Below are 56,621 nucleotides of genomic sequence, written 5' to 3' on the forward strand. Positions count from 1 at the left end.
GACGTCGAGTGGCTCGTTCGCCCGCACCGCGCGCCTGCCGGATCGCTCGCGATAGCCGCGTTCGACGATGCGGCCATCGATGCGTCGAGCTATCTGTACGCCGTCGGGGAGGCGAAGCTCGCGCTCGCGGCGCGCCGCGCGGGTCGCGCCGCGGGGGTCGACGACCGGCGCATCGACTTCTGCGCGTACTGGCGGGCCGACCGCGACTCGAGCTTCCGCGCGAGCTGACGCGCGCCCGGCATGCCCGGCCTCAGAGCTCGATCTGGGAACCCATCACGATGACCCGGTTGCGGGGCAGCCCGAAGTGGTCGCTGGCGTCCGTCGTGATGTGCGATGCCGCGAGGAAGAGTCGCTTGCGCCACGCCGCCATGCCGGGGCCGTCGCCTTGCCGCAGCTCGATCTTCGACAGGAAGTAGGTCGCGTGAGCGAGGTCGAGGCGACCCTCTGAGAGCTTGGGCGAGAGGGTACCGAGCGCACGCGGCACATTGGGCCGCTCGGTGTAGCCGAACCGGATCGTGATGTGGATGATGCCGTCGGTCGGGTCGCCCAGGTCGTCGACGATGAACCGTTTGTTCCGTGGGACGCGCGGCACGGTCTCCGTCTCGACCGAGACGATCGCGACGCGCTCGTGCCGGACGTGGTTGTGCTCGACGTTCGCGCGCAGGGCGAGCGGGGTCGTCTCGCTGCCGGGGTTCAGGAAGATCGCCGTGCCCGGCACCTGGGCGGCGAGATCGGGGTTGTCCCGCAGGTGGCTCACGAAATCGAGGAGCGAGCCTTCTGCCCCCGTGCGGCGCTCGGTGATGAGCTGGCGCCCCCGCTGCCATGTCGTCATGATCGTGAACGCGGCGAGGCCGATCGCGAGCGGCAGCCACGCGCCGTGCACGAACTTCGTGAGGTTCACCGCCACGAACAGCAGGTCGATGACGAGCAGGATGACCGCGCCGCTCCACAGCAGCCACGCCGGCGTCTTTACCCAGCGGCGCCGCGCGAGGTAGAAGAACAAGATGGTCGTGATCGTGATGGTGCCCGTGACGGCCATGCCGTAGGCGAACGCGAGCGCGGCGGAGCTGCGGAACGCGAACACGAGCACCAGCACCGACACCATCAGCAGCCAGTTCATCCACGGAACGTAGATCTGGCCGGCCGCTGACGTCGAGGTGTGCTGCACGCGCAGTCGCGGCAGATACCCGAGGCTCGCGGCCTGCGCGGCGACCGAGAACGCGCCGGAGATGACCGCCTGCGAGGCGATGACCGTCGCGGCGGTGGCGAGGATGACGAGCCCGATTCGCCCCCACCCCGGCGCGAGGAGGAAGAACGGCGCGGAGAGATTCGCGTGATTCTGAAGCAGGAGCGCGCCCTGGCCGAGATAGCTGAGCAGCACGGCGGGGAACACGAGGAACAGCCACCCGAGCGTGATCGGGCGCCGCCCGAAGTGGCCCATGTCGGCGTAGAGAGCTTCGGCGCCGGTCACCGACAGCACGACCGCGCCGAGCGAGAAGAACGCGATGTGGAAGTGGCCGAACATGAACTCGATTGCATAAGTCGGCGACAGCGCTCGGAGGATTCCCGGCTCGTGCGCGATCCCGAGGATGCCGAGCGCCCCGACGGCCACGAACCAGAGCACCATGACGGGCCCGAAGAGGCGCCCGACGACGGCGCTTCCGTACTTCTGCACGAGGAACAGCACGATGAGGATCACCGCGGTGATCGGAACGACCACGTCGCCGAAGCCCGGGTTGATGGTCTTGAGGCCCTCGACCGCGGAGAGCACCGAGATGGCCGGCGTGATCATGCTGTCGCCGAGGAACAGGGCGGCGCCGAGCACCGCAAGCCCCGCGAGAATGCTGATCGCGCGGGTGCGGCTGGCCCGCGCCCACCGGCGCAGCAGGGTGAGCAGCGCCATGATGCCGCCCTCGCCGTGGTTGTCCATGCGCATCGCCAGCAGCACGTAGGTGACGGTCACGATCAGCACGATCGACCAGACGATCAGGGACACGACGCCGTAGAGATTCGTGGTGTTGAGCGGCACGGGGTGCGGGTCGGTCGGACTGAAGACGGTCTGCAGGGTATAGATCGGGCTCGTGCCGATGTCGCCGAACACGACACCGAGGGCGCCGATGATCAACGCGAAGCGGAGCGTGCCGACATCGCGTCTGGTGCTCATCACTCGCAGAAGCCTAGGGCGGCGGTGCAGGCAGCGAGTGACTTCCTAACGGAATCCTTACGCCGCGGGTGCCGCGAGCTCGTCGTACACGCGACCCCAGAGGTGCTCGTACTCGACCGGGCTCATCGTGCGGAAGCCGTCGGGCCCGCGACGCGCATCGAGGGCCACGAGGATGCCGGCGCAGCGTTCGATCGTCTCCAGGTCACCGCACACCTCGTGGTAGCCCATCGCGTTGAAGACGGTCGCCGTCAGACGCCGGGTGCCGCGTCGCGCGCCCCCGCACGCGACGGTCGTCGCGAACGCGCCCGCGAGGAAGACGGCCGCACCGATCGCGAGAGCAGCCCAGCCGTTCATGACCTCGCCGAGGACGGCGCTCACCGCGACGCCCAGCGTGGTGCCGATCGCGGGCCAGCGGCTGTGCAGCACGAGCCAGCGCCGCTCGGCGTCGGTGATGCCGGGCGGGTAGACGATGAGCCGATAGCGCAGCGCACGGCCGGTGCGATCGACTGGCGCGATCTGGATCGCGCCCCACGGGTGCGGCCCGTCGATGAGGCGACGCGCCCAGCGAGGCATCCGCTGTGCCGCGCTTGCTGCGGGGGCCGCCGCAACACTGTTGAACATGCAGCCAGCCTGGGCCGCGGGAAGTCCGACGGCGCCGCCCCCTGACGGAACCGTAACGGCAAACCCGGGAACTCTAACGCGCCGCTAACGCCGGGCTACGTGCGGTCGGGGGAGAAGCGGTAGCCCATGCCCGACTCCGTGAGCAGGTAGCGCGGCTTCGACGGCTCGGGCTCGAGCTTCTTGCGCAGCTGCGAGAGATAGAGGCGCAGGTAGCCCGTGTCGGCCGTGTGGTTTGGCCCCCAGATCTCGATCAGCAGCGTTTCGCGCGGGATGAGCTTGTCGGGGTTGCGCACGAGCACCTCGAGCATCTGCCACTCAGTGGGAGTGAGGCGAACGGATGCTTCCGCCGCGCCGGCTCCCCGCGTGACGCGCCGGTTGCCGAGGTCCACGGTCACGTCGCCGAAGCGGACCACGGGGCTGTCGTCCTGACCGCTCTGCCGCCGGCCGAGCGCGCGGACGCGGGCGAGCAGCTCATCGGTCGCGAAGGGCTTCGTGACGTAGTCATCCGCCCCGAGGTCGAGCGCCTCCACCTTCTCCGCGGAATCCGCGCGCCCGGACACGACGAGGATCGGCACCGTCGACCAGCCGCGGATGGCCTGGATGACGGCGAGGCCGTCCAGCTGCGGCATGCCCAGGTCGAGGATCACGAGGTCGGGGTGGTCGGTCATGACGAGGTCGAGGGCCTCTTTGCCGTTGTGGGCCGTGATGACGTCGTAGCCCCGCGCGGTCAGGATGATGCGCAGCGCCCCGAGGATCTGCTTGTCGTCATCGGCAACGACGATTCTCATGCGTTCGACTCCAGCTCTGCGGGTGCGGGTGCGGCTGCGGGGACGGATGCGGCGCTCGGCAGCTCGACGACCATCGTGAGGCCGCCGCCCGGCGTGTCCTCGGCGTCGAGGGTGCCGCCCATGCCCTCGACGAAGCCGCGCGACAGTGCGAGGCCCAGCCCGATGCCCGTGCTGTTGTCGGTGTCGCCCTCGCGCTGGAAGGGCTGGAAGATCGCCTCTTTGCGCTCGTCGGGGACGCCGGGGCCGGAGTCGACGACCCGGATCTGCACACGCTCGTCGAAACTGCTGACGCTGAGCAGCGGTGGTGCGGCCGAGAACCTCAGGGCGTTCGCGAGCAGGTTGACGAGCACGCGCTGCAGCAGCACCGGGTCGGCGCGCGCGGGCGGCACGTCCTCGTGCACGTCGAGCACGACGCCACCGGGCGAGACCCCCAGCTCTTCGAGTGCCGACGGCAGCACGTCGTCGACGTCGATGTCCGCGAGGTTGACGGCGAGCACCCCGGCCTGCACGCGGCTGACGTCCAGGAGGTTCGTGACCAGGGCGTTCAGGTTCTCGAGGCTCGCCTGCGCCGTCTCGAGCAGCTCGGCCGTGTCGCGCGGCGAGAGCGTGATCTGATGCGAGCGCAGGCTCGTCACGGCCGCTGTCGCGGCGGCGAGCGGTCGGCGCAGATCGTGGCCGAGCGCCGCGAGCAGGGCGGTGCGCACGCGGTCGGTCTCGGCCAGAGGCCCGAGCTGCTCCGCCGCGTCGCTGAGATCGCGGTGCTCGAGCGCCGCGTCGAGCTGCGTCGCGATCACATTGAGGATGCGGCGGTTCGAGCTCTGCAGTTCGGGCCCGTACAGCTCGAGGAAGGCGCGCTCGCCGACGGGGTAGACGGCCGGGCCGACTTCTTCCGCTTCGGTTTCGTCGTCCGACGCGGCGTCCGAACCCGGGCCGGCCTCGTCGTCGCCCCCGCCCCCGCCGCCAGGGTCGGACTCGTCGGACTCGTCGGGCTCGTCGGGCGCCTGCCCGTCGCCGTAGACGAGCGTGCCGTCGTTGGCGCGCAGCATCACGGCGGTGAGCCCGAACGCCTCGCGGGCGCGCGAGACGAGCGCCGCGATCGTGTCGCCGCCGCGGATGATGCTTCCTGAGACGGTCGCCAGCACCTCCGACTCGGCGGCGGAGCGCCGGGCGGCTCTGCTGCGACGGGCCGCCTGATCGACGACGAAGCTCACGAGCACCGCGGAGACGACGTAGAGCAGCAGCGCCAAGAGGTGCAGCGGCCGGGCGATCGTGATCGTGTAATACGGCTCGACGAAGAAGAAGTCGAGCGTGAAGCCCGACAGCACGGCCGCGAACAGCGCGGGCCAGATCCCGCCGATCAGCGCGACGATCACGACGAGCAGCTGGAACGCGAGCGTGTCGCTCGTGAGCGCATCGGGGTCACGCAGGTACCAGAGCGCGGCCGTGAGGGCCGGCCCGAAGATGAGCGCGACGACGAAGCCGTAGACGAGCCGACGGGCGCTCAGCGCCCCGCGCGCTCGCGGCAGGACGAGCTGGTGGGTACCGGCGGCACCGTGCGTCACGATGTGCACGTCGATGTCGCCGGATGCCCGGATCACCGTCTGACCGACGCCCTGCCCGGTGAGGAAGGCGAGCAGCCGGCTGCGGCGGGAGACGCCGATCACGAGCTGGGTCGCGTTGCTCGCGCGGGCGAACTCGACGAGTGCGGCCGGCACGTCGTCGCCGACGACCTGGTGGTAGCTGCCGCCGAGCTTCTCCACGAGGGCGCGCTGCGCGGCGAGGGCGCCGGGGTGGGCTTCGCGCAGTCCCTCTTGACCGGTCACGTGCAGGGCGATCAACTCGCCGCCCGCCGCGCGCGCGGCGATACGGGCTCCGCGCCGGACCAGCGTCTCGCCCTCCGGCCCGCCGGTGAGGGCCACGACGACCCGTTCCCTCGCCTCCCACTTCGAGTCGATCCCGTGCTCGAGCCGGTACTGGTTGAGGGCCGTGTCGACCTCGTCGGCGAGCCAGAGCAGCGCCAGCTCGCGCAGCGCCGTGAGATTGCCGAGCCGGAAGTAGTTGGAGAGCGCGGCGTCGATGCGCGCCGCCGGGTAGACGAGGCCCTCGGAGAGCCGGTCGCGCAGCGACTGCGGTGCGAGGTCCACGACCTCGATCTGGTCGGCGGCGCGCAGCACCGAGTCGGGGATCGTCTCGCGCTGCACGATGCCGGTGATCTGCTCGACCACGTCGTTCAGGGACTCGATGTGCTGGATGTTCACCGTCGTGAACACCGAGATGCCGGCGCGGAGCAGGTCCTGCACGTCCTGCCAGCGCTTCTCGTGCTCGGCCCCCGGGGCATTGGTGTGGGCGAACTCGTCGACCAGGGCGATCTCGGGCGCCCGTGCGATGACCGCATCGAGATCCATCTCGGTGAGCGTCACGCCGCGATGCTCGATCTCGCGACGGGGGATCACCTCGAGGCCCTCGACCATGGCGGCCGTCGCCGCGCGGTCGTGCGTCTCCACGACCGCGACGACGACGTCCTTGCCCTCTGACTTCAGGCGGCGTCCCTCTTCGAGCATGGCGTAGGTCTTGCCGACGCCCGGCGCTGCGCCGAGCATCACCCGCAACCTGCCCTTGCCCATCTCGCCGCCCTTACTTCCCTGAGTTATTGCCCGCTGGGTCCATCTTGGCCAGGTCGAGGTTCAGTTGGACCGCATTCACGTACGGCTGTCCGAGGTAACCCAGGTCGCGGCCGTGGGTGTTCGCTTTCACGAGCTTCGCGACGGATGCCTCGCTGATGCCCCGCGTCTCGGCGACCTTCGCCTCCTGCAGCTTCGCGTAGGCGATCGAGATGTCGGGGTCGAGGCCGGAGCCCGACGCGGTGACGGCATCCGCCGGGATCTGTGACGCGGTCACGCCGTAGGTCGTCTCGATCGTCTTCTGGCGCGCTTTGATCTCGTTGACGAGCGTGGGGTTGTTCGGGCCGTAGTTCGAGCCGCTCGATGCGTTCGCGTCGTAGCCGTTCGGCGAGTTCGTGGTCGCCGCCGACGGGCGCGTCTGGAACCACTGGGTGAGCGGGTCGCCCTTCTTGTCGGTGAACGACTGGCCGATGAGTGACGAGCCGACGGTGGTGCCGGCGTCCGTGACCTTCGATCCGTTCGCCTGCGAGTGGAACGCGAGCTGCCCGATGCCCGTGATGACGAGCGGGTACACGATGCCGAGGCCGGCGGTCAGCACGATCATCGCGCGGATCGCCACCCAGTATTGCCGCACAGTTGCGCGGGTGGTTGTTGGCATGTCAGTGACTTCTTTCGTGGAATCCGGGTGTTCAGAATCCGGGGATGAGGCTGACGAGGAGGTCGATCAGCTTGATGCCGATGAACGGCGCGATGATGCCGCCGATGCCGTAGATCAGCAGGTTGCGGGTCAACAGGCTGGCCGCCGTCGAGGGCCGGTAGCGGACGCCGCGGAGGGCCAGCGGGATCAGGATCACGATGATGATCGCGTTGAAGATGACCGCCGAGAGGATCGCGGAGTCGGGCGAGTGCAGGCGCATGATGTTGAGCGCCTGCAGCCCGGGGAAGACGCCCACGAACATCGCGGGGATGATGGCGAAGTACTTCGCGACGTCGTTCGCGATGGAGAAGGTCGTGAGCGCGCCGCGCGTGATGAGCAGCTGCTTGCCGATCGTGACGATGTCGATGAGCTTCGTCGGGTCGGAGTCGAGGTCGACCATGTTGCCGGCCTCCTTCGCGGCGGAGGTTCCGGTGTTCATCGCGACGCCGACATCGGACTGCGCGAGCGCGGGTGCGTCGTTCGTGCCGTCGCCGGTCATCGCGATGAGCTTTCCGCCTTCCTGCTCGCGCTTGATGAGCGCGAGCTTGTCCTCCGGCGTCGCCTCGGCGAGGAAGTCGTCGACGCCCGCTTCGCGCGCGATGGCGGCGGCGGTCAGCGGGTTGTCGCCGGTGACCATGACGGTACGGATGCCCATGCGCCGCATATCGGCGAAGCGCTCGGCGAGGCCCGTCTTGACGACGTCCTTGAGGTAGATCACACCGAGCAGATGGGCGCCGCCGGTCACATCGCGAATGGCGACCGCGAGCGGCGTGCCACCCGCCTGGCCGATCTCGCTCACGTGAGCATCGAGCTCGGCGGCCACCTCGGCGGGCAGTGGCGTCGATTCCTCGACCCAGGCCTTCACGGCGTTGGGGGCGCCCTTCCGCAGCAGCGTGCCGTCGGGCAGGTCGAGCCCGCTCATGCGGGTCTGCGCCGTGAACGGCACGACGACGGCGCCGGTCGGGACCTCGTATCGAGCGGGCGCGTTCTGCCCGTCGCCGTTGAGGGTCGCCGCGAGTGCGACGACGGACTGTCCCTCGGGCGTCGGGTCGGCGAGCGAGGCGGTCGCCGCGGTCTCGATCAGTCGCGCGCTCACGATTCCGCGCAGCGCACGGAACTCGGCCGCCTGGCGGTTGCCATAGGTGATGGTTCCGGTCTTGTCGAGCAGCAGCGTGTTCACGTCGCCCGCCGCCTCGACGGCACGGCCCGACATCGCGAGCACATTGTGCTGCACCAGGCGGTCCATGCCGGCGATGCCGATGGCCGAGAGCAGGGCGCCGATGGTCGTCGGAATGAGGCAGACGAGCAGAGCGACCAGCACCGTCACGGTGGGCGCCGCGTGCGCGAAGCCCGCCGTCGGTCCGAGCGCGAGCACGACCACGACGAAGATGATCGTGAGGCTCGCGAGCAGGATGTTGAGCGCGATCTCGTTCGGCGTCTTCTGCCGGGCGGCTCCCTCGACCAGCGCGATCATGCGGTCGACGAAGGTCTCGCCCGGCTTCGAGGTGATCTTCACGACGATGCGGTCGGAGAGCACGCGCGTGCCGCCGGTGACCGCTGAGCGGTCGCCGCCCGACTCGCGCACGACCGGGGCGGATTCGCCGGTGATCGCGGATTCGTCGACGGAGGCGATGCCCCGGACGATGTCGCCGTCGCCGGGGATCAGCTCGCCCGCCGTGACGACGACCACGTCGTTCAGCCTGAGGTCGGCCGAGGCGACGGATTCCGTGCGCGCGGCCTGCGCCGAGGCATCCGCCGCCTCGTCATACCCGACCACGCGGTTCGCGAGCGTCGTCGTGCGCGTCTTGCGCAGCGTCGCCGCCTGCGCCTTGCCGCGGCCTTCCGCGACCGCTTCGGCGAGCGTGGCGAACAGCGTGGTGAGCCAGAGCCAGATCGTGATCCACCAGGTGAAGGTGATCGTGCTGCCGGTCGCGCCGTGCAGGAACGGTTCCGCGATGGCGAGCACGGTCGTGAGAGCGGCGCCGACCTCGACGATGAACATGACGGGGTTGTGCCACATCTCCCGCGGGTCGAGCTTGCGCAGCGCCTCGGGCAGGCTCGACCAGAGCTGCCTCGGGTTGAACGCGCCGCCTGGGGTGCGGTGGGGTGCCTGCGCCGTGTCCGGCGTCGGGCTGGTGATGGCGGTCATTGCTTAGTGCAGTCCTTCTGCGAGGGGCCCGAGGGCGACGAAGGGGAAGTAGGTGAGGGCGGTGATCAGCAGGATCGTGCCGATCAGCAGGCCGACGAACTGGGCGCGGTGCGTGGGCATGGTGCCGCTCGTCGCGGGCACCTTCTCCTGCGCGGCGAGCGAGCCGGCGAGAGCCAGTACGAAGACGATCGGGATGAAGCGCCCGAGGAACATCGCGGCTCCGAGGGCGGCGTTCAGCCAGGGGGTGTTCGCTGTGACGCCACCGAAGGCCGAGCCGTTGTTGTTGGCGACCGACGTGAACATGTAGAGCACCTCGGAGAAGCCGTGCGGCCCGGGGTTCCAGATCGTGGTCTTCTCGATCGAGCTGACGACGCCGGGAATGGCGAAGCTCAGCGCGGTCCCCGCGATCACGATGGTCGGCGTGGTGAGGAAGTAGAGGCTCGCGAGCTTGATCTCGCGGGAGCCGATCTTCTTGCCGAGGTACTCGGGGGTGCGGCCCACCATGAGACCGGCCAGGAACACCGCGACGATCGCCATGATGAGGATGCCGTAGAGACCCGCGCCGATGCCGCCGGGCGCGATCTCGCCGGTCATCATGTTGACCATCGTCATCATGCCGCCGAGCGGGGTCAGCGAGTCGTGCATGCTGTTGACGGCGCCGGTACTGGTCAGGGTGCTCGTCGTGCCGAACAGCGTCGTGCCGACGATGCCGAAGCGCTGTTCCTTGCCCTCCATCGCGGCGCCGGCGAGCGTCGTCGCGGTGCCGTTGGTTCCGCTCTCGACCCATGTGAAGAGGGCCGCCGAGGCGACGAACATGATGCCCATCGTCGCGAGGATCGCGTAGCCCTGACGGTTGTCGCCGACCATCTTCCCGAAGGTGCGGGGCAGGCTGAACGGAATCAGCAGCATGAGGAAGATCTCGACGACGTTGGTCCATGCGGTCGGGTTCTCATACGGATGCGCGGAGTTCGCATTCAGCGGGCCACCGCCGTTGTTGCCGAGTTCTTTAATCACCTCCTGGCTCGCGAACGGGCCCCCCGGAAGCGCCTGCGTGCCACCGGCGATCGTGTGCACGGTGTCGACCGGGTTGAAGTTCTGGATCACGCCCCCGGCGATGAGCACGATCGCGAAGATGACCGAGATCGGCAGCAGGATGCGCACGACACCGCGCAGCAGATCCACCCAGAAGTTGCCGACGGTGCCCGTGCGGTGCGCCGCGAAACCCCGCACCAGAGCGATCGCGACGGCGAGGCCGACGGCGGCCGACACGAAGTTCTGGATCACGAGCCCCGCGAACTGCACGGTGTAGCCGAGGGTCAGCTCCGGCGAATACGACTGCCAGTTCGTGTTGGTGACGAACGAGATCGCCGTGTTGAAGCTGAGGCCGGGCGCGACGTTCGGAAGCCCGAGCGAGTACGGCAGCCAGTGCTGAAGGCGCTGCAGCAGGTAGACGACGAGAACGCCGACGACCGAGAACGCGAGCACGCTGCGCAGGTATGCGGGCCATGATTGCTCCGCCCGCGAGTCGACGCCGATGAGGCGGTAGATGCCGCGCTCCGCACGAAGGTCTTTCGGCGAGGTGAAGGTCAGCGCCATGTAGTCGCCGAGTGGGCGGTAGCACAGTGCCAAGGCGAGCGCGACGGTGCCGAGCTGTGCGATGAAGAGCCAGGTCGTCACTAGAACTTCTCCGGCTTGAGCAGCGCATACACGAGGTATGCGAGCGATGCGGCGGCGAGAACGGCCGCGATCAGATCGAAGACGATCACAGCTTCTCGACCCCCTTGGCGGTCAGAGCCACAACGACGGCGAGGGCGATGATGCCCAGAATCCACACGACGTCCAACGGAAACTCCCTGTAGCACGGCGCGCCCTTCGGGTGATGGGCACGGGCAGCAGTGGCTGTCAATCGCCAATGGAACACCGGGCGATGCGCGCCCTGACGGCCCCCTAACGGAACCCTGACGCCCCCGCGCGGAACTCTTACGCGCCCCTAACGCACGGGCCTTGTGCGAGCTGCCGCCGCGGCCGGGATTCGCGGCGAAGTGGCATCCGCTCATCTTCGCGGCCATGCCGGACGTGCGCCTCGCGCTGCTGGTCGGCGGGTACGCGCAGAAGCACTACCTCGTCGGCCGGCGACGGAGCACGCTGACCGAGACGGTGCGCTCGTGGCGGGAATTCCTGCCCGACTACCTGCCGCTCGTGCGCCCTTCGCCGCTCAACTTCCGGTGGCAGGCGCGCAACCCGTGGTTCGTCGACGAACTCGTGCCCGATCTGCGCACCGTCGTCGCCTCCGCCCTGGCGTGATCGGTCGCGGTTTCGGTCGCTAGGGGATGCCTGGCGCGCAGTGTCATGAGGGAACAGTTTCGACGAACCGTAAAAAGTGTTCCCTCATGACAGTCATTCGATGGGGTCCCGCTGGCGCACGCTTCCGCGCGGAACCGCAAGGGCCTGCACCGGCCGGCGGGCGGCCGTCAGCGCTAGTGGCGGGCTGCGAGGAACTCGACCTGCTTCAGCCACTGGTAGGTCTGGCCGCCCTCGTGGCCGTTGTACGGGTAGACCTCGATCGCCTTGTCGGCCGACGCGAGCGCGTTGAACCCGGCGAAGGTCGTCGACGGCGGCACGATCATGTCCATCAGGGCCACGGAGAAGAGCGCCGGGGTCGTGATGCGCTTCGCGAAGTTGACACCGTCGAAGTAGGCGGCGGTGTTCCAGACCAACTCGGTGTGATCGCGGTGCACCGACAGGTACTTGGCGAGTTCCTGGAACGGGTCGGAGATGGCGACGGATGCTCCGTGCTCCCACGCGCACAGGAACGCCACGTCGGGCATCAGGGCCCACAGGCCCGGCGTGAGGGCGGCCGCGGCGATCGCGATTCCGCCGCCCTGGCTGCCACCGGTGACCGCGATGCGGTCGGTGTCGACGAAGTCCCAGGTCTTCACCTCGTCGATGAGGCGCGCGGCGTCCGTGAACACGCGGCGGTAGTAGTGCTCGCGCGGATCGCGGATTCCCCGTGTCATCCAGCCGGAGACGGCGGCGCCCGAACCGTGCGGGTCCGCCGTGTCGCCGCCGGTGCCCCACCCGGAACCTTGCCCGCGCGTGTCCATGAAGACGTGCACATACCCCGACAGGGCCCACTGGGCTCGCTCGCCGACGATGCCGCGACCGCCGTTGTAGCCGTTGAACTCGATGACGACGGGCAGCTGCTCGCCCTCGCGGCCCTTCGGGCGCATGACCCACCCCGCGACGGGGTCGGCGTCGAAGCCGGGGAAGATGAGGTTTTCGACGATGAGCTCGGTGATGGGGGTCTCGGCGGGCACGCGCGCGGCGACTGCGCCGCCGCTCAGCTCGGACGCGGCACGCGCCTCGCCGAGGGTCTGTGACCAGAATTCATCGAAATCAGCGGGCTCGCGGACGGTCGGGGAGAAGCGGCGCAGCTCGGCGAGCGGCAGATCGGTGAACGGCATACCTGTGACTTTATGGGCTCGGCCGTCGCCGTGCACGCGTGTGGCGGCGCCGGTCGAACGCCCGGGTCTGGCCCTCGACCCGCCGGGTCGTTAGCGTGAGGCCATGAGCATGCCGACCTCCGGCGACAGCCTGCGCGACGCCCTCCGTCTCGATGCGGCCGGTATGGCCCGCCGCGCCATCAACGCGGTTCGCCTGGTCTTCGGCATTGCGGGCGCGATCGCCTTCATCGTCGGGGTGCTGCTCCTGGTTTGGCCGGGCCACACCATTCCGGTGCTCGCATTCTTCTTCGGCATCTACCTCGTCGTCATGGGCATCGCCAGGCTGTCGCTCGGCCTCTTCGGCCGCAGCCTCGGCATCGGCCACCGCGTGCTGAACGTGCTGTTCGGCGTGCTGCTTCTCGTCGGCGGCATCGTCGCACTGCGCGACATCGCGATCGCGTCGGCCACGCTGCTCGTCGTCATCGCGATCGTCGCGGGGATCGGATTCATCGTCGAGGGCATCATGGCGATCTCCGAGTCGATCGGCTCACGGTCACAGGTCGTGACCATCGTCTACGGCGTGATCGGCGTCCTCGCCGGCGTCGTCGTGCTCGCGGTGCCCGCGTGGTCTGGCTTCTGGCTTCTGATGGTCGCGGCGGCGATCCTGGTGATCCTGGGTGCTCTCGGCATCGTGCGGGCGATCACGTTCGGCCGGAGTGTCCTGAAGCAGCTCTAGGCGCGGTGCGTCACGTTCGTGCTGCGCGCTGCGTTTGTGCGGCACGTCGCGTTCGTACTGCGCCGCGTCATGCTTGTACTGCGCGCCGCGCGGCAGATCTGCGCCGCAGGGGTTCAGCGCGGCAGCGCCGATTCGACGACCGCGATGCCGTTGCCGCGCAGGCGACGGCGCTCGTCGGCCAGGAAGCCGAGCAGGCGGTCGCGTGTGCCGTGGCTGTGTGCCGTGACGAGCGCGACGGCGCGCTCCGCGTCGCGCGCTGCGACCGCGGCCACGATCTCGAGGTGCTGCTCGCGCGCCGCGGCACGCGATTCCGGCGTCCGCACCGATAGCCACCGCACGCGCAGCAGGCGCGTGAGCACCTGAGTCATGCCCTCGGTCAGGAACGGATTGCGCGACAGGCCGGCGAGGGCCACGTGGAAGTCGGTTCCGTCCTGCACGCGACGTTCCTCATCGTCGTCTCGCGCGTCGGCGAGCAGCCGCAGGGCGGCGACCTCGTCGTCGCTCGCCCGCTCGATCGCAAGGCGCACGGCTGCCGTCTCGAGCACCTCGCGGTACTCCATCACGGCGCGCACCTCGGCGAGGTCGAGCGGCGCGACCTGCCAGCCCCGACCTGAGCGCTGCACCAGGCCGTCGGCGGCCAGCCGCATGAGAGCCGCGCGCACCGGTGTGCGGGAACCCCCGGCGACCGATTCGAGGCCCCGCTCGCTCAATCGCTCACCCGGGGCGAGCTCGAACGACAGGATCGCGGCGCGCAGCGCGGCGTAGGCGCCGCGGTCTCTCGTCTGCTCGTCCATCGGGTCTCCATTGTGCGGCACGATCGTTGTGCAAGGATTGGTATACCGAAATGGTATCCCGAATCGCGACAGGAGCGAGGACGAGCGTGAGCAGCGGACGTGACGTTGAGAAGACCCCGGCAGCGGCATGGCGGATGCTTGCTCTCGGGGTCCTCGCGCAGGCCGCAGGCACCCTGCTCGTCTCGACGCCCGCGTACCTGATTCCGCTGCTGCACATCGACCGGGGCGTCCCGCTCCCTCAGGCGGGCCTGCTCGCCTCGGCGCCGACGTTCGGCATGGTGCTCACGCTCGTCGGGTGGGGAGCGCTCGCCGACCGTTATGGCGAGCGCTGGGTGATCGCGGCCGGCCTCGCGCTGGCGGCCGTGTTCGCGCTCGTCGCGGTGCCCGTGTCGGGCACGGTCGGGCTCGGCCTGCTGCTGCTTCTCGGCGGCGCGGCATCCGCCAGCACCAACGCGGCCAGCGGCCGCGTCGTCGTCGGCTGGTTCCCGCGCTCGCGTCGGGGCCTCGCGATGGGCATCCGTCAGATGTCGCAGCCGCTCGGCGTGGCCGTCGCGGCGGTCGCGGTGCCACCGCTCGCGCATCGTTTCGGGCCCGGCGGACCGCTGCTGCTCGCCGGCGTCGTGCTCGTGGTGCTCGCCGTGCTGTGCGCGTTCGGTATCGCGAACCCTCCGCGCGTCGCGGCGCGGGCGGTGACGGATGCCCCGACCAACCCGTACCGGGCGAGCGGATTCCTGTGGCGCATCCATCTCGTCTCCGCACTGCTCGTCGTGCCGCAGTTCACGCTCTCGATCTTCGGCCTCGTGTGGCTGATCACTCAGCTGCACTGGAGCGCCACGGCAGCCGGTGTCGTGATCGGGCTTTCGCAGTTCATCGGGGCCATCGGGCGGATCGTGATCGGTTCGTGGTCCGACCGCGTCGGGAGCCGCGTGCGGGTGCTGCACTGGGTCTCGGCGAGCGGAGTCGTCGTGATGCTCGCGCTCGGCGCGGTCGGGGCGGTGCACTGGTCGGCAGCGGCGGCCGTCGTGCTGATCATCGCCACCACCGTGAGCGTGGCCGACAACGGGCTGTCGTTCACGTCGGTCGCGGAAGCCGCGGGGCCGGCCTGGTCGGGCAAGGCGCTCGGGATGCAGAACACCGGGCAGTTCCTGGCTGCGTCCGTGGTAGGGCCGGGGATCGGCGCGCTCATCACCGCGGTCGGCTACCCCGTGGCCTTCGCGCTCGTCGCGATCGCCCCGCTCGTATCGTTCCCGCTCATCCCTCACCGCGACCGGCACTGGTCGTAGCCTCAGCTGGCATGGCTTGGGGTGCGGCAACATGGACGCGGTGAGCGTCAGCTGCCGCACCGCGGGGTGCGGCAACATAGAACTGTGGCCCTCTTCAGGAAGAACCGTCGAAACGTCGGCGAGTTCGTCGCGCCGGAGCCTCAGCCGCTCGCGCCTCTGGATGACGTCATTCATGACGCCCTCAAGATCGCGGCTCACGGCGTGCGCATGGCGGTGAAGAACCACCTGATCGTGAACGCGCTGCGTGACGGGAAGTCGTTCGACGAGCAGGAGCTCGAGGACTTCGCTCGCAACGAGTACCACTTGCTCGCCGTCGACAACCGCGAGGCGGCCGAGCGCGCGGAGCACCAGCTCAAGCGGGACGCCGATGCGATGGACGGGCGCGTGTACCCGGGCGGCAAGCCAGTGGTCGTCGATGAGGACCATCAGCGCAAGCCGCTGATCCTGCGGTCGGTGGCCGACGCGTATGAGGGGGAAGCGGTCGAGCCGGCGGCGCTCGCCGTCCTGATCGATGACGCCAAGGCGGAGGCGTGGGCCGAGATCGGTGCGGTCGTCTCTGCTCGGCTCGCGCAGCCGCGCGTCGAGGACGACCCCGAGTACTTGACGTTCCGTGACGAGCGGCTCGCGCACTTCGTCGATGAGGACCTTGCCGAGCTGATTCGGAATTCGCCTGAGGCGCAGGCCCTGGCCGAGGCGGACGCGGACGCCGACTGACGCCCGCCAGGCACCACCGGTGCCGGCCTAGGCGCTCGTGCGCGTTAGCGCGTGGGGGCCTGCAGGCCGGCGACCACGAGGTCGAGGAGCCTTGCGGCCTGACCGCGCCAGTCGCCCGCGGGATCCATGCGCCACAGGAATCCGACCGCGAGCAGCACGTCGTCGGCAGTGACGTCCGCGCGGATCTCGCCCGCGTCCTGGGCGCGGCGCAGCAGGTGGCCGAGGGCGTCGACGAGCGGCACGCGGGTCGCACTGGCGTCGCGGTGCAGCGCCTCGACCGCCGCGGCGAGGGCCGTGCCGAGCCCCGATTTCGTCATGCCGTACTGCGTGAGACGGTCGAACCAGGTACGCAGCGCCTGCGTCGGCGCCTGCTCGGCGAGCCAGGGCGAGTACGCGGCCTCGACGAGTTCATCGAGCTCGTGCTGGTACACGGCCATGACCAGGTCGTCGCGGGTGGGGAAGTGGCGGTAGAGCGTTCCGGCGCCGACGCCGGCCGACTTCGCGATCGAGTTCAGTGACGCGTCGGGGTCGTTCGTGAGCGCCTCGAGGGCGACCTCGAGGATCCGGTCGTAGTTGGCTCGCGCGTCCGCGCGTTTCTTGGTGTCTGGCATCCGTCGGGAATAGGGGTCGGCAGGTCGTGCGTTCCGCAGACCATACTTGCTAAGCGGAGAGTTCTCCGTTACTGTGATTCTTGTCACCGGAGAACTCTCCGGTTATGACTCATCGTACACCCCCACAACTTCAAGAGGCGGTACTCCTATGCCTACTCGGCAATCGAATCCCACCATCGCCTTCACGATCCTCGCGCTTGCGGTCGCCGCGCTGACCGCGCTGCAGTCTCTGATGGCGCCCGTGCTGCCGGCGATGCAGGCCGACCTGCACACCACGCAGACCGGCGCGACCTGGATCATGTCCGCCTGGCTCCTTTCCGCCGCCGTCGCGACGCCGCTCATCGGCAAGGTCGGCGACCTCTTCGGCCGTAAGCGGGCTATCGTCGCAGTGCTCGGCGCGATCGCGGTCGGCACCCTCGTCTCGGCGCTCGCCCCCAACCTGTCGGTCGTGCTCGTCGGGCGCGTGCTGCAGGGCTTCGGCTACGCCGTGACCCCCCTCGCGTTCGGAATGATCCGCGAGATCTACCCGTCTCACCGCGTTCCCGGCGCCATCGGCCTGCTCTCGTCGATTCTCGCGATCGGCAGCGGCATCGGCGTCGTGCTCGCCGGGCCCATCGAGTCGGCGCTCGACTGGCGCTGGCTGTTCTGGCTGCCGATGATCCTCGTCGTGCTGCTCGGCATCGCCGCGGTGTTCCTGCTGCCCGAGTCGGGTGCCCGCACTCCCGGCCGGTTCAACACGCGGGCCGCGCTGCTGATGGGCGGCTGGCTGGTCGCTCTGCTGCTGCCGCTGTCCGAGGGGCGCGCGTGGGGCTGGTCGAGCCCGGTGACCCAGGGGCTGTTCGTCGTCGCCGCGGTGCTGCTGGTGCTGTGGATCATCGTCGAAGCCCGGGCGGAGCATCCGATCATCGACATGCGCCTCATGCGTGCACCCGCGGTCTGGGCGACCAACCTCGTGGCGCTGCTGTTCGGCGCGACGATGTACGGCATCCTCACGTTCCTGCCGCAGCTCGTGCAGACTCCCGTCATCTCGCACTACGGCCTCGGGCTCACCGTCACGGGCGCCGGCCTCGTGCTGCTGCCGATGGTCGTCGGCATGGGACTCACCGGAACGCTGAGCGCACGCGTCGGCCACCGGGTGAGCTTCCGCATGCAGCTCGTGTGGACCTCGCTGATCAGTGCCGTCGCCACCGTAGGCATCGCATTCATGCACGACTCGGCCATCGTGATCGCCGCGTGGGGACTGCTGTACGGCGTCGGCCTCGGCTTCGCCTACGCGGCCCTGTCGAGCCTCGTCGTCCAGTCGGTTCCGGCTCACCAGACCGGCGTCGCGACCGGCATGAACGCGAACATCCGCGTCATCGGCGGAGCGATCGGCACCGCCGCGATCACGAGCGTCGTGACGGCGCACGTCACGTCGTCGGGCCTGCCGCTCGAGCGCGGCTACGTCGGCGGTTTCGTGCTGATGGCGGTGTTCGCACTGCTCGCGGCGGGCGCAGCGGTTCTCGTGCCGAGGCGGTCGGCCGCGGCCGAGGTGACGGATGCCTCGACCGACGCTCCCGAGACCACCGAGCAGATCGAGTTCCTCGACGCTGCCTAGCGTGGCGGTGGCGCGTGAGAGGCTGGAAGCGTGGCCTGGAACCCGCAGCAGTACGAGCTCTTCGAGAAGCAGCGGGCGCGGCCCTTCTTCGATCTCCTCTCTCGCGTCGACGTCGAGCACCCGCGCCGGGTCGTCGATCTCGGCTGCGGCACGGGTGCTCTGACCGCGACACTCGCCGCGCGATGGCCTGAGGCCGAGGTCATCGGGCTCGACTCGTCACCCGAGATGCTCGACAAGGCATCCGTGCAGTCGGGTGCCCACGCCAATCTCTCGTTCCGGCTCGGCGACATCGCGGAGTGGGCGCCCGCGCCCGGCGACGACGTGGTCGTGAGCAACGCCGCGCTGCAGTGGGTGCCGCGGCACGACGAGCTGCTGTCCGGCTGGTTCGCGGCGCTCGAACCGGGGGCGCAGCTGGCCGTGCAGATGCCGGCGAATTCGGATTCCCCCTCGCAGGTCCTGCTGCGCGAACTCGCCGACGAGCCGCGGTGGGCCGACCGCTTGAGCGGCCTGAAGGTCGTCAACGAGCTCGTCGGGCCGATCGACGACTATCTCGCGCTCGCGTTCTCGGCCGGAGTCGCGGTCGAGGCCTGGGAGACGGTCTACGAGCACGTGCTCCAGGGCGAAGACCCGGTTCTCGAATGGGTCGCGGGCACGCGGTTGCGGCCGTTCGTCGCCGCGCTCGGCGATGAGGCGCCCGGCTTCGTCGACGAGTTCCGGCTGCGTCTGCGAGCTGCTTTCCCGCCGGGTCCGGCGGGGACGGTCTTCCCGTTCCGGCGGCTCTTCTTCGTCGTCACCCGCTGAACGGGCTACCGCGCCCCGGAGGGCAGGCCGGAGGCGGCGTCAGAGCCCGCGTGCGGACGGCGGCGCGCCGTTACAGGGTGAGGGTCGCCGTTGCGGCGGCCGGGTCGCCCGAGAAGGCGGATGCCTCGACCACGGCGCTGGCTGCGGCCGGTACCCACCCGTCCGCCGTCCACCGCTGCAACGGGCGAACGGACCCCGCCACGGTCACGGTCGCCGAGCTGCCCGCGTCGAGCCACACCGGAGCGAAGCCGAGCAGGACGCGGCGCGGGAAGTCCGCGGCCTCGGTCACGCCGTAGAGCTGCACGACGTGGCGCCCGCGGCGCGCACCGGTGTTGCGCACGGTCACCTCGGCCGTGAAGCTTTCACTCGCGCTGTTGCTGTTGCTGTTGCTGTTGCTGTTGCTGTTGCTGTTGCTGTCGCCGTCGCCGTGGCCTGCGATCGGCCCCAGCACCATCTCGTCGATCGAGAACGACGTGTACGACAGTCCGAAGCCGAGCGGGAACGCGGCCGCGTGCCCGTCGCGGTCGAGCAGGCGCTGCCCGTGCCAGCGGTCGTACGTGATCGCCGTGGCGTTCTTGTCGAAGAACGGCAGGTGCGCCTCGGTGGTCGGCACGGAGTACGGCAGGCGGCCCGAGGCATCCGTTCGCCCGAGCAGGACATCGGCGAGCGCGTGACCGCCCTCGGAGCCCGAGTACCACGCGAGGAGCACGGCGGGGACCTCGTGCCGCCACTCCTCCGTGATGACGGCGCCGGCCGTGACCACCACGACCACGGTGCGCGGATTCGCCTCGGCGACGGCGCGGATGAGCGCCACGTCTTCGGGCAGGAGCCGCAACGAGTCGCGGTCGCCGCCGATCTCGCCGCCCATGAGGCCGGCCGGGTTCTCGACCAGCGCCGCATCGACGCCGTCGTGGGCCGGCGGGTAGAGCGCCCGCAGCGCGGGGTCGTCCATCGAGTCGCCGCCCACGTACTCGCCCTCGTTCTCGGCGGTGTAGCCGACGACCACGATCGCGACCTCGGCGTCTTCCGCGGCCTGCGCTGCGACGTCGATGTCATCGCTCGCGACGTCGGTGATGACGGTGCCCGGCAGTGCCGCGCGGAGGCCCGCGAGTGCGGTCACCACCTCGGGGGAGCGCACGTCGCTCGAGCCGTGGTCGCCCGTGTTCGCGACGTCGATGAGCCGGCCGATGACGGCGACGGACCCGAGGCCCTCGGCCAGCGGCAGCAGCGGGTGCGACTCGACGCGCACCTCGGGGTCGGCGTCGGCCTCGGGCACGTCGCTCACCGGGTCGTTCTTGAGCAGCACCATCGCCTCGCTCGCCGCCTCGCGGGCGAGGGCCCGGTGCTCAGCCGAGAACACGACCTCGGCGCCCGGCTCGTCATCGAGGTCGCCCGCGTAGAACGCGAGCTGCGTCGCGATGATCCGGCGCGCGGAGCGGTCGACGTCGGCCCAGCTCGCCTGCCCCGAGTCGAGGGCGGCGCGCAGGTGCTGGGCGCGCTGCTGAGCGAACGGCTCCTCGACGTCGAGGCCGTTCGTGAGGGACAGCGCGGCGTCGCGCAGGCCCCAGATGAAGTCGGAGACCGTGAGCCCCTCGAACCCCCACTGGTCGCGCAGGATCTGCTGCTGGAGCTGCGCGCTCTGGCCGGCCCACTCGCCGTTCACCGAGTTGTACGAGGTCATCAACGCGTGCACCCCCTCTTCGACCAGGCGGCGGAAGTGCGGCAGGTAGACCTCGTGCAGCGTCGCGTCGTCTGCGGTGACGTCGACCGAGAAGCGGGCGTTCTCCATCGAGTTGAGGGCGTAGTGCTTCGCGGTCCCCATGGCGTGGTGACGGATGCCGCGCAGCAGCGCCGCGCCGAGCTCGCCCAGGATGATCGGGTCTTCGCCGTAGGTCTCTTGGATTCGGCCCCATGCCGGGTGGCGCGGCAGGTTGATGCAGATGCCGCCGAAGAAGTTGCCGCCCTGCGCCCTGATCTCGGCGCCGATGGCCTCGCCGATGCGCTCTTCGAGCTCGACGTTCCAGGTCGCCCCGCGTGCCATCGAGACCGGGAAGGCGGTCGAGTGCCCGATGACGGCGCCCCGAGGACCGTCGGAGAACCGCAGGCCGGGGATGCCGACCCGGTCGACCGCGCCCATCACGATCGGAGTGGTGTTGTAGCCGATCGTCGACATCTCGGTCATGCCGTCCCAGAATTCCTGGTCGCCGTCGAGCAGGCCGAGCTTCTCATCATCGCTGAGCTCCGCGAGCAGCGCGTCGGTCTCAGCGCCGAGTTCGCCCCCCGATTTGACGCGCGCGACGGCGGTGTCGAACGCCGTGGTGGACGAGGAGCTTTCGGGCATCAGCGACATATCCTCAGCCTACGGTCAGTGGCCTCCGGTCAGTCGATGTGCGTGACCTTGTTCACGGTGAGGTTGATGCCGCCCTGATCGGGCGTGACCGTGAGCTTTCCGCTCTTCACCGTGACGTCGAATGCGAGCGAGAAGTCGGACACGTTGTTGATCTGGCCCCACTTGGGGTCCAGCGTCGACGCCATCACCTCGCCATCGTCGGCGCGCACGTCGGGGTTCGAGGTCACCTGCATCGTCGTCGCGTCGAAGCTGAGCTTGGGCGCCCTCGTGAGGTGGTACGTGAGCCCGGTGTCCGCCGTCAGGTCGAACAGACTGCGGATGCCGTCGGTCACCGGGCAGCTCGCCGTCAGCGCCGGATTGCTGAAGCATCCGTTCAGCGTCGACTCGGTCTGCGCGATCGCCTGCTGGCCGAGCTGCGCCGACGGATTGAGTTTCAGCGTGACGTTCGCCGTGCTGCCCGTCACCGCGACGCTCTGCGGCTGCGAGGTGAGCAGCTTCGTGCTGCTGCCGAGGCTGAACGAATACGTGCCGGGCAACGCCGGAATCACGAGTGTGCCGTCACCCGGCAGTGGCAGGGACGTGCCGTTGACCGAGAGGGCGTTCGCACTTCCGTCGCTCGAGACCGTGGCGTGCACCGCCGCGAGAGGGGCGTTGGTGATCTGCCAGGTGCTCGGCTGCAGGAGGCCGTGGCGCACCTTCGTGAGCTTGACCTGCGCGGATTGCTGCTTCCCGTGCAGCGTGTAGTCGATCGTGCCGGATGCCGCGCCGCCGGCCGTGCTGAAGCCGTGCGCCGTGACCCCCGCGATGCCGCGGTCGGCCTTCTCGTACACGTCGTCGGTGAGCAGCAGGCCGTTGGCCGGCGCGGGCGTCGATGTCAGCGAGAGGGCCTGCTGCGCCTTCCCGGCAGCGAGATCGTTCCAGAAATCCGTCGCTACTTTGGCCGGCGCCTCGGGCTTGAGGTTGATGAAGCCGACGGTGCCGACAGCGACGACGATCAGCGCGATGGCGGAGGGGATGATCCAGCGCAGCGAGCGCCGAGAAGCTTCCGTCATGCGTTCCAGGGTACGGGGTACCCCCGACGCGCCTGCCGAGCTATGCCTGCGCGATCCTGATGAGGTTGCCCGCAGGGTCCCGCACCGCGAAGTCGCGGACGCCCCACGGCTGGTCAGCGGGCTCCTGCAGCACCTCGGCGCCGGGCGCGGCCGACACCCTCTCGAACGTCTCGTCGAGGTTCTCGGACTGGAAGTTCACCATCTGCAGCTCGCCCTTCGCGAGCAGCGCCGCGACGGCCTCGCCGTTCGCCTGCGAGCGACCGCCGTGCGGATGCTCGAGCACGATCTGCACCTCCGGCTGGCTCTCGGTCACGAGGACGATCCACGTGTAGCCGCCATTCTCGACCGTATTGAGAACCTTCAGACCGAGGTGATCGCGATAGAAGCTGAGGGCGGCCTCGGGGTCGTCGACCAGAATGTGCACGCCGCTGATTGAAACGCTCATACCGGCAACGCTAGGCAGGGCGGGCGACGGATGCTTCTCCGAAACTGCTCGGATTCGGCGCCGCGCCGCCGCGCGGCTGGGGCGTGGGCGCGGGCCTGGCCGTGGGCTGGGGCTGGGGCTTGAGCGCCTGCTTCTGCGCGGGCCCCTGCTTCTGCGCGGGCTTCTGATTCTGCTTCGGCTTCTGCGGCCGCGTGACCACCATCGCCTGGCACGTCGCGACGAGCTGCAGCGCGTCGTGGTTGCGGGCGCGATACGCGCTCGGCGTCTCGCCGACGAGCTCGGTGAAGCGGCTGGAGAACGAACCGAGGCTCGTACAGCCGACGGCGAAACAGGCATCCGTCACGCTCAGGTCGCCGCGGCGCAGCAGGGCCTGCGCCCGCTCGACGCGCCGGGTCATGAGGTAGGCGTAGGGGGTCTCGCCGTAGGCGTCGCGAAAGCGGCGACTGAAGTGCGCCGTCGACATGAGGGCCGTTCGGGCAAGGGCCGGGACGTCGAGCGGCTGCGCGAACTCGCGGTCGATGCGGTCGCGCGCTCGCCGCAGCCGTCGCAGCTCGTCGAGTTCGGGCACGAGTCCCATTGTGCCGCGGCTGTCCCCGCGCTCCCGCGCTCTCCCTCCCGCGCCCCCGCCCCGTCCCCCTTCCGTGCCCCGCCCCCCCGCTCCCGCGCCCTCGGGGTGTGTCCGGTCGGCGCAACTGTGCCCGTTGCAGCGGCGACAGTTGCGCCATTCGGGCACACTGGCCGGCGGAGTGGGCACACTGACCGGCGGAGTGGGCACACTGACCGGTGGAGTGGGCACAGTGGCCGGTGGAGTGGGCACAGTGGTGGCGGGTGGCGGGTGGCGGGTGGCGGGCGCGGCGACGCGTCAGCGGCGCTCGAGCCGGAAGATCCGCAGGGTGCGCCCCGCCGCGACCTCATACTTGCGGTAGCCCGGCCATTGGGACTGGATCGTCGCCCACACGGCCTCGCGGTCGGCGTCGCCGATCAGGGTGGCGGTGACGGGAATCCGCTTGCCTCGGTAGTCGATCTCGGCGGCGGGGGTCTTGATCAGGTTGCCCGTCCACGCGGGGTGGTTGCCGCGCGCGAAGTTCGACCCGGTCACGAGCCAGGTGCCCCGGTCGGGCACGCACATGAGCTCGGTCTGGCGCGGCTCGCCGGACTTCGCTCCGGTGGTGTGCAGCACGAGCGACGGCACGAGAATGCCGCTCGCCGTGACGCGGCCGCCGGTCAAGCGCGCCATGAAGCGCTCGAACGGCGGCATGATGGTGGGTCCGACGCGGCGGAACCACCTCGTGCGCGAGACCCACGCGACGCCGGCGCGCAGGGTGCGAAGGGGTGAGGGCACGCGCTCGGCCTGCCCGGACCTACGCGGCGTGGCGCGGATGGGCGCGGATCACGTCCTCGATCGGCTCGACGCCCCAGCCCGGGCCGTCGGGCACCTCGAGGAACCCGTCGACGACGCGCGGGGGCGTCGTGACGAGCTCGTCGCGCCACGGCACGCCGTCGACGTCGAGCTCGAGTTCCGCCAGGTTCGGCGCGACCGCGCTGAAGTGCGCCGACATGGCCGTCGCGAGTGGGCCATAGAAGTTGTGTGGTGCAACACTTGCCCCGAAGGTGCCGGCAAGCTGCGCGATGCGCGTGGCCTCGCCGATGCCGTTCCAGATCACGTCGACGATGGCCACGTCGAGCGCGCGGGCCTCGAAGTACGGCAGGTACTGCTGCGCGCCGAACAGCGACTCGCCCGAGGCGATCGGCGTCGACGAGTACTGACGCAGCTGCGCCAGCGCACCGGGTTCGACCCCGTCGAGCTCGAGCCACGTGAGCTGGTACGGCGCGACAGCCGTCGCCACCCGCCGGTACCCGTCGACGAGGTAGTTGTAGTTGACGTCGAGGTGGATGCGAAGCTGCGGCCCGACGCCATCACGGAAGGCGGCGAGCGTCGAGACCGTCTGGTCGAGCATCCGATCGTCGTAGTCGCGGCCCGAGGCAGACGGATGCCTCGCCCAGCCGAACGGGCGACCGCCGACCTCTTCGTCGTCGAAGGTGATGACGTTCGTCTTGAGGCCGTGGAAACCGCGCGAGACGACCTCGCGGCCGAGCTCGGTGACATCGGCGTACGAGGTGAGCTGCGGCGCTCCGACCACTGCCGCCAGGCCGCCCTGACGGTAGTTGCCGCAGTGCGACCAGTACATCGGGATGCGCGTGCGCAGCGCCCCGCCGAGCAGCTCGGCGACCGAGACGTCGAGCAGGCGCGCCTTGAGGTCGAAGAGGGCGTTCTCGATCGCCCCGATCGCCTCGCGATTGACCCCGCCGGGCGACGGCGAGAGAAGGGCGACGAGCGTGCCGACGATCTCGTTGATGTTGCGCGGATCAGCGCCGAGGATGCGGCCGCGAAGGGCGCCGATGACCGCGCCGAGCCCGGGTGCGCCGAACGGCTCGTTGAACTCGGACCACCCGACGACGCCGTTGCTCGCCGTCAGTTTCAGGAACGAGATGTACCGCCAGCCAAGATCGCATTCGAAGATCTCGAAGCCGGTGATGGTCGTCGTGCTGCCGCTGGCCTCGCCGCTCATGCGCGGGTCGCGGTGAAGCGGGCGAGCGCCTCGGCGATGACTTCGTGGTCGACGACGTCGGCCTCGCCGGACGACGACAGCGTGCCGTACAGCTCGCCCCCGACGAAGATCGGGATGCTGCCGCCCCAGAAGGCGTACTCGTCGCCGAGCCCGGCGGCCACCGACGGGTCGGCGTCCTTCTTGAAGCGGGCGAGCAGCGAGCTGTGGCCGAAGTGCTTCACCGTGAGGCGCTTGCGGCCCATGATGTCGGCGTTCGACTGGCCGGTGCTGCCGAGCTGCGCACGGAACGCGAGCTCGTCGCCGATGTGCACGTCGACGGCGAGGTCGACGCCCCAGTCGCGGATGATCCCGACGGCGATCTCGCCGAGGCGCACCGCGTCGTCGCGGGTGAACGAGTCGAAGTCGGCGCGCGGCTCGGCGACGAGCTGCTCAAGCGTGTAGCTGGGCTCGGCGTGCGCCATTACGCCGCACCCACTTCGTGCAGCTTGGCCTCGAGCTCGGCGTCGGTCGGCTCGACGAAGTGCGTCGCGTCGGGGAACACGATGACGGGGATGTTCTTCCGGCCGCTGATCGCCTCGGCGCGCGGGGCGCCGTCGATCTCGGCCTCGACGTCGATGTAGTCGTAGTCGATGCTGAGCTTGTCGAGCAGCGCCTTCGACCGGCGGCAGTCGCCGCACCAGGCGGCCCCGAACATGGTGATCTTGTCGAAACTCTCGGCCATGTCCTGAGTCTAAGTCGGTGCACGCCTCGGCCGCCTCTGCTGTCCCGCTCAGCCGACCGCCGCCCCACCCCGGTTGAGGGATCCGCGTATTGGGGATGTTGCGCGCGGCACGCGGCTGGCTAGCGTCGGAGTCCTCGACTTCGGGAGCACTGATGCTGACACCACACCAGCTCGATCGCGCCATCGGTGCGGTCGTGGCGTCGGCCGCAGGCGACGCGCTCGGGGCTTCCTACGAATTCCAGCCGCCCCTCGACCCCTCCGTGCCGGTCGAGCTGCGGGCCGGCGACGATGGTCTCTTCGAACGCGCGGAGTGGACCGACGACACGAGCATGGCCGTGCCGATCCTGCAGGCGCTCGCACGCGGGGGCCGGCTCGACGATCCCGCGGCGCTCGCGGCGATCGTGGGCGAGTGGATCGGGTGGGCCCGGGTGCCGAAGGGGATCGGCACGCAGACGAGGGCGGTGCTCTCCGGCATCCGTCACGTCACTGAGGGCGACGCTCGTGCTGCCGCTCGCGCCGTCCACGAGCAGGCCGGCAAGTCGGCCGGAAACGGCTCGCTCATGCGGACCGGGCCGGTGGCGCTCGCCTACCTCATCGACGGTGTCGGCGCCGCAGCCGCGCTCGCCGCTGCGGCGAGGCGCGTGAGCGAGCTGACCCACTTCGAAACGGATGCCGGTGACGCGTGCGTGATCTGGAGCCTCGCGATCCGCGCGGCGATCCTGACCGGCCATGCCGAGCTGCGCGCGGCGGTCGACACGCTTCCCGCTGACCGCGCGGCCATCTGGCACGCGCGCGTCGACACGGCCGAGGCGGCACTGCCGTCGCAGCTCGCCGACAACAACGCGTGGGTGGTCGGCGCGCTCGAGGCGGCGTGGTCGGCGATCACGCACAGCGAGACACTGACGGATGCCTTGCGCCTCGCCGTCCGTGCCGGCAACGACACCGACACCGTGGGCGCGATCACGGGCTCGCTCGCGGGCGCGATCTACGGAGCATCCGCTCTTCCCGCTGAGTGGGTCGAGCCGCTGCACGGCTGGCCTGGCGACGAGTTCCGGGTGTTCGGGGCGCCCGAGCTGACCGAGCTCGTGCAGCGTGCGGTGAGCGTGCCGACGGCCTGACCCGGCCGACGCCCCGGTGACGACACACCTCCCCGGCGTTCTCGCGGCTACCGGATGAGCTGCGCGCGCGGATGCTCGGCCCACGCGCGGTCCGCGGTGAGCGCGGGCAGCTCAAGACGATCTGCCAGGGCGAGACAAAGCCGGTCGGCGAGGGACCACGTCGTACCGGGCGCCCACAGCACCGCGGCACGCTCGGCGTCTGCCTCGATCACTGGCACGATCGTCAGCCCGAAGCTGCGAAGCACGGCGCGCGCCCTCTCCCACCGGAACGGCAGACCGCTCGACTTCTGTGCGACCTCCGCCCAGTTCGCCGCGCTGCAGAACCCGCCCTCGGCCAGCGCCTGCTCGACTCTCGCGGCACCGGGCTCGCTTTTCAGGAAGGCGAGAAGGGCCGATGCGTCGAAGACGACGGGTGTCACGACTCTGAGGCGCTGTCGCGTGCGGCCTCTGCGTGCCGCTCCGCGATGAGCTCGCTGACCACGTCGGTCTCGGCGAACTGCGCCCGCACAAGCTTCAGTGCGTGGGCGCGGTCGAGGATCTCGATGCCATCGTCGGTCTCGAGCGCGATGAGCGTTGTTCCCTCTGCCCAGTCATGACGGGCGCGAACATCAGCGGGCAGCACAATTCGCCCCTTGTTTCCCACCGTCATAGAAAACGTGCCACTCATCGTCCAAAAGTACCACTCGCCAACGCATCCGACCACGGTACATGCCGGCGCGACACCTTCCTGCTCGCCGGCCGAAACTGTGGAGAACTTGCTTCCGGGCCGTCGGGCGCAGCGACGTGCCCGCTCAGGCGGTGAGGCGCGCGACCGTCGGAAGGTCGGGCAGTGCCCAGCGCAGGGCGGCGAGATCGGTCTTCGCGACCCAGCGCAGCGTGTCGTGGTCGCTGCTCGTCGTCGGGTAGTCGGAAAGCGGACGCACGAGATAGCTCGCCAGGTCGATGACCCTCTCGCCGACGTGCGTCGCGGTGCGATCGACGGCGCGCAGCACCTCGATCGAGGTGCCGAGCTCTTCGTCGATCTCGCGGACGAGCGCGTTCTCCGGCGTCTCGCCGGCCTCGACCTTGCCGCCGGGGAACTCCCACCTGCCGGCATCGAACCGCCCCGGCGCCCTTCGGCACGCAAGAATGCGGCCGTCGCGTTCGAACACGGCGGCGACCACGATGAGCGGGGTAGTCACGCTCGCAGGCTACTTGCGGGTGACCTACTTGCGGGCGACCTACTTGCGGGCGACGCTGCCGACCCACACCTCGTCACGCGCTCGTGTGATGGCAACGAACAGTTCTCGCCGGTCGCGATCCTCGCGTTCCGACTGCGCGCTGCTCTCGTCGCTCCGGCCGAGCCGTCTGCGTAGAAGCGCAGGATCGACCCACGGCGCGAGCACCTGCTTGAACTCGAGCCCCTTCGAGCGCTTGATGGTCCCGATCTTGAGGGCGTTCGACGTTCGGCCGTCGTACTTCGTGAGCTCGAGCGTCGGGATGCCGGCATCGGCGAAGACGCGCATCGAGCGCGCGACGTCGCGTCGGGTGAAGCACAGAACCGCAAGATCGCCGAGGTCGGTGCCGACGACCGTCACCGCTTCGCGGACATGCCGCACCATCGCGGCGTCGTGCGCGGCGAGTGAGCCGAAGGACATCAGCTCCGGCGTGGGCCCGTGCCGGGGCGTCGTCGGGGCGGTCGCCGCTGTCGAGGTTCCCTCGATGTCTGTGAAGCTCGAGCCTTCGACGATGGATCGCGCGGCATCGAGAATCTCGGCGGTATTGCGATAGTTGATCTCCATCACGACGCCGCGGTTTCCCAGTGCGACTCCGGCTTCGGTGAGCGTGTAGCCACCGGGGTAGATCGTCTGCTGACCGTCGCCGATCAGCGTCAGGGCGTCCGGTCCGTCGCCGGCGATCGCCGCGAGCATCCGGATCATGGCGCACGACAGGTCCTGAGCCTCGTCAACTATCACGGCCAGGTATCCCGTCAGGGGCGTGGAGCGCAGCGCAAGTTCGGCGCTCAGGATCTGGTCCTCGAAGTCGCAGAGGCGGGACTCCCGCAGCCGCCTGTCGTACGCGAGGTAGAGCTTCCAGACATCCGCGCGCTGGTTCGGGCCGAGCTTGCGGCTGCGACCCGTGCGTGCGCAGTCGCGGTACTGCTCGAGGGTGGTCAGGCCCCGGCCCTTGATGACGTGACGGATCTCTTCTTCCCAGTACGTCCTGTCTGGTTCGATCGCGATGAGCGGGCGGGATGCCTCGTCCCACGCCTGATTGAACAGAAGATCGGTGCGGGTCGGATCCAGTCTCAGCTTGACGCCCCGCTCGCGCAGTATCCGGTTGGCCAGCTGGTGCACGCTGGCGAACTCGACCCGATCGGCGAGTTCCGGGGCGAGCCGCCCGAACAGGTTCTTGAGCACCTGCGGAAGGGTGTTGACGAAGGTCGTGACGAGCACCTTTCCGTGCGGATTGCTGCGCGCGAGGTACGCGGCGCGATGCAGCCCGACGACGGTCTTGCCGGTGCCGGCGGCACCGCGAATCCGTGATGGCCCGTTGAAGCTGCGGCGCACGAGCTTCGCCTGATCGGGCGAGAGGAACGCCATCCACTCCTCGATCGGCTCGGCCATCAGGCTTTCGAGGACGGCGTCCTGGACGTCCTCCGGGCTCGGCAGCTCCGCGATCTCGTCGCGCTCGGCGACGACGGGTTCCGGCACGAGCGCGAGGACGGGTGTCGGAGCGCCGACGACCGGGAAGTAGTCGATCGCTTTGGCGAGCACACGATCGATGGATGTCTGGCTGAGCCGCCGCCCGTGCCGCGCGATGTGCTTCACGAGGTCGTTTTCGCCGACGATCTCGACCGAGCCGATGGTCTCGTCGACGCCCCGGCGACCGGCGAACGCGACGACCGGGTGAACCTCGCCGGGTGCGAGGCCGACCTCGGCGAGAACGGCCTCGGTCTTCCAGGCGAGATCGGCGAGGCGGTCGAACTCGTCGGTCACGTCGGCCTGGCCGCGGAACACGCGGCCGCCCGCGATGACGGGGGATGCCCAGCTCTTGGTGTCCACGATGAAGACGCCGCCCGGCCCGATGACGATCATGTCGACGTTGGCGCTGCGGCTCCCGGGCCATCCGCGATCGGGAAGCAGGCAATAGCCCGCGGCCGACAGCGGCGCGAGCGTGCGCGCCGTGGCCTTCTCGGATGCGGCGGCCGCTTCGTAGTTCATGGACAGCTGGCGGGCTTCCCGCGCTGCCTGCTCATGGGCTTCCGCGAGTTGTCGCTGCCGATCGGCCTCATCGGCGGCCGAGTCACCCGCAGACATCGCACCCCGCAAGCGGCGCGGCGGGCGAGGCATCCGTGAGGTCGGTCACCACCTCTGTTTACTTGCGCAACGCGAGACTGCGCAGACCCACTTAGGGGGAGACGCTGCGGCTCATCGCCGCTCAGCCGCTGGGCCGCTCACGCCGCGACGAACTGAGCGGCCGTGATCGCCGCCGCGACGAGTACGGCGCAGCCCCAGAATCCACGCGCCACCCACGCACGCTGCACGTCGATGCGCAGGCCGTCGAAGGCGCCCGGATCGAACACGGGGATACGCCGACGTGCCACGTCGTTGTGCCACGTCGACGGCTCGGAGGCGACCGCGACGATCGCGGCGACCTGGCTCGAATCGAGCTGCCCGGCGGCGGTTGCGAGCCGCTTGTGCAGGCCGCGCTCGCTCGTCACGCCGACGTCGTCGGGCTCGCCGAGCACCGCGAGCGATCGCGGTGCGATGGCGACGAGAAGGCCGCGCACCGGCACGTTGACGCCGCTCGCACGTGTGAGGCGCACGGCGGCCTCGGTGGCGGCGTCCCGCGACACTGCGAGGTGCGGCCGCGCCGCGCCGTTCACGAGCAGCTGCTCGCCCTGCACGCTCACCGCGCTGCCCTGTTCGTGCATCAGCCCGACGGCGAAGACGCCCGCGGGACCGATCGCGAGGTGCTCGACGATCTCGCCGCGCTCGCCGACCGGCACGCTGTGCAGCACGACCCACTCCGGCCCGAGCTTGGCGAGCTCGCCCGCGATGCGCAGTTCGGTGACCGCGCCCGCATACCACTTCCGCGATTCGCCGTTCAGCGGGCTCGCACCGAAGAGGCGGCTGAGACGGGAAGGGCGCGGCGTGCGGGCCTGTGCCGCGAGGCACGCAGAGACGACGGATGCCGCGGCCTGGTGCTCCCGCAGCGCGGGCTCACCCGCTTCCGTCGCGTGTCTGGCGTCTCGCAGATCTGTCACGGTCACGTTCTATGTCACTCGGGTGGACACTCATCAGTCCCCAATCTGAGGGGTTCTCAGTTAATGAGTTCGACTCAGTTCGGGACGAGGGCCTGTGAGGCTGAAGCTAGGTCGCCGCGCGGCCCGCCGGTCGGCAGCAGCGGGTGTGTCGCGGTTTCGGGGCGCGATGCGAGCACCGAGGCTGAAGGATGGATCGCATGACCTGGGACGACGTCGCCCGCATCGCGGCCGAGCGGGGCCGCGCCTCGTCGATCGTCGTCATGCGCGGCGACGCGGTCGTCTTCGAAGAGCTGCGGGCCGCCGGGCCGCACGATCTCTTCTACGCGTTCAGCGTCAGCAAGCCGTTCACGGCGCTGGCTGTGCACCTGCTCGCGCAGCGCGGCGCTCTCGACCTCGACGCGCCCATTGCCGAGTACTGGCCCGAATATGCCGCGAACGGAAAGCAGCACGTGACGATTCGGCATGCGCTGACGCATCGGACCGGCGCCCCGTACTCGACCGGCTGGGCGGTGGGCGATGCGCTGCGGATGGCCGACTGGCAGGCATCCGTCTCCGCCGCTGCCGGCGCGCGCCCGCATCACCCGCCCGGCGAGCGCGTCGCGTACGAGCTGCTCAGCTTCGGATTCATCCTGGGGGAGCTGGTCGAGCGGGTCGACGGCCGGCCGATCGCACGGTTCATCGATGACGAGTTCCTGAAGCCGCTCGAACTCGCCGACACCCGTCTCGGACTCGAAACGGATGCCTGGGACCGCCGGGTCCCGCTCGTCGCCGGTCGCCTGGTGGAGCATATTCGCCGAGCGGCATTCAACCGTCGTGCTGTGCGCGAGGCGGTGATCCCGGCGGCAGGCATCCAGACCACCGCCCGCGATCTCGCCCGCTTCTACCGAGCGCTGCTCACCGGCGGGGGCGGCGTCGTGCGATCGGCGGCGATCACGGCCGCACGGTCGGTCTCGGCCGACGGCGAGCTCGACCACGTCATCGGCCACACGATGCGCTGGGGGACCGGCTTCCAGCTCGGCTTCCCTGGGCACGTGCGCCCCATGGGCACGCGCGCGTCCGCTGAGACCTTCGGCCACAACGGCAGCGCCGTCGCGAATGTCTGGGCCGATCCGGGGCGCGATGTCGTCTTCGCGTGGCTGAACAGCGTCATCCTGCCGCGCAGAGCGGGTCTCGCCCACATCTCGCGCCTCTCCGACGCCGTGCTCGACGCCGTTGACGCCCTCGACGCCGGCGATGCGCTCCGCGTCGACGGGGCGGCCGGTCGCTGAGCGTCAGCGCACGAGTTCGAGGCTGACGTCGACGGGGCCGCCGGGCACGAGCCGGTTGCGCGTGCGCACGTCCTTCTTGATCGGCAGCACGAAGGTGCCGCGCGCATCGTCGGGGAAGATCGAGGTCTGCCACGTGACGTGCCCGACGGTCGCCTCGACTTTGTGGGAGCCGAAGCCGCCCGGAACGAGCGGCATCGCCGTGATCGCGTCGCTGACCGCGAACGGCAGGGCGACGAAGAACCAGTTGTCGCGCGCGGACCACTCGTACAGTTCCGCGGTGAACTCGAACGGCATCGGATGCCTCGCCCTACGCGCCGGCCGACACGACGGCCCGCACCGCTCGCACGATCTGCTCTCGGATCGCCGCCCGATCGCCGCCCCCGATGCCATACGGGAAGGCCGGCACCCAGGCGGTAGCGAGCGACATCACGAACGTCATCAGGAACTCCGGGCTCCAGGCATCCGTCAGCGTGCCGTCGCTCTGGGCCTCGCGCAGCATTGCGGTCTTCCGTGCGATGGAGTGCTCGCGCGCCTGCGGCTGCCGGGCGTCGGGGTCGAGCTTGGTCCAGGCCAGCAGGCGGATGACGTCGGGGTTCTCCATCGCGAAGTCGAAGGTCTTGCCGGCGTACTCGGGGAGGTTCTCGGGGGTGAGCGGGTGGTCCTCGTAGACGAGCTTGAGGCGCGACTTCAGCGTCGCCTCGAAGAGCCCCTCTTTGCTGCCGAAGTAGATGTAGATGAGGTTCTTGTTGCAGCCGGCGGCCCGGGCGACCCTGTCGACGCGCGCGCCCGCGACGCCGCGGGTCGAGAACTCGTCGAACGCCGCGTCGAGGATGCGCTGCTGAGTCGCCTCGGCGCGACCCGTCGCAGCGCCGCCCGTTCTCGCCTCAGACATCCGTTCACCTCGATTCGCCTTCGACTGTACAACTTGACTAAACGGTTAGTCTGGGGATAACCTCTGACTAACCGGATAGTTAGGCCCGCGCTCGGGCCGCGCAACGCTAAGGAGCAACGGATGCCTCTTCACGGTGGAACTCTGACCCTCGCCCCCGACCTCACCATCACCCGCATGGGCTACGGCGCGATGCAGCTGCCCGGCAAGGGCGTCTGGGGGCCGCCACGCGACCACGATGAGGCGATCACCGTGCTGCGCGCCGCCGTCGAGGCGGGCATCAACCACATCGACACCGCCGACTTCTACGGCTTCCACGTCTCGAACGACCTGATCCGCGAGGCGCTCAGCCCGTACCCCGACGGGCTGCAGCTCGTGACCAAAGTCGGTGCGACGCGCACGGAAGACGGCGGCTGGGTGCACGACCGCACGCCCGAGGCGCTCGTCGCTCAGGTCGACGACAACCTCACGCACCTCGGCGTCGAGACCCTCGACGTCGTCAACCTGCGCATGGGAACCGCCGACAGCACGGCCGAGGAATCCATCGCCGACCGCATCGGCGCGCTCCTCGAGCTGCAGCAGCAGGGCAAGATCAAGCATCTCGGCCTCAGCCAGGTCACCGACGCGCAACTCACCGAGGCGCTCGGCATCACGCCGATCGTCACGGTGCAGCAGTTCTACAACCTGGTCGGCCGTGGCGATGAGGCGATGCTGCGCCGCACCGCCGAGCTCGGCATCGCATACGTGCCGTACTTCCCACTCGGCGGCTTCACCCCGCTGCAGTCGGGTGTGCTGGCCGAGGTCGCCGGCCGCCTCGACGCGACGCCGCAGCAGGTCGCGCTCGCGTGGCTGCTGCAGCGCTCGCCGAACGTCGCGCTGATTCCGGGCACGTCGAGCCGTGCGCACCTGGCCGAGAACATCGCCGCCGCCGAGCTCGAGCTGCCGGCCGCCGAACTCGCGGAGCTCGATGCGATCGACGCCGTCGCCACGCCGATGGGCGCGCCGACCGCCGATTGACGGGGTGCCGGCACCCCCAGGGTGCTGACTAGCCTCGAAGGCGGAGGTGGTCGACGGTGATCACGCACGAGGTCTTCAATCAGGCTCCGCCACGCACGGGCGTCGACGAGTTCGCGAGCAACGCGGCACTCGTCGACGCCGTTCGCGTCTGGGGCACGCGCAGCCCCGCGGCCCGCGCCGAGCAACGTCTCGGCGAAGCGGGCGCGTTCGTCGGCACGGCGGAGTTCCAGCACGACGCCGAGCTCGCCAACACGAACGAGCCGGTGCTGCACACCCACGACCGCTGGGGCAAGCGCATCGACCAGGTCGAGTACCACCCGGCCTATCACCGCGTCATCGGTGAGGCGGTCGCCCGCCGGGCGCACACCTCGGCGTGGCTCGAGCCGGGGCCCGGGGCATCCGTCGATCGTGCCGCGATGTTCTATCTCTTCGCGCAGGTCGAGCCGGGGCACGCCTGCCCCGTGTCGATGACCCACGCGGGCGCGGCGATCCTGAAGGACGCCGAGTTCCCGGGCCGCGACGAGTGGTGGGCGCGCGCGATGAGCCGCGACTACGGCGGCAACGCGGCGCTGTTCGGCATGGCGATGACCGAGAAGCAGGGCGGATCGGATGTTCGGGCCAACACGACCCGCGCCACACCGAACTCAGACGGCACCTGGTCGCTGACAGGTCACAAGTGGTTCTGCAGCGCACCGATGAGCGATGCATTCTTCGTGCTCGCGCAGACGCGTCAGGCGGCGCAGACGACGCGCGCCGCGCGAGCCGGACAGGGCGGCGGCCACGGCGCGGAGGACCAGGCGCTCAGCTGCTTCTTCGTGCCGCGTGTGCTGCCCGATGGCGCCAAGAATCCGTTCTTCATCCAGCGCCTCAAGGACAAGCTCGGCAACCGCTCCAACGCGTCGAGCGAGATCGAGCTCGACGGCACGGTCGGCTGGCTCGTCGGCGAGCCGGGCCGTGGCGTGCGCGCGATCCTGCCGATGGTGAGCCGCACTCGGCTCGACTGCGTGATCGGCACGGCAGCGGGCATGCGGCAGTCGGTCGCCGAGGCGGCCTGGCATGCGCGGCACCGCTTCGCGTTCGGCCGCGCGCTCATCGACCAGCCCGCCATGGCCGCTGTCATCGCAGACCTGCAGCTCGAGGCCGAAGCCGCCACCCTCACCGCGATGCGCCTCGCACGCGCCCACGACTCGAACACCGGCGGCGAGCAGGATCAGAACAGCACGGACGAATCGGATGCCGGTGAGCTCGCGTTCCGCCGCCTCGCCACCGCGGTCGCGAAATACCTCGTCTGCAAGCGCGGCCCGGCCCATGCCTACGAGGCGCTCGAGTGCCTCGGCGGCAACGGCTACACCGAGGCGTTCCCGCTCGCGCGCCGCTACCGCGAGCAGCCCGTGCTGGCGATCTGGGAGGGCAGCGGCAACGTCATCGCGCTCGACGTGCTGCGCGCACTGGGCCGGGAGACGGCCGCGTTCCACGCCTTCTTCGCGGAGATCGGCCGGGCGCGCGGCGCATGGGATCTGTTCGACACCGAGCTCGACGAGGTGCAGGACTTCGTGCGGCAGCTGCGCACCGGCCTGCTCGACGGGGCGCAGTGGGTCGAGCTGCGGGCGCGCGAGCTGACCGAGCGCCTCGGAGTTCTGCTCGAGGCGTCGCTCATGCTGCGGTATGCCCCGGCGGCCGTCGGCGATGCCTTCGTGGCGGCCCGGCTCGGGCATCCGTCGGCCCTGTACGGCGCCCTGCCCGCCGGGGTCGATCTCCCCGCGATAGTGGGGCGCGCGTAGCGGCCGCCCGCTGGTACCGTCAGCGAGAACACTGATTCGTCAACGACGACGAAAGGGGCCACACATGCCCGCTGCACCCGAACAGCCCGGCTTCGCCACGGTCAACCTGGCGGCCATTCTTGCCGAGACGGCGAAGCGCGCGCCCGAGCGCACGGCCGTCGTCTTCGGTGCCGATCACATCAGCTACGGCCGGCTCTGGGCCGAGACGAAGGCGTACGCCGGCGCGCTGCGCGGGCTCGGCATCGGGGCGGGAGACCGCGTCGCGCTGCTCCTGCCGAACGTGCCCGATTTCCCGCGCGCGTACTTCGCGATCCTGAGCCTCGGGGCGATCGTCGTGCCCGTGCACGCGCTGCTCAAGGCCGACGAGATCGCCTACGTCCTCAGGGACTCGGGCGCCACGACCTTCATCATCGCGGCGCCCCTGCTCGCGGAGGGCGCGAAGGGCGCGGCCGCCGCCGGCGTTCCCGTGCTGTCAGTCATGGTGCCCGACGACAAGATCGCCGAGGCGCCGTTCCCGCGCCTCGAAGACCTCGCCCGCGACGCCGAACCGGTGGCCGGTTACGAGTTCGTGAGCCCCGGCACGACCGCGACGATCCTGTACACGAGCGGCACGACCGGCACGCCGAAGGGCGCGCAGGGCTCGCACTTCTCCCTCGTCGAGCACGTCAACACGCTGCTGCTGGGGGCGATCGACATGTCCGAGGACGACGTGGTGCTCGGCTGCCTGCCGCTCTTCCACACCTTCGGGCAGATGTGCGTGATGAACGTCGCGTTCCGGCGCGGGGCATCCGTCGTGCTCGTGCCGAAGTTCGACGGCGCGACGGCGCTCACGCTGCTCAATACCCACCGCTGCACGATCATGACCGGCGTGCCGACGATGTACATCGGCCTGCTCGAGGCGGCCAAGGCGAACCCCGAGCGGCCGCCGCTCAGGTACGGCCTGTCGGGCGGCGCGGCGCTCCCGGTCGCCGTGATCGGCCGGATGACCGAAGAGTTCGGCGTCGCCGTCCACGAGGGGTACGGACTCACCGAGACGTCGCCGGTCGCGACGTTCAACCACTACGGCCGCACCACGCGACCGGGCACGATCGGCCAGCCGATCTGGGGCACCGAGGTGATCATCGCCGAGGCCGAGCTCGACGACCGGATCGTCGAACTGCCGCGCGGCGAGCTCGGCGAGATCTGCGTGCGTGGCCACAACGTGTTCAAGGGCTACCTGAACAAGCCCGACGCCGACGCTCAGGCGGTCGTCGACGGGTGGTTCCGCACGGGGGACCTCGGCACCATGAGCGACGACGATTACGTCACGATCGTGGACCGGAAGAAGGACATGATCGTCCGCAACGGCTACAACGTGTACCCGCGCGAGGTCGAAGAGGTGCTCGCGCGGCACGACGCGGTGTCCGCATGCGCGGTGTACGGCGTGCCCCACCCCGTGCATCAGCAGGAGATCGTCGCCGCGGTGACGCTCATGCCCGGCGCGGTCGCGTCGCCGGAGGAGCTGATCGAGTTCGTCAAAGAGAAGGTCGCGCCGTACAAATATCCGCGGCAGCTCGACATCGTGGAGACGCTGCCGATCGGCCCATCGGGCAAGGTGCTCAAACGCGTTCTCGTCGCGGAGTGGAACGCGGCGCACGAGGTCACGCCGGCCTGACATTTCATCTGGTGCACGGGACTCGGTTCACGTCACGATGTCGGTGTGCCCCTCGCCGCCTACCTCTCGGAGTTCGTCGGCACGGCGCTGATGCTGCTGCTCGGTTGCGGAGTCAGCGCGAACAGCGAGCTGCGCACGTCGAAGGGCCACGGCGCCGGGTGGGTGCTCATCAGTCTCGGCTGGGGTCTCGCCGTGTTTCTCGGCGTGACGGTCGCGACCAAGTCGGGCGCCAACCTCAACCCGGCCGTCACGCTGGGCATCGTCGTCAGCGGAGCCAAGGAGTTCGCGAAGGGCGTCCCGGTGACGCTTCCCAACGTGCTCGGCTACATCGTGGCGCAGCTCCTCGGCGCCTTCGTGGGGGCGTTCACGGTGTGGCTCGTCTACAAGCGACAGCTCGACGACCACCCCGACCCGACGTCGAAGCTCGGTGTGTTCGCGACCGTGCCGCAGATGCCCGGCTGGGCGTGGAACGGCCTGTGCGAGTCGGCGGCGACGTTCGTGCTCGTCTTCGTCGCCCTCGCCTTCGGAGTCCACGGGCCGACCACGGGCCTCGCCTCACTCGGGGCGCTCCCGATCGCGTTCCTCGTCATCGGGCTCGTCGCCTCGCTCGGCGGTCCGACGGGCGCGGCGCTCAACCCGGTTCGTGACCTGATGCCCCGCCTTGTGCACCAGCTGGTGCCGATCGCAGGGAAGGGCAGTTCGCACTGGGGGTACGCCTGGGTTCCCCTCGTCGCGCCCATCGTCGGCGGCGTGCTCGGGGGCATCGCGGCCGGCCCATTGCTTTAGCCGGGCGCATCTGGGTATGCAGAAGGTATGAAGATCGGATTCCTCGGGCTCGGCCGCATGGGCCGCGAGCTCGTTCAGCATGTCATCGCAGGCGGAAACGACGTCACCGTCTGGAACCGCACGAAGTCGGCGACGGAGGACGCCGCGGCCGCCGGCGCGCACGTCGCGGAGAATCCCGCCGCCGCGGTCGCCGGCGCCGAGGTCGTCGTCACGATGTTCTTCGGCCCGACGGTGACGAGCGACGTGCTGACAGGGCCCGATGCCGACGTGACCTTCGAGCCCGGCGCGCTGTGGATCGACGTGACCACGGTGGCGCCGGCCGATGCGAGCGAGTTCGCCGAGTGGGCCGGCGCGCGAGGCATCCGCTTCGTCTCGTCCCCCGTGATCGGCTCGACCGGCCCCGCACACGAGGGCACGCTCGGCACCCTGCTCGGGGGAGCCGAAGCGGATGTCGCCGCCGCGCGCCCGATCGCCGAACTGTGGTCGGACCCAGAGAAGATCCGCACCTTCGCCACCCAGTCGGCCGCCGCGACCGCGAAGCTGATCGCGAATCTGAGCGTCGCCGTCGTCGCCGAGGGCATCGCAGAATCGCTGCGGGTCGGGCACGCGGGCGGCATGTCGACGGACGAGGTGCTCGAGGTCCTGCCGCTCACGCAGTTCGCGGGGCAGGCCGCGATGAAGAAGCCGATCATCGCCGGCCAGGACTGGTCGAAGACGCAGTTCGCCGTCGACGCCCTCGTCAAGGACACGGGCTTCATGACCGCGCTTGCCGGTGCCGGCGAGCTGCCGGCGGTCGAAGCGTGGGCGGCGCGTCTCGCCGACGCCCATGACGCGGGGCTCGGCGGGGCCGACTACATCGCGGCCCTCCGGGACGACGTGTAGCCGAGGTCGGGTCGCCCGCTCCGCGGCGCCACCGCACGGCCTACGATTTAGCCGTGAGTTCCGCCGCGTCCGACACCCTTGCCGAGCACCGTGCCGCCTTCCAGTCGGCCTACGACGAGTTGAAGGCGCAGGGCCTGAAGCTCGATCTGACGCGCGGCAAGCCGGCCGCGGACCAGCTGGCGCTGTCCGACGCGCTGCTCACGCTGCCGGGCGATGGCGAGTTCAGGGATGCCGCGGGCACGGACCTGCGCAACTACGGCGGCGCCACCGGGCTCCCCGAGCTGCGCGAGATCTTCTCCGACGTGCTGCGCGTGCCCGTGCCGCAGCTGCTCGCGCTCGGCAACTCGTCACTGACGCTGATGCACGACGTCGTCTCCTTCGCGATGCTCCACGGCGTGCCGGGGGCGGCGCGCCCCTGGGGCAAGGAGGAGTCGGTGTCGTTCCTGTGCCCGGTGCCGGGTTACGACCGCCACTTCTCCATCACCGAGGCCATGGGCGTGCGCATGATCCCGGTGCCGATGAACGACGACGGCCCTGACATCCCCTCCGTGAAGGCCGCGCTCGCCGCCGACCCGACGATCAAGGGCATGTGGGCGGTGCCCGTGTATTCGAACCCGACCGGTGCCGTCTATTCCGAGGCGGTCGCGCGCGAGCTGGTCGCGCTCGACGCGGCCGACGATTTCCGCATCTTCTGGGACAACGCGTACGCCGTGCACCATCTCACCGACTGGCACCCCGAGCCGATCGACGTGCTCGGGCTCGCGGCCGAGGCGGGACACCCCGACCGCGTCTTCGTCTTCGCGTCGACCTCGAAGGTGACCTACTCGGGCTCGGGCGTGGCGTTCTTCGGCTCGTCGCCCGAGAACGTGAAGTGGCTGCTGCACTGGCAGTCGTTCCAGTCGATCGGCCCGGACAAGGTGAACCACCTGCGCCACGTCGCGCTTCTCGAGTCGCCCGAGGGTGTCGCGGCGCACATGCGGAAGCACCGCGCGCTCATCGCGCCGAAGTTCGCGGCGGTGCAGGAGGTGTTCGAGCGCCGCCTCGCCCCGTTCGGCGTCGGCGAGTGGACCGACCCGAAGGGCGGCTACTTCGTCACGCTCACCGTCACGCCCGGCGTCGCCCGCCGCGCGATCGCGCTGGCCGCGGAGGCGGGCATCGCCATGACGCCGGCGGGCTCGACGCATCCGTATCGCGACGACCCCGACGATGCGGTGATCCGCATCGCGCCCACGTTCCCGACCATCGACGAGCTCACGGCCGGTCTTGAGGGGTTCTGCACGGCGCTGCTGCTCGCGGAATCCGAGCGGGACTAGAGCTCGGCTCGAGTGTCGCGCGGCACCGCTCGCGATACCTGTCCGCTTGTCCGCGCGGTGCTGCATCACCGCTGCGGTGCCCGAGTCGAAACGATTCGGTAGCGTAAGAGAGTGAGTGTTCCTGTCCTTTCCGCCGTCGGTGTCGACTTCGTGCGGGAGGGCCGGGCGATTCTCGACCACATCGACCTCACGGTCGAGCGAGGCGAGCACTGGGCGCTCATCGGTGCGAACGGCGCCGGCAAGTCGACGTTGCTCGCGCTGCTCGGCGCGAACGAACACCCGACGCGCGGCACGGTCGAGGTGCTCGGCAAGCGCATCGGACGCGTCGAGATGCGCGAGCTGCGCACGCTGATCGGGCACGTGAACCCGCGGCACCCGCTGCTCAACCCCCTCACCACGCGACAGGTCGTGCTCACGGGCGGGACGGGCGGAACCGAGCTGCCGATGCGGTGGCGGCCGAGCCCCGAGGAACTCGAGCGAGCCGACTACCTGCTCGAGCTGATGGGCATGGGCGCCCTGACGGAGTCCAAGTGGCCGAACCTCTCGCAGGGCGAGCGCGGCCGCACCCTGATCGCCCGCGCACTGCAGTCCGACCCGCACGTGCTGCTGCTCGACGAGCCCTCGACCGGCCTCGACATCGCGGCGCGAGAGCACCTGCTCGACCGGATCGACCAGCTGCGCGAGCAGCACCCCGACCTGGCATCCGTCCTCGTCACCCACCACCTCGAAGAGCTGCCCGCCTCGACGACGCACGCCATGCTGCTGCGCGCCGGCCGAGTCGTCGCGGCCGGCCCCGCGGACGACGTGCTGACCACCGATCTCGTCTCCGAGACGCTCGACTACCCCGTCGCGATCAGCCGCATCGAGGGCCGCTGGGCGGTGCGCACGCGGCGTGAGCAGGCGGTCGGATCAGGCGGCAGCAGTCATATGCGCGAGCAGGCATAGATGGCGTCGAGCGCGACGTTCAACCGCGGCCTGGCGCTGCTCGTCGCCGTCACGGCGTTCATGGAATTCCTCGACGGAACCGTGATCCAGACGGCAGCACCGGCCATGGCGCGCGACTTCGGCGTGCGCGCCGCCGACATCAACGTCGCCATGACGGTCTATCTGCTCGCCCTCGCCGTGTGCATCCCGGCCACCGGCTGGCTCGCCGACCGGTTCGGCACCCGCAGCGTCTACATCACGTCGATCGTCATCTTCACGCTCGCCTCCGTGCTCTGCGCGATGGCCCCGAGCCTTCTGTGGATGTGCGTCTTCCGGGCGATCCAGGGCATCGGCGGCTCGATGATGGTGCCGGTCGGCCGGCTCGCGGTGCTGCGCGCCGTCGAGCCACGTGACCTGTTGCAGGCGATGGCATACCTGACCTGGCCCGCGCTGCTCGCCCCGGTCATCGCTCCGGCGGTCGGCGGCATCCTCGCCGACACGATCGGCTGGCGGTGGATCTTCATCGTCAACGTGCCGATCGGCATCGCAACGCTGATCGCCGCGTTCGTGCTGGTCCCACGCAGCACCGAACTGCGGCGCTCTCCGCTCGACGGCTCGGGCCTCGTGATCCTCGCGGTCGGCCTCGCGGCGCTCGTGATGGCGGGTGAGCTGGTCGGCGGTGCGCAGACCGACTGGGCAGCGGTCGTCGTCGCGCTCGTGGTGGCGGCGGCGATGGGCGTCCTGTTCTGGCTGCGAATCCGGCGCTCAGCAGACCCGGTGCTCGACCTCACGGCGCTGCGGATCGATACATTCCGCGTGGGGAATGTAGGCGGCGGCGTCTATCGGCTGATGATCAGCGCGGTTCCGTTCCTCGTCACGCTGCTCTTCCAGGCGGGGTTCGGCTGGTCGGCCGCGCAGGCCGGCCTCATCGTCATCGCCCTCTTCGTGGGCAACATCGGCATCAAGCCGGCGACGACGCCACTGATCAGGAGATTTGGATTCCGTGCCGTCCTCGTCGGCTCGAATGCGATCGGAGCGGCGATCCTGCTCGCGATGGTCTTCATCGACGCGACGACGCCGATCATCGTCACCGTGGTGCTGCTCGTCGCGAGCGGCGCGATCCGCTCGATCGGGTTCAGCGGGTACAACACGATCCAGTTCGTCGACGTGCCTGGGGGCCTCAAGAACGGGGCCAACACGCTTGCCTCGACCATGCAGCAGGTGGCGACCGGGCTGGGCGTGGCGGTCGCGGCGCTGCTCGTGCGCCTCGGCACCGCGCTCGCGGCATCCGTCACCGTTCATGGCGAGTGGCTCGGCTACCGCTGGGCTTTCGTTGGCGCCGCGGCCCTGCTGCTGATCCCGCTCGTGGAGTCGATACGGATGCCTGCGGCCGCCGGCGCGCACGTCACGCAGTAGAGCGCGCGCCTCAGCCGGTCAGTCAGTCAGTCAGTAAACCAGCCGGTCCACCGGCCCGTGCGGGCGGCGCCGGCGCCCTACGCCGTGGCCTCGGTGAACGTGCGCCCGAACAGCGGTCGGTAGAGGAACCCGGCCAGCACGCCGCCGACGATCGGGAACACGATGAACACCCACAGCTGAGCCCACGCCCAGCCGCCGCCGTACACCGCGGCGGCGAGCGAGCGGGCCGGGTTCACGGAGGTGTTGTCGACGGGGATGGTGATGAGGTGGATGAGGGTCAGCGCAAGGCCGATGGCCAGCGGGGCGAAGCCGACCGCACCGATCTTCGCCGTGGTGCCGAGGACGACGAACACGAAGATCGCCGTGAACCCGATCTCGACGACGATCGCGCCACCGAGGCCGAACCCGCCGGGGGAGTGCGCGCCGTAGCCGTTCGACGCGAAGCCGCCGGCGTGGGCGGCGGCGAAGAATCCGCTCTTGCTGGATGCGATGAGGGCGATGATCGACGAGCCGATGATGCCGCCCACGAGCTGGGCGATGATGTACCCGACGACCTCGCTCCACGGGAAGCGGCCCGCGACCGCGACGCCGAGGGTGATCGCGGGGTTGAAGTGGCCGCCCGAGATCGGGCCGAAGGCGTACGCGCCGACGACGACCGTGAGGCCGAAGGCCAGCGCCACTCCGAGGTGACCGACGCCGAGGGTGTTGTGAGCCGCGCTCGGGAAGTTGGCGGCCAGCAGTGCGGTGCCGACGCCGCCGGCGACGAGCAGCAGGGTGCCGAGCGTCTCGGCGACGAGGCGATTGAAGAAGCTGGAGCCGGGGTTCGGCTCAGGGATCGTCGTGTCGGCGGGGATGGCAGGTTCGGTGGTCATCGCAGCTCTCCAGAATCACGAGTGGTTTCATCTGACGCAGCTCCATAGTGTCACCTGCACACGTCGGGGCCCAGGCGCATCACGGCGCGGCGGGCGACGCCCGTCGCTACGCCAGCGTGCCGAGGAACAGGCCGAGGACGGCGGCGGCGAGCGCCAGGATCATCATTCCGATGCCGTTGATTCCCGCGGCGACCCAGCGGCGCTGCTGCAGCAGCCGCACCGTCTCGATCATGGCGGTCGAGAAGGTGGTGTAGCCGCCCATGAACCCGGTGCCGATCACGATCTTCACGTTGCTCGACTCGACTCCGGCCATGAGCAGCCCCGTGAGCACGCCGAGCAGCAGTGACCCTGAGACGTTGATCACGATGGTGCCGAGGGGGACGATCGACGCCCACCGCGACCGGATCACGCCGTCGAGCGCGAAGCGTGCGACGGCGCCGGCGCCCCCGCAGAGCGACACGAGCAGCGGGACGAGGATCATCCCTCTGCCTCCTCTTCCGGCGTCGGCCGGGTCTCGCGCCCCGCCAGTGGTGTCGACGGCGGCGTGGCGAGGTGCAGGGTCTGCGTCGAGTCGAGCGTGGAATGACCCGGCGGGAGCACGCGAGGCACGCGGAACAGGTTCGCGGCGACCCAGACGCCGGCTGCGGCCGCGGCGACGCCGCAGATCAGCGAGACGACCGCGTACCCGAACCCGGTGACGTAACGCCCCTGACCTGTGAGCAGGACCGTCTCGACGGCGAAGGTGCTGTAGGTGGTGAATCCGCCCATGAAGCCGGGCCCGAGCAGCAGCCGCAGCCGCTGTCGCCAACCGACGTCGGGGCCGCGCCTCAGCAGCCCCTCGAGCAGAACGCCGAGCAGGAACGCGCCGACGAGGTTGACGCCGAGCGTCGGCAGCGGCAGTCCCCACGGGGTCCCGAACAGTTCGACGGCATACCGGGCGTAGGTACCGAGACAGCCGCCGATGAAGACGAGGAGTACCGGAATGGGCCGGAGATGGAGGGGCGTGTCAGGCATGGCCCTCGCCGAACAGGACATCGGCGGGGTCGGGCACGTCGGCCGAGGCAGCCGTCGGCCGGTCGGCTTCGATGCTGGGCAACGGGCTGTGGCGGTGCAGCGGGACGACGAGCACGGGCACCGGCTGGCGGCGGGCGAGACGGGAGGCGACGGGGCCGGCGAGCAGGAGCGAGAGGGATGCCCGCACTCCGGGCCGCCGCGTGCCCACCACGATGAGCCGTGCGTTCCGGTCGACGGCGAAGCGCGCGATCGCGGTCACGGGGTCGCCGGCGAGGGTGTGAAAGGTGAGCGTGACGTTCGCTGCGCGCGCTTTCGGCACGACCCGTTCCGTGAGCCGCGAGCCGGCGAGGCGGTCGATGAGCTGCGCCGACTGCGCGGACTCGCCGATGGGCGCGGTGATCACGGTGCCGTCGGGTGCTTCACCGATGGGCACACGGTTCTCGTCGACGTAGACGCACGCGAGTCGCGTGCCGAGGTCGCGTGCCATGGCGATGGCTTCGTCGAGTACCCGGTCGGGTGTCGCCTTCGCGAGGCCGACGACGACCGGCCGGGAGCCTTCCCTGCTCATGCAGGGAACGCTACGCCGCGACGGCCTGGCCGACGAGCAGCGAGCGCAGCTGGTCGACCGAGTGCACGACTGCGATCGCGCCCTTCGCCTCGGCGGGCGAGCCGTAGCCCCACTCGACCATGATCGTCGGCACGTCGTTGGCGTTGGCGCCCTCGACGTCGTAGAAGCGGTCGCCGACCATGACGGGGCGCGACACGTCGACGCCCTGCTCGACGAGGCCGGCGAGGGCGTACGCGACGACCTCGGCCTTGTCGGCCCGGGACTCGTCTTCGCTGGCGCCGCCGATGAAGGTGAAGTAGTCGGTCAGCTTGAAGTGGTCGAGCACGCGGCGGGCGCGGCTGAGCGGCTTGCTGGTCGCGAGGGCGACGGGCACGCCGTCGGCCTTGAGGGTCTGCAGCAGCCCGATGACGCCGGGGAACACGGCGTTGTCGACGAGATCGGATTCCTCGGCGAAGCCGCGGTACACCTCGAGGGCTTGCAGGGCCTCAGCCTCGGTGAAGTCCTCGCGCTCGCGCAGGGTGGTCGCGAGCGGCGGCCCGACGTAGGCGAGCAGTTCGTCTTCGGAATGAATCGGGCGCCCGATCTCGGCGAACGTCTGCTGGAGCGAGTGGGTGATGCCGGGCGCCGAGTCGGTCAGGGTGCCATCGAGGTCGAACAGGACGCAGCTCCAGCTGCGAGCGACCTCAGGATTCTGGAGTGACATAGCCTCCCCAGTGTAAGTGAGCGACTTTTCGGGAGTCTGACCGGTTGTTGGCCGATCAGTGGACAACGTACTTCGACAGCACGCTCTGCACCGAGGCCGAAATCGCGTCCGCCCCGCCGAGAATGCTGACGGACTTGGGCTTCAGCGCGCTGAACGCCTTCTCCGTTGCCGCGGGCACCGTCGTCGGGTTGGTCAGCACGACCGGCGCGCCGCCCGAGAGCGCCGACAGGGGCGCGCCCGCGAGAGCGTCGGGGAAGTTGACGCCGGAGGCGGCGTAGGCGACGGGCACGCCGGGCGAGAACAGCTTGCTGGCGATCAGCTCGCTCGTCTGGAACCGGTCGGGGCCGCCGATGCGCACGACCGCGCCCGCGCTCCTGCTCGCCGTGTACTGCGCGAGCGCGTTCTGCACCGCGCTGTTGACCGCGGTCGTGCCGCCGAAGATCGTGATCTTCTGCGGCCTGAGCTTGGCAAGCGCCTGCGCCACCGCCGACGGGATCGCCGTGCTGTTCACGAGCAGAACGGGCCCGGAGGTCGCCGGCGCTGCTGCCGCCGCGGCCCCGGACAGGGCATCCGGCCAGTTCGTGCCCACCGCGACGTACGCGTTCTTGACGCCCGCAGAGAAGTTCGTCGTCGCAACGTCGGCGCTCGTCGCGTAGCGGTCCGAGCCGCCGATGCGCACGACCGAACTCGTGCTCTTGCTCGCCGTGTACTGCACGAGCGCCTTCTGCACGGCGGCGTCGACCGCGTCGGGCCCGCCGAGGATGACGATCTTCTGGGGTTTCAGGGCGCTCAGCTCGTTGAGGACGATGCCGGAGATCCAATCCGATTGCACCAGCATGATCGGCGCGCTCGCCTTCCCGGCGGCCGCGCCGCCGGATAGCGCATCAGGGAATGTCGTGCCCGAGGCGATGTAGACGGTCTGCCCCGGTTTCGGGGGCGCCGAGTCCGTCGCGGCTGCCGAGAGGAACTCCTGGGCGACCGAGGTGCTCGTCGCGTAGCGGTCGGTGCCCGCCGCCCGCGCATAGGTGCCGTAGCTCGACGTCAGGGTGGCGAGGCTCGAGCTCTCGAACACGTTCGCGTCACCGCCGCCGGAGAACGGCGGCGAGCCCCACTGCCAGAACGTCCAGGCGCTCCACGCGGCCGGGATGCGCGGCGTGGTCGCGGTCGGCGGCGTCGGGTCGGCGACCCACAGCGGGTACGCCGAGGCGAGAGCCTTGTTGTCGCCGGTGCAGTTGTTCCACCATGACTGGTACGTGTAGATGATCGGGGTGCGGCCCGTCAGCGACTTGAGCGTCGACATGAACGAGCTGATCCAGGTGATCATGGCGCTCTGGCTCAGGCCGGCGCAGCCCGAGCTCTCGGCATCGAGAACCGGCGGCAGCGTGCCGGGGGTGTCCGACGACATGGCGGCGCCGTTCGAGTAGAAATAGTGCGCCTGTACGGAGCCCGACGTCTCCGACGGCTGCGCGAAGTGGTAGGTGCCGCGCAGCAACCCCGCCTTGCCGGCCTGCACCCACTGCGAGTTGAACGTCGGGCTGACGTAGTTGTCGCCCTCGGTCGACTTGATGAACACGAACTTGTAGCCGTCGCTCACCGCACCCGACCAGCTCGTCGATGACTGCCACGCGCTGACGTCGAAGCCCTTGACCTTGCTGCCCGTGCTCGGGGTCGCGGCCGCGCTGACGCTCAGCCCGTGCGCCGCGGCCTTGCCGGCGACGCTCGGTGCCGGCGTCGCGCTCGCGGCCCCGCTGGACGCCGGTGTGGGCGTGGATGTGGGCGAGACGGATGCCGGGATCTCGGCCGACCCCATCGCGTGGTTGCCGCAGGCATTCTGAACGCTGAGCGATGGCGTGGTGCCCGAGCTGTCGGCGGAGCATCCGCTCGCAGCATCCGCTGCCGTGGTCGGAATGACGCTGAGCGCCCCGGCCGCCAGGACGGCAGCGGTGCCGAGCGCAAGAAGGGCTCGCTTGGGAAGACGCACGCGTCATCCTCTCGTTGAGGACCGGTTCGGTCGGAAAGCGGTTTCGATTTCGACCATAACCCGGGGTTTCTGCGATACGACGAGCCCGGGCCCGAGCGTCCGAAAACCGCTGATCACGCGCGGAAGGCGTTCAGTGCGAGGCAAACGCCGTGAGATCGGCGGTCGTGCCATTGAATTCGTCGTAGTCGAACGCACCGTGCTGCTGCCCGATCGCGAACTGCCTGAGCGACCACGTGGACCATCCGCCGAAGCCAACGGCGGGCGTCACGGCGGTGCTGGTGTCGACGATCCAGAGGGGGCTGCTCGCGACGTCGCTCGCCCCGCCGAGGCAGTCCTGCCAGTAGCTCTTGCTCGTGTAGACAACTGGAGTGCGGCCGCTCAGCGACGCGAGGGTGTGCACGTAGCTCGTGATCCACGCGCTGCTCTGCGCCGGAGTGAGCGCCCAGCACTGCGTCGGATCCGACGTGCCCTTCCCGCCGTTCGGGTCGAACTCGACGTCGAGCACGGGCGGCAGCGTCGTGCCGTCCTTCGGGTAGTTCCCGCCGTGGGCGAAGAAGAACTTCGCCTGCGTCGCGCCGTTGCTCGCCGACTTGTTCGGCACGCCGAAGTGGTACGCGCCGCGCAGCAGCCCGGCCTTCTCAGCGCCTTTCCAGTTCGCGGCGAAGTGTGCGTTGGCCTTCGCGTGATCGGTCGCCTCGACGTAGGCGAACTTCGTGTTGAGGGGCGCGGATGCCCAGTTCACGGCCCCGCTCGCGTCGACCCCCACGACGCCGCCGCCTGGCGCCTTCACGGCGGCGTGCGGCTTCGTGGTCGGGCGGTTCGCGATCACCACCACGATCACCACCGCGACGATCACAACGAGGGTGATCGCCGCGATGATGACGCGCCATCGCGTCGAGAGGCGTGCGAGGTTCAGCCGACAAGACCGTTCAGGCTCGATTGCACGATGGCCGAGACCGCGAAGTCGCCGCCGAGGATCGCGAGCGAGGTCGCCTTGAGTCGCGAGGCCTCACCCCTGACCTCGCTCGGCAGAGCCGTCGTCGGCGGCACGAGCAGCAGCGGCTGCGAGGTGAGGGCCGCGACGGGCGCCCCGACGAGTGCATCGGGGAAGTTCGTGCCGGAGGCGGCGTACAACGGCCCCGTGGTCGAGCCGTTGAGGGAGTCCAGGTGCTGCGCGATGGCGACGCTCGTCGCGTAACGGTCGGCGCCGGAGAGACGGCCCACGGCACCGCTCGAGCGCGTCGCGGTGTATTTCACGAGTGCCGACAGCACAGCACTGGTGACGACCGTCGTGCCGCCGAGCACGTAGATGTGCTTCGGCCTGAGTATCGAGAGCTCGTTGGCGACGGATGCCGGGATCGAGTTGGTCGACACCAGCAGCATCGGGCCGCTGCCCTGCTTCGAGGCGGCAAGGGCCGAACCCGAGAGCGCGTCGCGCCAGTCGGTGCCCATCGCGACGTACGCATTCGCCACGCCGGCGGGGAAGTTCTTCGCCACCGCGGCGCTCGTGCCGTAGCGGTCCTGGCCGTCCTCACGGGTGACCGTGGCGTAGCTCTTGAGCGCATTGGCGACGCCGCTCGAAACTGCCGTCGTGCCGCCCACGACGACGATGTTCTTCGGCTTGAGGTAGCTGAGCGCCTGCTTGACGGGTGCCGGCAGCGCGCCGCTCGGCGGGACGAGCAGCACGGGGCCGCCCTTCTTTCCCGCCGCCGCGCCGGCCGACAGGGCGTCGGGGTAGTTCTGCGAGTCCGCGACGAACGCCGTCGTCACGCCCGGCTTGAACGAGAGCGCGGCGGCGAGGCTCGTGCCGTACCGGTCGGAACCGGAGATGCGCGGGGTGCCGAGCGCGCGCAGCGAGGCCACCGAGCCGTTGAACTCGTCAAGATCGAAGCCGCTGGTGCTCGTCTTGTACTGGCGCAGCTTCCACGTTGTCCAGCCGCCGAAACCAAGCGCAGGCTTGCTCGACGAGCTCGTGTCGGAGATCCAGAGAGGGTAGGTCTTCAGCATCGTGCTCGCGCCGACGCAATCGTTCCAGTACGCCTTACTCGTGTAGATGATCGGCGTCACGCCGCTGAGCTTCTTGAACGTCGACACGTAGCTGTTGATCCAGTTCTGGGTCTGGCCGGCTGAGAGGTTCCAGCAGCCCGTCGGATCTTTGATGCCGCTGACGTCGGTGGGGTCGAACTCGATGTCGAGCGCGGGCGGCAGGGAGTAGGGACTCGCGGTGCTGATGGCACCACCGTTCTCGTAGAAGTACGTCGCCTGGGTCGCGCCGTTCGAGGCCGTCTTGTTCGGGACGCCGAAGCTGTATGCACCGCGTGCCAGGCTGGCTTGAGTCGCACCAGCCCAGTTGGCGTAGAAATGCGAGTTCAGCTTCGCGTTGTCGGTCGCCTCGATGTAGGCGAACTTCGTTCCCGACGGCGCAGACGACCAGTTCGTTGCACCGCTCACGTCGACCCCGGCAGTACCCCCACCGGGCGTCGCCGCGTATGCGCTCGGGCTCACCGCAAGCGCCCCTCCGAGCGCTAGAGCGCTCGCGGTCAGAATGGCGACGACAGGACGTCGTCGATCGATATGGCGCACAGCAGGCCCCCCCTGTGTTGCAGCCGCCACCGTGGCATGACGACGCCTTGAACATACGTCACGTCTCCGGGAATTCGCTACCGAACCGTTGTAAACGGAGCGCACGTCACCCGGCGGTCACACCGACGTCACGCCGAAATCACTGCGCGAGCGTGCGGTCGATGTGTTCGCGCGCGACGATGCCGCCAGGCATCCGCGGGTTGAATTGCACGGCGACGAAGTCGGCCGTGTTGACGAAGCCGAGCGCCTCGCGCCCCGGAACGATGATGCCGTTCACGCGCAGGCCGCGCTGACCGGCCGCGCCGACGGTCGCCTTGAGCTCCTTCATCGACGAGAAGAGGGGAAGCACCTCGCGGCCGTCGGTCGTCTTGATGGTGCGCACGTGGAGGTCCTTGGGCGTGGAGCCCGTCACATCGACCGTCAGGCCGCCGCCGACCGCCGCCTCGAGCAGCGCCGCGAGGGTGTCCTCGCCGGGTGCCGCGACCAGCTGCTCGAGCGCCGCGACGAGCGCCCGGTTCTCATAGCTCGCGGGAAAGCGTGGTGGCTGCATATGCGTCGTCAGAACAGGGTCGGTACGCCGCTGTCCATGCCCTTCATGGCCTCGTAGTCGAGGACGAGGCAGCGGATGCCGCGGTCCTCCGCGAGCGTGCGGGCCTGCGGCTTGATCTCCTGCGCGGCGAACACGCCCGTGACCGGTGCGAGCCGCGGGTCGCGGTTCATCAGCTCGAGGTAGCGGGTGAGCTGCTCGACCCCGTCGATGTCGCCCCGGCGCTTGAGCTCGACGGCGATCGACTTCCCCGACGCGTCCCGCGCGAGGATGTCGACCGGACCGATCGCCGTCATGTACTCGCGACGCACCAGGGTGTGCCCGTCGCCGAGCAGCTCGATCTGCTCGGCGAGCAGCTTCTGCAGGTGTGCTTCGACGCCGTCCTTCACGAGACCCGGGTCGACGCCCAGCTCGTGCGAGCTGTCGTGCAGCACCTCGTGAATCGACACGATGAGTCGGTCATCCGTCTTGCTCGCCGCGACGGTCCACACCTCAGTGATGCCGGCGGATGCCTGTTCCGCATCGGGCTCGCCGAAGCTCAGCGTGCACGGCGGACTCATCCAGTTCAGCGGCTTGTACGAGCCGCCGTCGGAGTGCACGAGCAGCGAGCCGTCGGCCTTCACCATGAGCAGCCGGGTCGCCAGCGGCAGGTGGGCGGAAAGGCGGCCGGCGTAGTCGACCGAGCACTTCGCAATCACCAAACGCACCCCGCAAGCCTATTTGCTCACCGGCCCGCGGCTCGTCAGAACTCACGCGGCCCCGCTTGGGGGGTGACGCACGCGGCCAGGTGGCCCATACCCTCGCGATCATGCCCTCGCACACGGCCCGTCGCGGACTCTCGCTCCGCAGGGCACTCACCGTCGTCAGCACCTGCGCCGCGGTCCTCGCAGCGACGCTGACGGTCTCCGTTCCGGCCGACGCCGCGACAGCTTCGCCCGCAACCCCAACGGCAACCGCAGCCTCAGGCGGATCCGCAACCGCAACCTCGGCCCCGACCGTCTCACGGCTGCAGGGTGCCGACCGCTACGCGACGGCCGTGCAGGTCGCGAAGGCGACGTACCCGAAGGGCGCCGCAGTCGCGTTCGTCGCGTCGGGCGCGAACTTCCCGGATGCCTTGGCCGCCGGCCCCGCAGCGGCGAAGCTGGGGGCGCCGATGCTGCTGACCTCGCCGACGAGTCTTCCGAGCTCGGTTGCGGCCGAACTCACGGCGCTCCACCCGTCGACCGTGTACCTGGTCGGCGGTCCCGCCGCGCTGGGGCAGGGCGTCGCTTCCGCGGTGCGCACGGCCGCGGCGCACGCGACGGTCACCCGGCTTGACGGCGCTGACCGTTACGCGACCGCGCGCGCCGTTGTTTCCGCGACGTTCCCGACGGCGTCGAAGGCGTTCATCGCCACCGGTGCCGGCTTCGCCGACGCGCTGTCGGCCGCTGCCGCTGCCGGGTCCGCCGACGAGCCGGTCGTGCTCGTCAACGGCACGGCGCCGACGCTCGATGCAGCCACGACCGCTCAGCTGAGGAAGCTGGGCGTGAAGGACGTCACGATCGCCGGCGGCCCCGCCGCAGTTTCGACGGGCATCCAATCGCAGCTCGGCCGCTTCCTGGGCGGCGCGTCGCACGTGACGCGCTACGGCGGTGCCGACCGCTACGCGACCTCCGCGCTGATCGGCGAGGCGTCGTTCGCGAAGGCGACGACCGCCTACTTCGCCTCCGGCGCCGAGTTCCCGGACGCGCTCGCCGCCTCCGCGGCCGCCGGCGCGCAGCACGCGCCGCTCTTCACGGTGGAGTCGGGCTGCGTTCCGAACCAGACGGGCGCCATCGTGAAGAGCCTCGGCGTCTCGAAGGTGACGCTGGTGGGCGGCCCGCAGGCGCTGTCGGCACGGGTCGCGGCGCTCACGCCATGCCAGGCGCCCTTCAGGATCGCGCCGACTCCGACGATCTCGGGAAGGGCCGAGGTCGGTCAGCCGCTCACGGTCAACCCGGGATCGTGGTCGCCTGCGCCGAGCCATCTCGCCTTCCAGTGGCTGAAGTCGTCCGGCGGCTCCGAGAGCTTCGGGAAGATTCCGGGCGCGACCGCCGCGAGCTACACCGTGCCGAACGGCGACGCGGGCGATCGGTTCAAAGTGACCGTGACCGCGAGCCGCAGCGGCTACCTGACCACGGGAAGGACGAGCACGGCAACGGCGGCCGCATCGCCCGGCCCCGAGCTGTCGATCGTCGCCGGTGTCGGTGACCAGGTGATCCCCGGCCCGGCGCTCAAGAGCCCGCTGTCGCCGCAGAGCGTCGCGGTCGATGCCGCGGGCGACCTGTACATCGCCGACTACGGCGACCAGGTCGAGAAGGTGACGCCCGACGGCGACCTGTCGATCTTCGCGGGTACGGGAAGGATCGGCACGCCGATCGCCGGCCCCGCCACGAAGAGCCCGCTCGAGAGCGTCTCGGGGGTTGCCGTCGACGGCGGCGGAAACGTGTACCTGGCCGATCAGGGCTTCGTCGAGATGGTGACCCCGGCGGGCTGGCTTTCGGTCGTGGCCGGAAACGGCGGGTTCGCCGACGGGCCCACGACCGGCCCCGCGCTCAAGAGCACGATCGCGGTCGACGCGATCGCGGTCGACGGCTCGGGCGCCCTGTACCTCGCCGACCAGGACGGCTACGTCGAGAAGGTCGCGGGCGGCATGCTCTCGATCATCGCCGGCACCGGAACGTCGCGGGCTCCGAGCCCGGGCCCGGCCACCAAGAGCTCCATCGGTACGGACTCCGGCATCGCGGTCGACTCAGTGGGCAACATCTATCTCGCCGATTCGGACAACGACCTCATCGAGAAGATCACCGCGGGGAGCGACATCCTCTCGATCGTCGCGGGCGGCGGCCACGTGGCACCGACGGACGGCCCCGCGACCGACGCGTCGCTCAGCCCCAGTTCGATCGCGGTCGACGGGGCGGGCGACCTCTACATCGGCGACGACAACGGCTACGTGGAAGAGGTCACGCCCTCAGGCACGCTGTCGGTGATCGCGGGGAACGGCGGTGAGCTGATGACCGCGGCCGGCCCGGCGCTCGCGACCTCGATCGCGGCCGCCGGGGTCGCGGTCGACTCGGCCGGGGACGTGTTCGTCGCCGACCAGAACGGTTTCATCGACCGGGTGACCGGTGGCGTGCTGTCGATCGTCGCGGGGCTGAGCGTCGCTCCGATTCCCGGCCCGGCCACGAGCAGTCCGGTGGGCACGGACGGCGTCGCCGTCGATGCCGCGGGCAACCTGTACGTCGCCGACGCGATGAACGGCTTCGTCGAGAAGATCGACACGACGGGCACCCTGTCGATCGTCGCCGGATCGGGGAGCGCCGATGTTACCACGCAGCGCCCGACTGCGGGACCGGCCACTGCCAGCCTCATCGTCCCGGTCGGCGTCGCGGTCGACGCGTCCGGCGACCTGTACATCGCCGACGCCAACGGATACGTCGAGAAAGTCGACCCGTCCGGCACGCTCTCGATCATCGCCGGCGACGGCGAGTCCGGGGTCGCCCCGGTCCCGGGCACGGCACTCGACAGCCCGCTGACCCCCGCGGCCATCGCCGTGGACCGATCGGGGAACGTCTATCTCGCCGATGCGGTCGGCTATGCCGAGAAGGTAACCCCCTCCGGCGTGCTGTCGATCGTCGCGGGCAATGGCTCGGCACTGGGGGGCGGCTTCGGTGGTCTAGGCGGCTCCGACGTCCCGACGCCCGGGCCGGCGACCAAGAGCGCACTCGGCATCACCACCGGAATCGCGGTCGACGCCTCGGGCGACCTCTATCTCGCCGACGTCGAGAACTCGCTGGTCGAGAAGGTCACACCGGCGGGCGTGCTCTCGATCGTGGCCGGCGGCGGCTCCGTGCCGCGGACGTCGGGCCCCGCGACGGCGGCGCAGATCGAGGTGGATTCCGTGGCGGTCGACAGTGCGGGCAACCTCTACATCGCCGACGGGAACGGCTACATCGACAAGGTGTCGCGGTCGGGCAGCCTGTCCGTCATCGCGGGAAACGGGTCCCAGAACCCGCCGACGCCGGGCGTTGCCCTGTCCAGCGGTGTGGGAGCGCAGGCACTGGCGGTGGGAAGCTCCGGCGCGGTGTACGCGTCTGACTGGAGCGGCTACCTGATCAAGGTCGTGCAGTAGGGGTCCGTCGTGCACCGTGACCTGCTTGGGGGCTGCCGCAGCGATGCGGCGGCCCCATAGCCTCACGTGGTGTCCCTGCTGCCCGCCCGCAGTGCGACCGCCGTGCGTCGCGGCGGCGCCATGCTGGCGATCATCGCCGCCGTGGCCGGGGCATCCGTCTTGACCGCCGTGCCCAGCTCGGCCGCGACCACGACCTCCCGCGTCTGGGGAGCCGATCGCTACGCGACCGCGGTGCAGCTCGCGAAGACCGGCTACCCGCATGGCGCGCCGGTCGTCTTCCTCGCCTCCGGCGAGAACTTTCCGGATGCCCTCGGCGCCGGCCCCGCAGCGGCCAAGCTCGGCGGCCCGCTGCTGCTGACGGCACCGGCCGGCCTGCCCGGCTCGGTGGCGACGGAACTCGCGGCGCTTGCCCCGTCGCGCGTGTACCTGGTGGGCGGCACCGCCGCGGTGAGCGCGGCCGTGACCTCGCAGGTGCAGTCGGCCGTGCCGCGCGCGGTCGTGTCGCGCCTGCAGGGCGCCGACCGCTTCGCGACGGGCCGCGCGGTGGTCAGCGCGGTGTTCTCGAGCGCGTCGACGGCGTTCATCGCGACGGGCGAAGGATTCGCGGATGCCTTGTCCGCGGCCGCCGCAGCAGGTTCCGCCGGTGACCCGGTCGTGCTCGTCAACGGCGCCGCATCGTCCCTCGACTCGGCCACGGTGAGCGAGCTCACCTCGCTCGGGGTGAAGAACGTCGTCATCGCCGGCGGCAC

Annotated in this window: 55 protein-coding genes and 1 pseudogene (2 of these 56 cut by a window edge); 19 read left to right on the forward strand and 37 right to left on the reverse strand. The window is 70.0% G+C overall.

Going from position 1 to position 56,621, the window contains the following annotated elements; translation table 11 throughout:
* Positions 1-228: the 3' portion of a siderophore-interacting protein gene (locus ACFOYW_RS11655; RefSeq protein WP_390229096.1), read on the forward strand. 618 nt of this gene lie to the left of the window's left edge; only the last 228 of its 846 coding nucleotides appear in the window; its start codon lies beyond the left edge, outside the window; the stop codon is at positions 226-228.
* Positions 229-250: 22 nt separating this feature from the next.
* Here the strand turns inward: ACFOYW_RS11655 and ACFOYW_RS11660 are convergent, their stop codons facing one another.
* From ACFOYW_RS11660 to ACFOYW_RS11700, 9 genes are all read right to left on the reverse strand, one after another.
* Complete coding sequence (locus ACFOYW_RS11660) at positions 251-2,164, reverse strand: potassium transporter Kup (protein WP_390229097.1); 1,914 nt, start codon at positions 2,162-2,164, stop codon at positions 251-253.
* Between the two features lie 57 nt (positions 2,165-2,221).
* Positions 2,222-2,785, reverse strand: coding sequence for a DUF6611 family protein (locus ACFOYW_RS11665; protein ID WP_390229098.1), 564 nt, complete (start codon positions 2,783-2,785; stop codon positions 2,222-2,224).
* A 95-nt stretch (positions 2,786-2,880) separates the two neighbouring features.
* Positions 2,881-3,573 carry a response regulator gene (locus ACFOYW_RS11670; RefSeq protein WP_390229099.1) on the reverse strand — a complete coding sequence of 231 codons (693 nt, stop codon included), beginning with the start codon at positions 3,571-3,573 and terminating at the stop codon, positions 2,881-2,883.
* Positions 3,570-6,197, reverse strand: coding sequence for a DUF4118 domain-containing protein (locus ACFOYW_RS11675; protein ID WP_390229100.1), 2,628 nt, complete (start codon positions 6,195-6,197; stop codon positions 3,570-3,572). The genes ACFOYW_RS11670 and ACFOYW_RS11675 overlap by 4 nt, the downstream gene beginning before the upstream one ends.
* Positions 6,198-6,207: 10 nt before the next feature.
* Positions 6,208-6,852, reverse strand: a complete 645-nt coding sequence (gene kdpC / locus ACFOYW_RS11680) for a potassium-transporting ATPase subunit KdpC (RefSeq protein WP_390229101.1) — start codon at positions 6,850-6,852, stop codon at positions 6,208-6,210.
* Between the two features lie 31 nt (positions 6,853-6,883).
* Positions 6,884-9,040, reverse strand: coding sequence for a potassium-transporting ATPase subunit KdpB (gene kdpB, locus ACFOYW_RS11685; RefSeq protein WP_390229102.1), 2,157 nt, complete (start codon positions 9,038-9,040; stop codon positions 6,884-6,886).
* A gap of 3 nt (positions 9,041-9,043) precedes the next feature.
* Positions 9,044-10,717, reverse strand: coding sequence for a potassium-transporting ATPase subunit KdpA (gene kdpA / locus ACFOYW_RS11690; RefSeq protein ID WP_390229103.1), 1,674 nt, complete (start codon positions 10,715-10,717; stop codon positions 9,044-9,046).
* Complete coding sequence (gene kdpF, locus ACFOYW_RS11695) at positions 10,717-10,806, reverse strand: K(+)-transporting ATPase subunit F (protein WP_390229104.1); 90 nt, start codon at positions 10,804-10,806, stop codon at positions 10,717-10,719. Before kdpF ends, kdpA begins: the two co-directional genes overlap by 1 nt.
* The gene (locus ACFOYW_RS11700; protein ID WP_390229105.1) at positions 10,803-10,946 is read right to left on the reverse strand and encodes a hypothetical protein; all 144 of its coding nucleotides are present in this window, start codon (positions 10,944-10,946) and stop codon (positions 10,803-10,805) included. Before ACFOYW_RS11700 ends, kdpF begins: the two co-directional genes overlap by 4 nt.
* A gap of 98 nt (positions 10,947-11,044) precedes the next feature.
* Between ACFOYW_RS11700 and ACFOYW_RS11705 the strand changes: the two genes are divergently transcribed.
* Positions 11,045-11,344: a uracil-DNA glycosylase family protein gene (locus tag ACFOYW_RS11705; RefSeq protein ID WP_390229106.1), complete on the forward strand. Its 300-nt coding sequence runs from the start codon at positions 11,045-11,047 to the stop codon at positions 11,342-11,344.
* Positions 11,345-11,517: 173 nt separating this feature from the next.
* On the opposite strand, the gene ACFOYW_RS11710 is transcribed toward ACFOYW_RS11705, so the two are convergent.
* Positions 11,518-12,504 (reverse strand): acetylxylan esterase, encoded by a 987-nt coding sequence (locus ACFOYW_RS11710; protein WP_390229107.1) that lies wholly within the window; start codon positions 12,502-12,504, stop codon positions 11,518-11,520.
* Positions 12,505-12,607: 103 nt separating this feature from the next.
* Between ACFOYW_RS11710 and ACFOYW_RS11715 the strand changes: the two genes are divergently transcribed.
* Entirely contained in the window at positions 12,608-13,219 is a 612-nt protein-coding gene (locus ACFOYW_RS11715; RefSeq protein WP_390229108.1) for an HdeD family acid-resistance protein, read from the forward strand.
* A gap of 113 nt (positions 13,220-13,332) precedes the next feature.
* Here the strand turns inward: ACFOYW_RS11715 and ACFOYW_RS11720 are convergent, their stop codons facing one another.
* Complete coding sequence (locus ACFOYW_RS11720; RefSeq protein ID WP_390229109.1) at positions 13,333-14,013, reverse strand: GntR family transcriptional regulator; 681 nt, start codon at positions 14,011-14,013, stop codon at positions 13,333-13,335.
* A 134-nt stretch (positions 14,014-14,147) separates the two neighbouring features.
* Between ACFOYW_RS11720 and ACFOYW_RS11725 the strand changes: the two genes are divergently transcribed.
* On the forward strand, positions 14,148-15,296 hold the full coding sequence (locus tag ACFOYW_RS11725) for an MFS transporter (protein WP_390229636.1): 1,149 nt from the start codon (positions 14,148-14,150) through the stop codon (positions 15,294-15,296).
* Positions 15,297-15,380: 84 nt separating this feature from the next.
* The gene (locus ACFOYW_RS11730; protein ID WP_390229110.1) at positions 15,381-16,010 is read left to right on the forward strand and encodes a hypothetical protein; all 630 of its coding nucleotides are present in this window, start codon (positions 15,381-15,383) and stop codon (positions 16,008-16,010) included.
* Between the two features lie 44 nt (positions 16,011-16,054).
* Here ACFOYW_RS11730 and ACFOYW_RS11735 read toward each other — a convergent pair whose 3' ends face one another.
* On the reverse strand, positions 16,055-16,621 hold the full coding sequence (locus ACFOYW_RS11735) for a TetR/AcrR family transcriptional regulator (RefSeq protein WP_390229111.1): 567 nt from the start codon (positions 16,619-16,621) through the stop codon (positions 16,055-16,057).
* Between the two features lie 148 nt (positions 16,622-16,769).
* Between ACFOYW_RS11735 and ACFOYW_RS11740 the strand changes: the two genes are divergently transcribed.
* Both ACFOYW_RS11740 and ACFOYW_RS11745 read left to right on the forward strand, forming a co-directional pair.
* Positions 16,770-18,218: an MFS transporter gene (locus ACFOYW_RS11740; protein WP_390229112.1), complete on the forward strand. Its 1,449-nt coding sequence runs from the start codon at positions 16,770-16,772 to the stop codon at positions 18,216-18,218.
* A gap of 30 nt (positions 18,219-18,248) precedes the next feature.
* On the forward strand, positions 18,249-19,019 hold the full coding sequence (locus ACFOYW_RS11745) for a methyltransferase domain-containing protein (protein ID WP_390229113.1): 771 nt from the start codon (positions 18,249-18,251) through the stop codon (positions 19,017-19,019).
* Between the two features lie 70 nt (positions 19,020-19,089).
* Here the strand turns inward: ACFOYW_RS11745 and ACFOYW_RS11750 are convergent, their stop codons facing one another.
* From ACFOYW_RS11750 to ACFOYW_RS11785, 8 genes and pseudogenes are all read right to left on the reverse strand, one after another.
* On the reverse strand, positions 19,090-21,360 hold the full coding sequence (locus ACFOYW_RS11750) for a glycoside hydrolase family 3 protein (RefSeq protein WP_390229114.1): 2,271 nt from the start codon (positions 21,358-21,360) through the stop codon (positions 19,090-19,092).
* A 38-nt stretch (positions 21,361-21,398) separates the two neighbouring features.
* Complete coding sequence (locus ACFOYW_RS11755) at positions 21,399-22,421, reverse strand: hypothetical protein (protein ID WP_390229115.1); 1,023 nt, start codon at positions 22,419-22,421, stop codon at positions 21,399-21,401.
* Positions 22,422-22,461: 40 nt separating this feature from the next.
* Complete coding sequence (locus ACFOYW_RS11760; RefSeq protein ID WP_390229116.1) at positions 22,462-22,866, reverse strand: VOC family protein; 405 nt, start codon at positions 22,864-22,866, stop codon at positions 22,462-22,464.
* 172 nt (positions 22,867-23,038) lie between these two features.
* A pseudogene (locus tag ACFOYW_RS11765) lies at positions 23,039-23,443 on the reverse strand (helix-turn-helix transcriptional regulator); the annotation flags it as partial.
* 285 nt (positions 23,444-23,728) lie between these two features.
* Entirely contained in the window at positions 23,729-24,208 is a 480-nt protein-coding gene (locus ACFOYW_RS11770) for a nitroreductase family deazaflavin-dependent oxidoreductase (protein ID WP_390229117.1), read from the reverse strand.
* Positions 24,209-24,227: 19 nt separating this feature from the next.
* Positions 24,228-25,436, reverse strand: coding sequence for a mandelate racemase/muconate lactonizing enzyme family protein (locus ACFOYW_RS11775; RefSeq protein ID WP_390229118.1), 1,209 nt, complete (start codon positions 25,434-25,436; stop codon positions 24,228-24,230).
* The gene (locus tag ACFOYW_RS11780; RefSeq protein WP_390229119.1) at positions 25,433-25,897 is read right to left on the reverse strand and encodes a heme-binding protein; all 465 of its coding nucleotides are present in this window, start codon (positions 25,895-25,897) and stop codon (positions 25,433-25,435) included. The genes ACFOYW_RS11775 and ACFOYW_RS11780 overlap by 4 nt, the downstream gene beginning before the upstream one ends.
* Positions 25,897-26,157 (reverse strand): glutaredoxin family protein, encoded by a 261-nt coding sequence (locus tag ACFOYW_RS11785; RefSeq protein WP_390229120.1) that lies wholly within the window; start codon positions 26,155-26,157, stop codon positions 25,897-25,899. The genes ACFOYW_RS11780 and ACFOYW_RS11785 overlap by 1 nt, the downstream gene beginning before the upstream one ends.
* A gap of 152 nt (positions 26,158-26,309) precedes the next feature.
* On the opposite strand from ACFOYW_RS11785, the gene ACFOYW_RS11790 reads away from it, so the two are divergent.
* Positions 26,310-27,275 (forward strand): ADP-ribosylglycohydrolase family protein, encoded by a 966-nt coding sequence (locus ACFOYW_RS11790; RefSeq protein ID WP_390229121.1) that lies wholly within the window; start codon positions 26,310-26,312, stop codon positions 27,273-27,275.
* Between the two features lie 47 nt (positions 27,276-27,322).
* Here ACFOYW_RS11790 and ACFOYW_RS11795 read toward each other — a convergent pair whose 3' ends face one another.
* The 5 genes from ACFOYW_RS11795 to ACFOYW_RS11815 form a co-directional block, all read right to left on the reverse strand.
* A complete protein-coding gene (locus ACFOYW_RS11795; RefSeq protein WP_390229122.1) occupies positions 27,323-27,694 on the reverse strand; it encodes a type II toxin-antitoxin system VapC family toxin in 372 nt (123 codons plus the stop codon).
* Positions 27,691-27,942 (reverse strand): AbrB/MazE/SpoVT family DNA-binding domain-containing protein, encoded by a 252-nt coding sequence (locus ACFOYW_RS11800; protein ID WP_390229123.1) that lies wholly within the window; start codon positions 27,940-27,942, stop codon positions 27,691-27,693. The genes ACFOYW_RS11795 and ACFOYW_RS11800 overlap by 4 nt, the downstream gene beginning before the upstream one ends.
* Before the next feature lie 124 nt (positions 27,943-28,066).
* Complete coding sequence (locus ACFOYW_RS11805; protein WP_390229124.1) at positions 28,067-28,456, reverse strand: (deoxy)nucleoside triphosphate pyrophosphohydrolase; 390 nt, start codon at positions 28,454-28,456, stop codon at positions 28,067-28,069.
* Positions 28,457-28,495: 39 nt separating this feature from the next.
* A complete protein-coding gene (locus ACFOYW_RS11810) occupies positions 28,496-30,574 on the reverse strand; it encodes a nuclease-related domain-containing DEAD/DEAH box helicase (protein WP_390229125.1) in 2,079 nt (692 codons plus the stop codon).
* A 137-nt stretch (positions 30,575-30,711) separates the two neighbouring features.
* Positions 30,712-31,524 carry a nuclease-related domain-containing protein gene (locus ACFOYW_RS11815; protein ID WP_390229126.1) on the reverse strand — a complete coding sequence of 271 codons (813 nt, stop codon included), beginning with the start codon at positions 31,522-31,524 and terminating at the stop codon, positions 30,712-30,714.
* A 197-nt stretch (positions 31,525-31,721) separates the two neighbouring features.
* On the opposite strand from ACFOYW_RS11815, the gene ACFOYW_RS11820 reads away from it, so the two are divergent.
* Positions 31,722-32,792, forward strand: a complete 1,071-nt coding sequence (locus ACFOYW_RS11820; RefSeq protein WP_390229127.1) for a serine hydrolase domain-containing protein — start codon at positions 31,722-31,724, stop codon at positions 32,790-32,792.
* A gap of 3 nt (positions 32,793-32,795) precedes the next feature.
* On the opposite strand, the gene ACFOYW_RS11825 is transcribed toward ACFOYW_RS11820, so the two are convergent.
* The gene (locus tag ACFOYW_RS11825) at positions 32,796-33,086 is read right to left on the reverse strand and encodes a DUF1905 domain-containing protein (RefSeq protein ID WP_390229128.1); all 291 of its coding nucleotides are present in this window, start codon (positions 33,084-33,086) and stop codon (positions 32,796-32,798) included.
* A gap of 13 nt (positions 33,087-33,099) precedes the next feature.
* Positions 33,100-33,684, reverse strand: a complete 585-nt coding sequence (locus ACFOYW_RS11830) for a TetR family transcriptional regulator (protein WP_390229129.1) — start codon at positions 33,682-33,684, stop codon at positions 33,100-33,102.
* A 120-nt stretch (positions 33,685-33,804) separates the two neighbouring features.
* On the opposite strand from ACFOYW_RS11830, the gene ACFOYW_RS11835 reads away from it, so the two are divergent.
* The 8 genes from ACFOYW_RS11835 (at position 33,805) to ACFOYW_RS11870 (ending at position 43,454) form a co-directional block, all read left to right on the forward strand.
* Positions 33,805-34,698, forward strand: coding sequence for an oxidoreductase (locus ACFOYW_RS11835; protein WP_390229130.1), 894 nt, complete (start codon positions 33,805-33,807; stop codon positions 34,696-34,698).
* Positions 34,699-34,754: 56 nt separating this feature from the next.
* The gene (locus ACFOYW_RS11840; RefSeq protein ID WP_390229131.1) at positions 34,755-36,479 is read left to right on the forward strand and encodes an acyl-CoA dehydrogenase family protein; all 1,725 of its coding nucleotides are present in this window, start codon (positions 34,755-34,757) and stop codon (positions 36,477-36,479) included.
* Positions 36,480-36,543: 64 nt separating this feature from the next.
* A complete protein-coding gene (locus ACFOYW_RS11845) occupies positions 36,544-38,133 on the forward strand; it encodes a long-chain-fatty-acid--CoA ligase (RefSeq protein WP_390229132.1) in 1,590 nt (529 codons plus the stop codon).
* A gap of 45 nt (positions 38,134-38,178) precedes the next feature.
* On the forward strand, positions 38,179-38,919 hold the full coding sequence (locus ACFOYW_RS11850; protein WP_390229133.1) for an MIP/aquaporin family protein: 741 nt from the start codon (positions 38,179-38,181) through the stop codon (positions 38,917-38,919).
* Between the two features lie 27 nt (positions 38,920-38,946).
* Positions 38,947-39,801, forward strand: coding sequence for an NAD(P)-dependent oxidoreductase (locus ACFOYW_RS11855; protein ID WP_390229134.1), 855 nt, complete (start codon positions 38,947-38,949; stop codon positions 39,799-39,801).
* A gap of 53 nt (positions 39,802-39,854) precedes the next feature.
* Complete coding sequence (locus ACFOYW_RS11860; RefSeq protein ID WP_390229135.1) at positions 39,855-41,114, forward strand: aminotransferase class I/II-fold pyridoxal phosphate-dependent enzyme; 1,260 nt, start codon at positions 39,855-39,857, stop codon at positions 41,112-41,114.
* Between the two features lie 111 nt (positions 41,115-41,225).
* Positions 41,226-42,059, forward strand: coding sequence for an ABC transporter ATP-binding protein (locus tag ACFOYW_RS11865; RefSeq protein WP_390229136.1), 834 nt, complete (start codon positions 41,226-41,228; stop codon positions 42,057-42,059).
* The gene (locus tag ACFOYW_RS11870) at positions 42,060-43,454 is read left to right on the forward strand and encodes an MFS transporter (RefSeq protein ID WP_390229137.1); all 1,395 of its coding nucleotides are present in this window, start codon (positions 42,060-42,062) and stop codon (positions 43,452-43,454) included.
* Positions 43,455-43,531: 77 nt separating this feature from the next.
* Here the strand turns inward: ACFOYW_RS11870 and aqpZ are convergent, their stop codons facing one another.
* From aqpZ to nucS, 10 genes are all read right to left on the reverse strand, one after another.
* Positions 43,532-44,326 (reverse strand): aquaporin Z, encoded by a 795-nt coding sequence (gene aqpZ, locus ACFOYW_RS11875; RefSeq protein WP_390229138.1) that lies wholly within the window; start codon positions 44,324-44,326, stop codon positions 43,532-43,534.
* Positions 44,327-44,432: 106 nt separating this feature from the next.
* Positions 44,433-44,807 carry a fluoride efflux transporter CrcB gene (crcB, locus tag ACFOYW_RS11880; protein WP_390229139.1) on the reverse strand — a complete coding sequence of 125 codons (375 nt, stop codon included), beginning with the start codon at positions 44,805-44,807 and terminating at the stop codon, positions 44,433-44,435.
* Positions 44,804-45,340, reverse strand: coding sequence for a fluoride efflux transporter FluC (locus ACFOYW_RS11885; protein ID WP_390229140.1), 537 nt, complete (start codon positions 45,338-45,340; stop codon positions 44,804-44,806). The genes crcB and ACFOYW_RS11885 overlap by 4 nt, the downstream gene beginning before the upstream one ends.
* Positions 45,333-45,908, reverse strand: coding sequence for a universal stress protein (locus ACFOYW_RS11890; protein WP_390229141.1), 576 nt, complete (start codon positions 45,906-45,908; stop codon positions 45,333-45,335). The genes ACFOYW_RS11885 and ACFOYW_RS11890 overlap by 8 nt, the downstream gene beginning before the upstream one ends.
* Positions 45,909-45,918: 10 nt before the next feature.
* A complete protein-coding gene (locus ACFOYW_RS11895) occupies positions 45,919-46,611 on the reverse strand; it encodes an HAD hydrolase-like protein (protein ID WP_390229142.1) in 693 nt (230 codons plus the stop codon).
* 55 nt (positions 46,612-46,666) lie between these two features.
* Positions 46,667-48,592, reverse strand: a complete 1,926-nt coding sequence (locus ACFOYW_RS11900; RefSeq protein ID WP_390229143.1) for a cell wall-binding repeat-containing protein — start codon at positions 48,590-48,592, stop codon at positions 46,667-46,669.
* A gap of 130 nt (positions 48,593-48,722) precedes the next feature.
* Positions 48,723-49,448 carry a GH25 family lysozyme gene (locus tag ACFOYW_RS11905; RefSeq protein ID WP_390229144.1) on the reverse strand — a complete coding sequence of 242 codons (726 nt, stop codon included), beginning with the start codon at positions 49,446-49,448 and terminating at the stop codon, positions 48,723-48,725.
* Between the two features lie 56 nt (positions 49,449-49,504).
* Positions 49,505-51,097, reverse strand: a complete 1,593-nt coding sequence (locus tag ACFOYW_RS11910; RefSeq protein ID WP_390229145.1) for a cell wall-binding repeat-containing protein — start codon at positions 51,095-51,097, stop codon at positions 49,505-49,507.
* A gap of 217 nt (positions 51,098-51,314) precedes the next feature.
* Positions 51,315-51,725, reverse strand: coding sequence for an SseB family protein (locus ACFOYW_RS11915; RefSeq protein WP_390229146.1), 411 nt, complete (start codon positions 51,723-51,725; stop codon positions 51,315-51,317).
* Positions 51,726-51,733: 8 nt separating this feature from the next.
* Positions 51,734-52,429, reverse strand: coding sequence for an endonuclease NucS (gene nucS, locus ACFOYW_RS11920; RefSeq protein ID WP_390229147.1), 696 nt, complete (start codon positions 52,427-52,429; stop codon positions 51,734-51,736).
* A 101-nt stretch (positions 52,430-52,530) separates the two neighbouring features.
* On the opposite strand from nucS, the gene ACFOYW_RS11925 reads away from it, so the two are divergent.
* Positions 52,531-55,872: a cell wall-binding repeat-containing protein gene (locus ACFOYW_RS11925; RefSeq protein WP_390229148.1), complete on the forward strand. Its 3,342-nt coding sequence runs from the start codon at positions 52,531-52,533 to the stop codon at positions 55,870-55,872.
* A 69-nt stretch (positions 55,873-55,941) separates the two neighbouring features.
* Positions 55,942-56,621: the 5' portion of a cell wall-binding repeat-containing protein gene (locus ACFOYW_RS11930; RefSeq protein WP_390229149.1), read on the forward strand. The gene runs 1,408 nt beyond the window's last position; 680 of the gene's 2,088 nt are visible here — the first part of the coding sequence; it begins with the start codon at positions 55,942-55,944; its stop codon lies beyond the right edge, outside the window.

The organism is Gryllotalpicola reticulitermitis (assembly GCF_042651345.1).
Classification (GTDB): Bacteria; Actinomycetota; Actinomycetes; order Actinomycetales; family Microbacteriaceae; genus Gryllotalpicola; species Gryllotalpicola reticulitermitis.

Bases quoted from the DNA above. Each gene is read 5' to 3' on its own strand.
- ACFOYW_RS11660 (WP_390229097.1), bottom strand. From the start codon at position 2,164: ATGAGCACCAGACGCGATGTCGGCACGCTCCGCTTCGCGTTGATCATC.
- ACFOYW_RS11665 (WP_390229098.1), bottom strand. From the start codon at position 2,785: ATGTTCAACAGTGTTGCGGCGGCCCCCGCAGCAAGCGCGGCACAGCGG.
- ACFOYW_RS11670 (WP_390229099.1), bottom strand. From the start codon at position 3,573: ATGAGAATCGTCGTTGCCGATGACGACAAGCAGATCCTCGGGGCGCTG.
- ACFOYW_RS11675 (WP_390229100.1), bottom strand. From the start codon at position 6,197: ATGGGCAAGGGCAGGTTGCGGGTGATGCTCGGCGCAGCGCCGGGCGTC.
- kdpC (WP_390229101.1), bottom strand. From the start codon at position 6,852: ATGCCAACAACCACCCGCGCAACTGTGCGGCAATACTGGGTGGCGATC.
- kdpB (WP_390229102.1), bottom strand. From the start codon at position 9,040: ATGACCGCCATCACCAGCCCGACGCCGGACACGGCGCAGGCACCCCAC.
- ACFOYW_RS11710 (WP_390229107.1), bottom strand. From the start codon at position 12,504: ATGCCGTTCACCGATCTGCCGCTCGCCGAGCTGCGCCGCTTCTCCCCG.
- ACFOYW_RS11715 (WP_390229108.1), top strand. From the start codon at position 12,608: ATGAGCATGCCGACCTCCGGCGACAGCCTGCGCGACGCCCTCCGTCTC.
- ACFOYW_RS11720 (WP_390229109.1), bottom strand. From the start codon at position 14,013: ATGGACGAGCAGACGAGAGACCGCGGCGCCTACGCCGCGCTGCGCGCC.
- ACFOYW_RS11725 (WP_390229636.1), top strand. From the start codon at position 14,148: ATGCTTGCTCTCGGGGTCCTCGCGCAGGCCGCAGGCACCCTGCTCGTC.
- ACFOYW_RS11735 (WP_390229111.1), bottom strand. From the start codon at position 16,621: ATGCCAGACACCAAGAAACGCGCGGACGCGCGAGCCAACTACGACCGG.
- ACFOYW_RS11740 (WP_390229112.1), top strand. From the start codon at position 16,770: ATGCCTACTCGGCAATCGAATCCCACCATCGCCTTCACGATCCTCGCG.
- ACFOYW_RS11750 (WP_390229114.1), bottom strand. From the start codon at position 21,360: ATGCCCGAAAGCTCCTCGTCCACCACGGCGTTCGACACCGCCGTCGCG.
- ACFOYW_RS11755 (WP_390229115.1), bottom strand. From the start codon at position 22,421: ATGACGGAAGCTTCTCGGCGCTCGCTGCGCTGGATCATCCCCTCCGCC.
- ACFOYW_RS11760 (WP_390229116.1), bottom strand. From the start codon at position 22,866: ATGAGCGTTTCAATCAGCGGCGTGCACATTCTGGTCGACGACCCCGAG.
- ACFOYW_RS11775 (WP_390229118.1), bottom strand. From the start codon at position 25,436: ATGAGCGGCGAGGCCAGCGGCAGCACGACGACCATCACCGGCTTCGAG.
- ACFOYW_RS11780 (WP_390229119.1), bottom strand. From the start codon at position 25,897: ATGGCGCACGCCGAGCCCAGCTACACGCTTGAGCAGCTCGTCGCCGAG.
- ACFOYW_RS11785 (WP_390229120.1), bottom strand. From the start codon at position 26,157: ATGGCCGAGAGTTTCGACAAGATCACCATGTTCGGGGCCGCCTGGTGC.
- ACFOYW_RS11790 (WP_390229121.1), top strand. From the start codon at position 26,310: ATGCTGACACCACACCAGCTCGATCGCGCCATCGGTGCGGTCGTGGCG.
- ACFOYW_RS11800 (WP_390229123.1), bottom strand. From the start codon at position 27,942: ATGAGTGGCACGTTTTCTATGACGGTGGGAAACAAGGGGCGAATTGTG.
- ACFOYW_RS11810 (WP_390229125.1), bottom strand. From the start codon at position 30,574: ATGTCTGCGGGTGACTCGGCCGCCGATGAGGCCGATCGGCAGCGACAA.
- ACFOYW_RS11820 (WP_390229127.1), top strand. From the start codon at position 31,722: ATGACCTGGGACGACGTCGCCCGCATCGCGGCCGAGCGGGGCCGCGCC.
- ACFOYW_RS11825 (WP_390229128.1), bottom strand. From the start codon at position 33,086: ATGCCGTTCGAGTTCACCGCGGAACTGTACGAGTGGTCCGCGCGCGAC.
- ACFOYW_RS11830 (WP_390229129.1), bottom strand. From the start codon at position 33,684: ATGTCTGAGGCGAGAACGGGCGGCGCTGCGACGGGTCGCGCCGAGGCG.
- ACFOYW_RS11835 (WP_390229130.1), top strand. From the start codon at position 33,805: ATGCCTCTTCACGGTGGAACTCTGACCCTCGCCCCCGACCTCACCATC.
- ACFOYW_RS11845 (WP_390229132.1), top strand. From the start codon at position 36,544: ATGCCCGCTGCACCCGAACAGCCCGGCTTCGCCACGGTCAACCTGGCG.
- ACFOYW_RS11855 (WP_390229134.1), top strand. From the start codon at position 38,947: ATGAAGATCGGATTCCTCGGGCTCGGCCGCATGGGCCGCGAGCTCGTT.
- ACFOYW_RS11870 (WP_390229137.1), top strand. From the start codon at position 42,060: ATGGCGTCGAGCGCGACGTTCAACCGCGGCCTGGCGCTGCTCGTCGCC.
- aqpZ (WP_390229138.1), bottom strand. From the start codon at position 44,326: ATGACCACCGAACCTGCCATCCCCGCCGACACGACGATCCCTGAGCCG.
- crcB (WP_390229139.1), bottom strand. From the start codon at position 44,807: ATGATCCTCGTCCCGCTGCTCGTGTCGCTCTGCGGGGGCGCCGGCGCC.
- ACFOYW_RS11885 (WP_390229140.1), bottom strand. From the start codon at position 45,340: ATGCCTGACACGCCCCTCCATCTCCGGCCCATTCCGGTACTCCTCGTC.
- ACFOYW_RS11890 (WP_390229141.1), bottom strand. From the start codon at position 45,908: ATGAGCAGGGAAGGCTCCCGGCCGGTCGTCGTCGGCCTCGCGAAGGCG.
- ACFOYW_RS11895 (WP_390229142.1), bottom strand. From the start codon at position 46,611: ATGTCACTCCAGAATCCTGAGGTCGCTCGCAGCTGGAGCTGCGTCCTG.
- ACFOYW_RS11915 (WP_390229146.1), bottom strand. From the start codon at position 51,725: ATGCAGCCACCACGCTTTCCCGCGAGCTATGAGAACCGGGCGCTCGTC.
- ACFOYW_RS11925 (WP_390229148.1), top strand. From the start codon at position 52,531: ATGCCCTCGCACACGGCCCGTCGCGGACTCTCGCTCCGCAGGGCACTC.